Raw genomic sequence first — 56,012 nt, 5'->3', positions numbered from 1 at the left:
GCGGGGTCGCCGATGGCGGCGGCGGTGCCGGCCAGGGCGGCGGTGCTGACCATGGCGAGGGTTCTCCCGGCAACGAAGGCGCGCATCCTGCGCGGCGGCGGGGCCGGATGCTACGCCCCGCACCGTAGCATCGGCCCGCCTCGTCGCGCAGGCTGCGGTGCATGGACCTGCTGCATTCGCTTCCGACCCTCGGTGCCATCCTGGGCACCTTCCTCCTGGCGGGGCTGGTGAAAGGCGTCATCGGCCTTGGCCTGCCCACCATTGCCATGGGGTTGCTCGGCACCCTCATGCCACCGGCCGAGGCAGCGGCGCTGCTGGTGCTGCCCTCCCTGGTGACCAATTTCTGGCAGTTCATGGGCGGCCCCGCGCTGCCGCCCCTGCTGCGCCGCCTGGGCCCGATGCTGGCCGCCGTGGCCCTGGGCACGCTGGCCGGCGTCTGGGCGGGGCTGCTGCCGGGGCGCGGCGGCGCCACGGTGGGACTGGGCGCGGCCCTGCTGGCCTATGCGGCCTTCGGCCTGCTGCCCCTGCGCCTGCCCGCCGTGCCGCCGCGCGCGGAACCCTGGGCCGGGCCGCTGATCGGCCTGCTGACCGGGCTGGTCACGGCCGCCACCGGGGTCTTCGTGCTGCCGGCAGTGCCCTACCTCCACGCTCTGGGATTAGAACGGGACCGGCTGGTGCAGGCGCTGGGCCTGTCCTTCACCGTCTCCACCCTGGCGCTGGCGGCGGGGCTGGCAACCGGCGGCGGCTTTGGCGGCAATGCGCTGGGTGGCTCGGTGCTGGCGCTGATGCCGGCGCTGGCGGGCATGGCGCTGGGTGGCTGGCTGCGCGGCCGGGTGGCGGCCACCACCTTCCGCCGTTGCTTCTTCGGCGGGTTGCTGCTGCTGGGGGCGCATCTGGTGTGGCAGGGGGTGGGAGCGTGAAGGCCGGGGAATGAATTCCCCGGACCCCTTCTTTCTTCTTCCAGTTTTTGGGGCGCCATCAGCGGCAGCTGGTTCGGCTTGCCTGGCCTTCGTTGAAAAACATCACAGCGCGCTTGTTGGCCGTCAAAGCTTCAGCTAGAAGAAAAAAAGAAGGGGGTCCGGGGGAATTCATTCCCCCGGCCTTCCTGGTTCAATGCGTCACCCCCGCGCGCCGGGCCGCTTCCCGCAGGTCCTGGACGAAGGCCTCGTACTCATGGCGCTTCTTGTCCGCGTCCGGGATGCGCAGCAGGAAGCTGGGATGCACCGTCAGGAAGACGTCGCGTCCTGCCGGGCCGGGCATGACCTCGCCACGCGCCTTCAGCACCGGCACCTTGCGCCCCAGCAGCGATTGCGCCGCCGTGGCGCCGAGCGCCACCAGCAGGCGTGGGCGGACCTGCTTCACCTCTTCCAGCAGGAAGGGGCGGTAATGGGCGATGTCGCCCGAATCGGGCTTCTGGTGCAGGCGACGCTTGCCGGTCTGGGTGAATTTGAAATGCTTCACCGCATTGGTGACATAGGCCTGGGCGCGGGTGACGCCGGCTTCCGCCAGGGCCTGGTCGAAGAGCCGGCCGGCGAGGCCGACGAAGGGGCGGCCGGCGCGGTCCTCCTCATCCCCCGGCTGTTCGCCCACGAACATCAGGGGCGCGCCGGCGGGACCTTCCCCCGGCACGAAGGTATGGCCCTCGGCCCAGGGGGCCATGGGCCGGGCGAGGGGGCTGTCGGGCTGCGCGGGCTGGCTCATGCAGGGCCAACCGCCGTCCCGGCGCCGGGTTGCGGCATGGTGCGTGAGCGGAAACGGTGCCGCGCAGCCTTCCCCGCCCGCGGGCGGGCTGGTAGATACGTCGGCTCTTTCGCTCACAACCGCGGGCGCGCCTGCCGCGCCCGCATCGCGCACGGGGTTGCACAAGCCATGAAGTTCTCGGTGGATCGGGCCGTGCTGCTCAAGGCCCTGGCACATGTGCAGAGCGTGGTGGAGCGCCGCAACACCATCCCCATCCTGGCCAATGTCATGCTCTCCGCCCAGGACGGCGCGCTGACCATGACCGCGACGGACATGGAGATCGCGATCGTCGAGGCGGTGCCCGGCGTCACCGTCACCCGCGCGGGCCGCACCACGGCGCCGGCCGCCACGCTCTACGAGATCGTCCGCAAGCTGCCGGATGGCGCCAAGGTGGAGCTGGACCACCCGGGCGGCGACGCGCCGCTGGCGCTGCGCGCCGGCCGCTTCGCCACCTCGCTGATGGTGCTGCCGGTGGAGGACTTCCCCTCCATGACCGAGGGCAAGCTGCCCTATGGCTTCGAGCTGCCGGCGCTGACGCTGCGGGAGCTGGTGGACCGCACCAAGTTCGCCATCTCCACCGAGGAGACGCGCTACTACCTCAACGGCATCTATATCCATGCCACCGAGAGCGACGGGCAGAAGGTGATGCGCGCCGTCGCCACCGACGGCCACCGCCTGGCGCGGGTGGAGGAGCCTCTGCCGGAAGGCGCGGCCGACATGCCGGGCGTCATCATCCCGCGCAAGACGGTGAACGAGATCCGCAAGCTGGCCGAGGAAAGCCACGACCCGGTCGAGATCAAGCTTTCCGACACCAAGATCCGCTTCACCTTCGGCTCGGTGCAGCTGACCTCCAAGCTGATCGACGGCACCTTTCCGGAATATGACCGGGTGATCCCGCGCGGGAACGACAAGATCCTGACGGTGGACAAGAAGGCCTTCGCGGAAGCCGTGGCGCGCGTGGCGGCGATTTCTTCCGAGCGGTCCCGCCCGGTGAAGCTGTCGCTGAAGCCCGACAGCCTGACCCTGACCGCCAGCAGCCCCGACCAGGGCCAGGCGGAGGAGGAACTGGACGGCGACAACGTGTCCTACAACGGCACGGGCATCGAGATCGGCTTCCAGGCCCGCTACCTGTCCGACATCACCGACCAGATCGCCGAGAAGGTGGAGTTCCGCTTCGCCGATGGCTCCGCCCCCACGGTGGTGGTGGATGCGGCCAAGCCTGAGGCGCTTTACGTGCTGATGCCGATGCGCGTCTGAACCCGGCCCCCGCAAGAGGGAGGGGCGAGCTTCAGCTTGACCAAAGACACAGCGGCGTGAGGGGCCATGACCCTTCGCGCCGCTGCTTCGTTGTGTGGGTGTCCCACCAATCAAGCGGAGGCCACGTATCCATGTTCATGCGCATCGACAAGCTTCAGGCGGCGCTCCCGGCACCCAAGCGGCAGGACCCCAACGCTGCGGCGGCGTTGCAGGAGCTGTTGGGCGGCAAGTACGGCGAGATGTCGACGCTCGGGAACTATATGTTCCAGAGCTTCAACTTCCGCTCCAAGGATAACCTCAAGCCCTTCTACAGCCTGGTCGCCTCCATCACGGCGGAGGAGCTGGGGCATGTGGAACTGGTGAGCAACGGCGTGGCCATGCTGGCCAACGGCCCGGACAAGCCGGGCGGGGACAGGGGCGATGGCGGCGACATCTCCAAGACCCCCATGGAGGCGATGAAGGATATCCGCTCCTTCGCTTCCTTCGCCTCGGCCGGTGGCGGCGCATTGCCGGTGAACAGCAATTCCATGTCCTGGAACGCCGACATGGTGACCACCACCGGCAATGTGGTGGTGGACCTGTTGCACAACTTCCACCTGGAATGCGGCGCGCGCCTGCACAAGCTGCGCGTCTATGAGACCCTCTCCGACCCCACGGGCCGCGAGGTCTGCGGCTATCTGCTGGTGCGCGGCTCCGTCCACGCCCATGCCTATGCGCTGGCGCTGAAGAAGATCACCGGCGTCGAGATCGAGAAGTTCCTGCCGACGCCGAACATTCCGCTGAGCAAGATTCCGGAATGCCAGAAGTACCTGCAGGAAGGCTCCCACCGCCGGCTCTATACCTGGAGCCCGGCCGACTACAGGGAAATGGCCGGCATCTGGGAAGGCGAGCACGCGCTGCCGGGCGACCCGCCGGGCGAGCTGGAAGTGGTGGACGGCCTGCCGGAAGGCGGCAAGATCCATCAGCTGACGGGCGTGCCCTCGGCCTTCACCCCGGACTACGCGCCGGAGGAGATGTTCGAGATCGCCAGCAAGCTCTACCAGAAGTCGCGCTGATCCCCGCCTGAGGCGGCGGAGAGGGGCGGTCCCGGCGACGGGGCCGCCCTTTGCGCGTCAGGGTTTGGCGCTGAGGCGGAAGATGCGGTTGCCCACGTCATCCGCCACCAGCAGGCCGCCCTGGCTGTCCACCGCCACCCCCACCGGGCGGCCGCGGGCATTGCCCTCCGTGTCCAGGAAGCCGGTCAGCACATCCACGGGAGCGCCGCTGGGCTTGCCATCCGTGAAGGGCACGAAGATCACCTTGTAGCCGCTGGCCGGCCGCCGGTTCCACGAGCCGTGCTGGCCGATGAAGGCGCCGCTGGCGAAGGCGGGGCCAAGCTTCGCGCCCTCGGCGAAGGCCAGCCCCAGCGAGGCCGTATGGGCGCCCAGCGCATAGTCCGGCACGATGGCGCGGGCCACCAGGTCGGGCTGCTGTTCCTTCACCCGCTCATCCACATGCTGGCCGTAATAGCTGAAGGGCCAGCCGTAGAAGCCGCCATCCCGCACCGAGGTCATGTAGTCCGGCACCAGGTCGCTGCCGATCTCGTCCCGCTCGTTCACCGCCGTCCACAGCACGCCGGTGGTGGGCTCCCAGGCCAGGCCATTGGGGTTGCGCAGGCCGGTGGCGAAGAGGCGGTGCTCGCCGGTGTTGCGGTCCACCTCCCAGATCGCGGCACGGCCTTCCTCGGCCGCCAGGCCGTTCTCGCCCACATTGCTGTTGGAGCCGGTGGTGACATAGAGCCGGCTGCCATCGCGGCTGGCGATCAGGTTCTTGGTCCAGTGGTGGTTGATCGGCCCGCCCGGCAGGGCGACCAGCTGCCTGCCGGGCTCCGTGATGCGGGTCTGGCCGGGCTCGTAGGGGAAGCGCAGCACAGCATCGGTATTGGCGACATAGAAATCGCCCTCCACCAGCGCCATGCCGAAGGGGGAGTTCAGTCCTTCCAGGAAGGTCTCGCGCAGCTCCGCCACGCCATCCCCGTCGGCGTCGCGCAGCAGGGTGATGCGGTTGGCGCTGGGGGTCTTGGCGCCGGCGCGGTCCATCACCAGCCCCATCACCCAGCCACGGATGCCGCCGCCGTCCTCCGGCTTGGGCGGGGCGTTGCTTTCGGCCACCAGCACATCGCCATTGGGCAGCACGTAGAGCCAGCGGGGGTGGTCCAGCCCGGCGGCGAAGGTGGTGACCTGCAGGCCGGCGGCCGGGCTGGGCATGACACCCTCGGGCCAGCCCTTGGCCGGGGCGATGTTGACGGTGGGGATCACCGAGCTGCGCGGTGCCGGCAATTGCGGGTTGGGGCCGAAGCCGGCTTCGGCGGGCAGTTGCGCTTCGTCGCCGCAGGCGGCGAGGGTGGCCAGCAGGGCCAGGGTGGACAGATGGGCACGACGCATTGGTCTGGCTCCGGAACGTCTCGCCACGATAACGCTGCGGCCGCCCCGGTGGCTGCGCCCTCCCGCTCAAGGGGGTGCGATGCTATATCCTGGGGGTGACTCCCCCCGCACTCCGTCTGACCCGCCTGATGCTGCAGGACTTCCGCAGCTATGCCGAATTGGACCAGCCTGTTTCCGGCCGCCTCGTGGTGGTGGCGGGCGCCAATGGCCTGGGCAAGACCAACCTGCTGGAAGCCATCAGTCTGCTGGGCCCCGGCCGCGGCCTGCGCGGTGCCAAGGGCGCCGAGCTGGGCCGGCGGGAGGGTGCCCAGGGCCTGTCCTGGGTGGTTGCGGGGCATTTCGACGGGCCTGAGGGCGCCGTGGTGATCGGCACCGGCGCCGAGGCAGGGCAGGACCGCCGCACCTTCCGCCTGGATGGCGGCCCCGTGCGCAACCAAGCCGAGATCGCCCGCCATGCCGCCGCGCTGTGGCTGACGCCGCAGATGGACCGGCTGTTCCAGGAAGGCGCCTCCGGCCGCCGCCGCTTCCTGGACCGCCTGGTCTGGGCGCTGGAGCCCAGCCATGCGCGGGACGTGGCGGCGCATGACACCGCCATGACCCAGCGCAACCGCCTGCTGGCCGAGGGCCGGCGCGACGCCCGCTGGCTGGCGGCGCTGGAGGATACCATGGCCCGCCATGCCGTGGCGGCGGTGGCGGCCCGCCGTTCCCTGGCGCTGCGGCTGAACGGCGCGCTGGCGGCGGGCGTGGCCGGCGCCTTCCCGGCGGCGCGGCTGGACCTGCTGGACCCGATCGCCGCCGCGCTGGACGAACAGCCCGCCCTGGCGGTGGAGGACGCGCTGCGCGAGGCCTTGGCCGCCGACCGGGCGCGGGACGCGGCGGCCGGTGGCGCGCGGCAGGGTGCCCACCGCACCGACCTGCGCATGGTGCTGCTGCCCAAGGAGATTCCGGCCGAGCTGTGCTCGACCGGCGAGCAGAAGGCGCTGCTGGTGGCGGTGGTGCTGGCCCAGGCGGCGCTGGTGGCGGCGCATCGCGGCTTCGCGCCGCTGCTGCTGCTGGACGAGGTGGCGGCCCACCTGGACCCGGGCCGGCGGGAGGCGCTGTTCGCGGCGCTCACGGCCCTGCCGGCGCAATGCTTCCTGACCGGCACCGAATTCGCCCCTTTCGCGCCGCTGCACGGGGTGGCGGAAGCCTTTCTGGCACGCCCCGGCGGGCTGATTCCTGCCGATTTGCCCGTGCCTCAAGCGGCAGAAAATGCTATAAAATGACGTTTTCCAGCCTTATCCGAGTTTCAGGAGTTTCCCGCCGGCATGAGTGAGCCCGTGAGCGCGCCGTCCTCCCCACAGGCGGACGCCTATGACAGCGCCTCCATCACCGTGTTGCGCGGTCTGGAAGCAGTCCGGAAGCGGCCCGGCATGTATATCGGCGACACCGATGACGGCTCGGGCCTGCACCACATGGCCTTCGAGATCATCGACAACGCGGTGGACGAGGCCCAGGCCGGCTATGCGGACCGCTGCGACGTCATTCTGAACGTCGATGGCAGTGTCACGGTGCGCGACAACGGCCGTGGCATTCCCACCGACATGCATGCCGAGGAAGGCGTCTCCGCCGCCGAGGTGGTGCTGACGCGCCTGCATGCCGGCGGCAAGTTCAACCAGAATTCCTACAAGGTCTCCGGCGGGTTGCACGGCGTCGGCGCGGCGGTGGTGAACGCGCTGTCCGAATGGATGGACGTGCGCATCTGGCGCAACGGCAAGGAGCACTTCATCCGCTTCGAGCATGGCGACACCGTGAAGCCGCTGGAAGTGGTCGGGCCCTCCGACCGCCCGACGGGCACCGAGGTCACCTTCAAGCCCAGCAGCGGCACCTTCACCAAGACCGAGTACGACTACGCGATCCTGGAACGCCGCATGCGCGAGTTGGCCTTCCTGAATTCCGGCCTCGCCATCAACCTGCGCGACGACCGCGTGGCGACCGAGGAGACGCCGGCCAAGGAAACGCATTTCCTGTTCCATGGCGGCCTCGTCGCCTTCGTGGAATGGCTGGACCGCTCCAAGGAGCCGATCTTCAAGCCGCCGCTGAGCCTGGTGGCCAAGGATGACCAGATCGGCATCAAGGTCGAGCTGGCCATGTGGTGGAACAACACGCCGCATGAGCAGGTGCTCTGCTTCACCAACAACATCCCGCAGCGCGACGGCGGCACCCACCAGGCCGGCTTCCGCCAGGCGCTGACGCGCATCGTCTCCAAATACGCCGAGGACATGGCGAAGAAGGAGAAGGTGGAACTCTCGGGCGAGGATATGCGCGAGGGGCTGACGGCGGTGCTCTCGGTCAAGGTGCCGGACCCGAAGTTCAGCTCGCAGACCAAGGACAAGCTGGTCTCCTCCGAGGTGCAGCCGGTGGTGCAGGCGGCCGTGGCCGATGCGGTCAGCCACTGGTTCGAGACGCATCCGAAGGAAGCCCGAGCGGTGCTCGACCAGGTCGTGCTGGCCGCCGCCGCCCGCAAGGCGGCGCAGCTGGCGCGCGACAAAGTGGGCCGCAAGAACGCGCTCGATATCTCCACGCTGCCCGGCAAGCTGGCCGACTGCCAGGAGAAGGACCCCGCGCAGTGCGAGATCTTCCTGGTCGAGGGTGACTCGGCCGGTGGTTCCGCCAAGCAGGGCCGCGACCGCCGCTTCCAGGCCATCCTGCCGCTGAAGGGCAAGATCCTGAACGTGGAGCGCGCGCGGCTGGACAAGATGCTGTCCTCCGCCGAGATCGGCACGCTGATCACGGCGCTGGGCACCGGCATCGGCACCGGGCCGATCGACCGCGGCGGCTTCTCGGCCGACAAGCTGCGCTACCACCGCATCGTCATCATGACGGACGCGGACGTGGATGGCTCGCATATCCGCACGCTGCTGCTGACCTTCTTCTTCCGGCAGATGCCGGAGCTGCTGGCGCGCGGCCATCTCTACATCGCGCAGCCACCGCTCTACCGCGCCAAGCGCGGCAATGAGGAACGCTACCTGAAGGACGACAAGGCCCTTGAGGACTTCCTGCTCGAAAAGGCGCTGCACAACGCCAAGCTGACCTATGCCGATGGCACGGTGCTGGAAGGCGAGGCGCTGCATGAGCGGGTGGAAACGCTGCGGCAGGCCGCCGGGCGCATGCGCCGCCTCGCCAACAACGTGCCGGCGGAACTGGTGGAGCAGGCGGCCATCGCCGGCGCGCTGACGCTGGATGCCACCAAGGCCGATGCGGCGGCGCAGGTGCTGGCGCGGCGGCTGGATGCCATTTCCCTGCCGACTGAGCGGGGCTGGAAGGTTTCGGGCGGCACCAACCTGACCATGGCCCGCACCGTGCGCGGCGTGGCCGAGAAGCACACGCTGGATGCCGCGGCGCTCCGCAACGGCGATGCCCGCTGGCTGGATGAGCGGCGCGAGGCGCTGGGCAAGTCCTGGGCCGAGCCCGCCACCCTGACGCTGGAAAGCACCAGCAGCACCGTGGGCGGCCCGCTGGCGGCCTTCGACCGCATCATCGGCCAGGGCCGCAAGGGTCTGGCGATTCAGCGCTTCAAGGGCCTGGGCGAGATGAACCCCGACCAGCTCTGGAAGACCACGCTGGACCCGGCGGCGCGCACCCTGCTGCGCGTGCGCGTCGACGACGTGGCGGATGCCGAGGAAGTCTTCTCCACCCTGATGGGCGATGTGGTCGAGCCGCGCCGCGAGTTCATCGTCGGCAATGCACTGAAGGTCGCCAATCTGGACGTCTGAGGTCCAGGGGCGGCAGGCGGAAAATCGTGACAGCGTCCGGCGGCGGTGCCTTCAAGGCACCGCCGCTGGCGTTTCCGGGCTCCCCCACGGTGGGGCGCGCGCTGTATCGGGAAGGAATGCCGCCTCAGGCCCGGCCATGCAGCCGGGCCGCGTCTTCGGTGCTGCTGGCCCTGGGCCAGCAGCGCGCTCAGGGCTTCAGCAGGGCCGCGAGCTGCGGCACATAATCCTGCCCATGGCCGCTGGAGACTGCGCCATCGAGCGTGCTGCCCACCGCATCGGCGATGGCGCGCGGCATGCCGGAGGCCTCGGCCGCCTGGCGGTAATAGCCGAGGTCCTTGGCCGCATTGCTGATGGTGAAGGGCATGGAGGCCGGGTTGCCTTCCAGCAGGAAGGGGGAGATCCGCTGCAGCGCCGTGCCGCCGCCGCCGCCCTGGGCCAGCACGTCGATCAGCGTCGCCATTTCCAGCCCGGCCTTCTGGCCATGCGCCGCCACTTCGGCCAGCAGCGCGACAAAGCCGAGCGAGACATAGTTGTGCATCAGCTTCATCAGGTGGCCGGAGCCGACGCCGCCGATATGGGTGATGTTCTCGCTGAAGGTCTGCAGCAGCGGGCGGAGCTGCTCCAGCAGCGCCGGCTCGCCGCCGATCAGCAGGTTCAGCGTGCCGGCGCGGGCATGCTGCGGCAGGCGGGTCATGGCCGCGTCCAGGAACTGCCCGCCCGCGGCAGCCACCGCCTCCGCCATGCGGCGGCTGGATTCCGGCAGCGCGGTGGAGCAATCGACCACGATGGTGCCCGGCCGGAGGTGGGCGATCACGCCGTCGTCCCCGGTCAGGATCGCCTCCACCTGTGGCGAGCCGGTGACGCAGAGCACGATCACGTCGGCGGCCTGCGCGACATCGGCGATCCGCGCCGCCACCTGCACGCCCATCTCCCGCAGGTCATCGGTGGGCTGGTTGCCGGGATGGTCCAGGATGGTCAGGCCATAGCCGGCCTTGGCGATGTTCCAGGCGATGCCGTGCCCCATGAGGCCGATGCCGATCATGCCGATCGCGGGCTGCTTGCTCATATCCACTCCCTGGTTCATGGGCTCGCCGCCGGGCCGGCTGGCATCGCCGTTCTTTCTCGCCACAGTGTAGCCATGTGCGGCGCAGTGGCCAGGGGGCACCCGGCCCGGTGTCAGGGCAGGGGGCCGGTCCGGAACAGGGATACCCGCAGCCCGCCATGCGGCACCGGCGCGCCGGGCGACAGGAAGGGCAGCCCGGTGGCATGGGCCAGCTTGGGCTCGTTGGCGACGAGCCCGACGCGCCAGCCGGTGAAGCGGCTCGTCAGCACCTGCCCCAGGGCGCGGTACAGGGGCGAGAGCTTGCCCTTGTCGCCGATGCGGCTGCCATAGGGCGGATTGACGATCACGAGGCCGGGTGGCCCGGCGGGGGGCTGCGCCTCGCTGATCGTGGCCTGCCGGAACTCGGTGTATTCGGCGACACCCGCGCGCTCGGCATTGGCGCGGCTCATGGCGATGGCGCCGGCATCGCGGTCGCTGCCGTAGAAGCGGGCGGCCGGCACGCGCATGCTCTTCACCGCGCGCATGCGCTCCCAGGCCTCGGCGTCGAAGCTCGCGAGCTTCTCGAAGGCGAAGTGGCGGGCGCGGCCGGGATTCAGCCGGGCGGCGATCTCGGCGGCCTCGATGATGAAGGTGCCGGAGCCGCACATCGGGTCCAGCACCGGCTCGCTGCCGTCGAAGCCGCATTGCCGCAGGAAGAGCGAGGCCATGGTTTCGCGAATCGGCGCCGCGTTGATGGCTTCCTTGTAGCCGCGCTTGTGCAGCGGCTCGCCGGAGGTATCGACGCTGACCGTGCAGAGGTCGTTCTCGATGCGCACCATCACGGTGACCTCGGCTTCCTCCGACAGCGGCGCCCCCAGGGTTTCCCGGATGGCGGTCTCGATCCGCTGGGCCGCGGCGCCGCTGTGGTAGATGCGCGACCCGCTGCAGGAAGCCTCGACCCGGAAGGGGGTATCGGGGCGCAGGACGCTGCTCCAGGGCACGCGGCGGGCGCGGTCGTCGAGCTGCGCCAGATGCACTGCGCGGAAGGAATCGATGCGCGCCAGGACGCGCCCGGCGCCGCGCACCCAGAGATTCGCCCGCCAGACCTCCGGCCAGCCGCCGCGGGTGACCACGCCGCCGGGAACGGGCTTCGGCTGCTTGAAGCCCTTGGAGCCGACCTCGGCGCAGAGCACGGGCTCCAGGCCCGGCGCGGCCGCGAGGAATATCTCGAAATCACTGGTGTTCGTCATGTCGTCCGCAGGGCCGTGGGCAGGGTTGGCAGCGGTACCTTCGCCCGCCGCGGGGGCTAACCGAGAGGAACAGGAGCGCTGGCCCTCCCAGTAACACCCCCGGAGGGGAAGGGCCATCACGGCCGCCTGCCCGCGCCGGCCATGAAATTGCCCGGTCAAAGACACAATCCGGCGGCAGATGCCCCCGACGCCCCGGAAGGATACCAACAGGAATGCCCAGCGTACGCAGCCAGCGGGGCCTGGATTGGCTGACTTTTTTTGCCGCCGATGTGCAAACGGGCTTCGGACCCTTCATCGCCGTCTATCTGGTGGCCCAGGGCTGGAACGAGGCGCAGCTCGGCCTGGCCCTCAGCCTGGGCACGCTGACGGCCATGGCCGGGCAGGTGCCCGCCGGCATCGCCGTCGATGCCAGCCCCAACAAGCGGATGGCGGCCCTGCTGGCGCTGGTGGCCATCGCCGCCAGCGCGGTGCTGCTGGCGCTCTGGCCCTCCACCTGGCCGGTGATGGCCTCCGAGGTGCTGCATGGCGTCGCCAGCGCCGTGCTGGTGCCGGCCATGGCAGCCATCAGCCTGGCGATGGTCGGGCGGCACGCGCTCAGCCGCCGGCTGGGCCGCAACGGCCGCTATGCCTCCCTGGGCAATGCCTCGGCGGCGGGGCTGCTGGGGCTGGCGGGGGCCTATATCTCGCCCGCCTCGGTCTTCTGGCTGACGGCGGCGCTGGTGGTGCCCGCCATCATCGCGCTGCAAAGCATCCAGGCCAAGGACCTGGAGGAGCGGGTGCGCCGCAGCCGCACGCGTGGCAGCGGGGAGGGCGGGCTGAAGCGCCTGCTGCTGAAGCCCAGCGTGGTGATCTTCGCCGCCGTCTGCTGCCTCTTCACCGCCGCCAACGCGGCCATGCTGCCGCTCTCCGGCGCGCAGGTGACGCAGCAGTCGGGCTCCTACGCCAATCTGGTGGTGGCGGGCGGGCTGATTGCCTCGCAGATCATGGTGGCGGTGATCTCGCCCGGCATCAGCCGGCTGGCGGATGAGCGCGGGCGGCGCATGGTGCTGCTGGGCGGCTTGGCGGTGGTGCCGCTGCGCGGCGCGCTGCTGGCGCTGCTGGACGGGCAATGGGTGGTGCTGGCGGCGCAGGCGCTGGATGGCATCAATGCCGCCGTCTTCGTGATCCTGGTGCCGCTGATCGCCTCCGACCTCACGCGCGGCACCAACCGCTTCAACCTCTGCATGGGCATCTTCGGCCTGGCGGTGGGCATCGGCGGCACGCTCAGCACCACCGTGGCGGGGGCGGTGGCCACCTGGGTGGGGCCCAGCATCGCCTTTGCCGGCCTGGGCGTGACCGGCCTGCTGGCCTTCCTGCTGGTGCTCTTCTGGATGCCCGAGACCAAGGACGGCGCGGAGGACGACTAGCCCCGGCTGCTACGCCCCGATCTGGGCCTCGATTGCCGCCTTGTCGATGACCGACCAGACCGATGCGATCCTGCTGTCCCGATACGCGTAGAAGACATTCTCGGTGAAGGAGACCTGCCGCCCATCGACCCTCAGGCCAAGGAACCGGCCCCTGGGTGTGCAGTGGAACAGGAGCCGGGCCGCGACGCGCGGCGGCTCGCAGACCAGGAGGCCGATGCGGAAGCGGAGATCAGGGATTTCCTCGACGTCCTTGACGAGCATGTCGCGGTAGCCCGCGAGCCCGAGCGGGCGGCCGTTATGCTCGACATCGCCGCCGACATACCGGCCAAGCTCCGCCCAGTCCCGCCGGTTCAGGCAGTCGATATAGGCGCGGTAGAGGTCAGGGAGCGGCATGTCGGCCAAGCGAGGTACTCCTTGATCTGGAATCTGGGCGCCTGCGCCGGGTTGAGCCTCTCTCCACCTCCGGCCTGGGGAAAGGGGGCCTAGCCGACCGCCGCCTGTTGCCGCAGCGGCGCCAGCCCGCCGCCGCGCAGCAGGGCGCTGGGCAGCCGGTGGCCGACGATGCGCTCGGCCAGGGCGCCGGCTTCCAGCAGGGCCTCGAGGTCCACGCCGGTGCGGATGCCCAGTTCCTCGCAGAGCAGCACCAGCTCCTCCGTCGCGATATTGCCCGGGGCGCCGGGATGCGCGGCGAAGGGGCAGCCGCCGAGGCCCCCCACCGCCGCGTCGAAGGCGCTGACGCCCATGCGCAGCCCGGCATGGGCATTGGCGATGCCCAGGCCGCGCGTGTCATGCAGGTGCAACGTCAGGCGCGGCTCCGGCCAGCGCTCCCGCACCGCGCCCACCAGCCGTTCCACATGGCCGGGATTGGCCCAACCCATGGAATCCGCCAGCACGATGCGGTCGATGCTGCTGCCGGTTTCCTCCGCCAGGGCCATGGCGCCGGCCAGGGCCGAGACGGCCTGCGGCACCGTGACATCGCCCTGGAAGTTGCAGCCGAAGGCCGCCATGACGCTGATGCGCGTCACCGCCACGCCCTGCGCCCGGTGGGCCGCGATGCTGGTGCGCATCGCCTCCAGCTGCCCCGCCTGGTCTCGGTTGAGGTTGCGCTTCGAGAAGGCCTCGGAGGCGCTGATGCTGATGGAGCCGGTGATGGCCAGCCGGTCCCGGAAACGCAGCACGCGGTCCAGCCCCTTGGGGTTCAGCCAGAGCGCCACGTAATCCACGCCGGGGCGCGGCGTGAAGCCGGCCACCACATCCTCGGCATCCGCCCAGCCCGGCACCAGCTTGGGGCTGACAAAGGAAGCCACCTGGATGCGCTTCAGCCCGGTAGCCGAAAGGGCGTCGATCAGCGCGATCTTGTCCGCGGTGGCGATGGGTCCGGGCTCGATCTGGAAGCCCTCGCGCGGCCCTTCCTCCAGGATGTCGACGGTGGCGGGCAGGTCGCTCATGTCAGGCGCTCCTCGGGCAACGGGGCGAGGCGGGAATCCAGAGCCTAGTTCCCTGCCATGCATGCCGTTCTGTTGTGCGGAATGAAGTTCTGTTTGTTGAAGGATGGGTGGGGAAGGGCAGGCCGGTCAAGCCCGGCGGCGGCTGTGCCGGGCGGGCACAGCAGTTGCACCGCCGGTTTCTCCCGATGGCCAGCGACAGAACGTGGCGGCACCATGGGCGCGACAGGCGGAGGAAAGCCATGAAGGCGGCATGGTACGAAGAGGCGGGCGCGGCGCGCGCGGTGCTGACGGTGGGCGAGATGCCGCGGCCGGAGCCCGGCCCCGGCGAGGTGCTGGTGCGCGTGCATGTCAGCGGCGTGAACCCTTCCGATACCAAGACGCGGGCCGGCAAGGGGGCGCGGGCCAATCCCTGGCCGCGCATCGTGCCGCACCAGGATGGCGCCGGCGTGGTCGAGGCCGTGGGGCCGGGGGTGGAACCCGGCCGCATCGGCCAGCGCGTCTGGCTCTATGAGGCGCAGCTAGGCCGCGCCTTCGGCACCGCCGCCGAATATGTCGCGCTGCCGGCGGCGCAGGCGGTGCCGCTGCCGGAGAATACCAGCTTCGAGGCAGGCGCCGCCCTGGGCGTGCCGGCGCTGACGGCGCATCGCTGCGTCTTCGGCGGCGGGCCGGTGGCGGGGCAGGTGCTGCTGGTGACGGGCGGGGCGGGGGCGGTGGGCTTCTATGCCATCCAGTTCGCCGCCCGGGCGGGCGCGCGGGTGGTGGCCACCGTCAGCAGCGCGGCCCAGGCCGAGGCCGCCCTGGCCGCCGGCGCCGTGCTGGCCATCAACCGGCGGGAGGAGGATGTGCCCGCCCGCGTGGCGAGCTTCTGCGGCGATGTGGAGGGGCGGGGCATCGACCGCGTCATTGATGTCAATTTCGCCGCCAACCTGCCGGATGTGCTGCGGGTGCTGAAGCGCGGCGGCAGCATCGTCACCTATGCATCCGATGCGGGGCTGGAACCCGCCATTCCCTTCCGCCAGCTCCTGAACCTGAACGCCCGGCTGGACTTCGTCCTGGTCTATACGATGGGGGAGGAAGCGCACCGCGCCGCCATCGCCGCCACGACGGAGGGGCTGGCGCACGGCACCCTGCGCCACCGCATCGGGCCACGCTTTCCGCTGGCGCGGATTGCCGAGGCGCATGAGGCGGTGGAGGCCGGCGGCGCCCCCGGAAAGGTGCTGGTAATGCTGGCCTGAGCCGAGTCGCAGAATTGCTTATGTGACAGATTTATTGCATTCCTCCGCCGCAGGACGTTCCCCCCTTTCGTGAGGGGACTCCAGGAGGATCCGCCTGATGCTGTCGCGTCATTTCTTCACACTGGCCGCCACCGTGGCGGCCACGCTGACCCTCGGCGCGCTGCCGGCGGCGGCCCAGGGCTCGCTGAATGTCTACTGCTCCGCGCAGGTGGAGTGGTGCCAGGCGGCGGCCAATGCCTTCGCCAAGGAAACCGGCATCCGCGTGAACATGTCCCAGAAGGGCAGCGGCGAGGTGCTGGCGCAGATCCGCGCCGAGGCGCAGAACCCGCGCGGCGATGTCTGGTACGGCGGCACCGGCGACCCGCACCTGCAGATGGCGGAAGACAAGCTCTCGGCTGTCTACCGCTCCCCCATGCTGGACCAGCTGCATGACTGGGCCCGCAAGCAGGCCGAGCAGAGCGGCTACCGCACGGTTGGCATCTACGCCGGCGCCATGGGCTTCGGCTACAACCCGGAGTTGCTGGGCAAGCGCAATATCGCCGCCCCCGCCTGCTGGAAGGATCTGCTGGATGCCCGCTTCAAGGGCGAGATCCAGATGGCCAACCCGCAGTCCAGCGGCACCGCCTATGTCATGATCGCCACCATGGTGCAGCTGATGGGCGAGGATCAGGCCTTCGACTACCTCAAGGGCCTGCACCGCAACGTCAATGCCTATCCCCGCTCCGGCACCGGCCCGATCAAGTCGGTGGCGCGCGGCGAGACTGGTGTTTCCATCTCCTTCGTGCATGACGCGGTGACGGAGCGGCTGGGCGGCTTCCCGGTGCAGTATGTCGTCCCCTGCGAGGGCACGGGCTACGAGATCGGCTCCATGTCCATCGTCGCCGGCGCCCGCAACGAGCGGAACGCCAAGCGCTTCTACGACTGGGCCCTGAGCCCGGCGGCGCAGCAGATCGGCGCCGAGGCCAAGTCCTTCCAGACGCCGTCGAACCGCAACACCCCCATCCCGGCCGAGGCGCCGAAGATGGATCAGATCAAGCTGATCGACTACGACTTCGCCAAATACGGTTCCTCCGACGAGCGCCGCCGGCTGATCGAGCGCTGGGACCGCGAGGTGAACAGCCTGCCGCGCTGAAGCACCCTCATTAAATAGCCCGAAGGCTCCGCCGCCATGCGTTCCGCCGGCCTCTGGTCCAGCGCCCTCGCGCTGATCGCCGCCCTGCTGCTGCCCTGGTATCTGGTGCAGGACGGCATCGGGGTTCTCTCCTATGCCGATGGTGGCTGGCTGACGGACCCGGACGGCGCCCCCGCCCCGGGCCTGATCCTGGCCGAGGGCCGCTGGTGGCTCTGGCCGGCGGTGCTGGCGCCGGTCCTGGGGCTGGCGGCGGCGCTGCTGCCGCTCTCCCGCCCCGCGCGCTCCTGGCTGTTCCTGGCGGCGGGCGGGCTGGGGCTGGGGCTGCTGGCGGCGCAGGGCTGGAGCATCGGCCCGCGCGGCTGGATGGCCCCCTGGCTGGAAGCGGCCTTTGGCGAGACGGAGCTGCGGCAATACGGCATCGGCTGGGGCGGCACCGTCGTCTCCTGCGCCCTTTGCGTGCTGCTGGCGGCGGGCCTGGCCGGGCGCGGCGCCTTCCGGGGCGATGCCTTCACCGCCACCGTGGCGGTGGTGCTCACCGTCTCGATCCTGGTCTTCACCGCGCTGCCCATCGCGCAGATGATGGCCGGCGCCTTCCGCGACATGAGCGGCGCCTTTGCGCCCTCCTCGGCCGTGACGCGGCTGATGGACGACCGGCTCTGGGGCCTGGGCTGCCTGGCCGGCGCGCCGCGCTGCGGCGTTGTCTGGAACACCCTGCTGCTGGCGCTGCTGACGGCGGCGGGCACCACGGCGCTGGGCCTCGCCTTCGCGCTGCTGGTGACGCGCGGGCGGCTGCGCTACCCGGCGCCGCTGCGCTGGATGACGGTGCTGCCGATCGTCACGCCGCCCTTCATTCTCGGCCTCGGGCTGATCCTGATCTTCGGCCGCTCCGGCCTGCTCTCCCAGGCCGCCTCGGCCTGGTTTGGCATCGAGCTGGGGCGCTGGATCTACGGCCTGCCGGGCCTGCTGCTGGCGCAGCTCTTCGCCTTCACCCCCATCGCCTTCCTGGTGCTGATCGGGGTGGTGGAGGGGCTTTCGCCGACGCTGGAGGAAGCTTCCCAGACCCTGCGGGCGGATGAGCGCGCCACCTTCCGCACCATCACCCTGCCGCTGCTGCTGCCGGGCCTGGCCAATGCCTTCCTGCTGGGCTTTGTGGAAAGCATCGCCGATTTCGGCAATGCCGTGGTGCTCGGCGGGTCCTTCAATGTGCTCGCCACCGAGATCTTCTTCGCGGTGGTGGGCGCCCAGGCCGATGCCGGGCGTGCCGCCTCGCTGTCCCTGGTGCTGCTGGTGCTGACCCTGGTGGTCTTCTTCCTGCAGCAGCGGCTGACGGCGCGGAAATCCTATGTCTCCATTTCCGGCAAGGGCGATGCCGGCCTGCCGCCGCCGCTGCCGCGCGGCGTGCGCCGGCTCTGCCTGATCGTCGCCGGCACCTGGACGGCGCTGACGGTCGGCCTCTACCTGCTCGCCTTCCTGGGCGGCTTCGTCGAGGTCTGGGGCCGCGACTACACGCCGACCCTGCGCCACTTCGTGAAGGCCTTCTCCATCGAGGGCGGGCAGTTCACCGGCCTCGCCTGGAACAGCGTGCTGACCACGCTGGAACTGGCCGCCATCTCCGCCCCCATCACGGCGGTGCTGGGCATCCTGGCTGCCTGGCTGTTTTCCCGCACCCGCTTCGCGGGGAAGGGGATGCTGGAATTCGCCACCCTGCTGTCCTTCGCGGTGCCGGGCACGGTGATCGGCGTGGCCTATCTCGCCGCCTTCAACCTGCCGCCGCTGGAACTGGCCGGGACGGGCGCCATCATCGTCGCCTGCTTCGTGTTCCGGAACCTGCCGGTGGGCCTGCGCTCCGGCATGGCGGCCATGGCGCAGATCGACGGCTCGCTGGACGAAGCCTCCCATACGCTCGGCGGCGGCGGGCTGGACGCCTTCCGCCGCGTGGTGTTGCCGCTGCTGCGGCCGGCCATCGTGGCGGGGCTGACCTATTCCTTTGTGCGCGCCATGACCACCGTCTCCGCCGTCATCTTCCTGGTGACCGCCGAAACCGAGCTGGCGACCGTCTTCATCGTCAACCGCATCATCAACGGCGACTACGGCCTCGCCATCTCCACCTCGCTGGCGCTGATCGTGCTGATGCTGGCGGTGCTGGGGGTGATGAACCTGGCGGTCGGCCGCCGCCGCATCGGCCGCCGCGCCGCCGCTGCCGCCACCCCTGTCGCCGCCGCGCCTGTTCCCGGAGCCATCGCATGAGCCGCGCCGCCGAAGTCCGCTTCGAGAATGTCATCAAGCGCTACCCCGGCAGCAGCGCCGTGGCGGTGAACAACGTCTCCTTCACCATTCCGGCGGGCACGCTCTGCACGCTGCTCGGCCCCTCCGGCTGCGGCAAGACCACCACGCTGCGGATGATCGCCGGGCTGGAATACCCTTCCGAGGGCCGCGTGCTGATCGGCGGCAAGGATGTCTCCGCCCTGCCGCCGGCCGAGCGCGACGTGTCCATGGTCTTCCAATCCTATGCCCTCTTCCCGCACATGAACGTGCTGGAGAATGTGGGCTACGGCCTCACCATCTCCCGCCAGCCCAAGGCGCGGGTGCGGGAGGCGGCGCGGGCCGCGCTGGCCTCGGTCGGCCTCTCCGGCTTCGAGGAGCGGCTGCCGTCGGAACTCTCCGGCGGCCAGCAGCAGCGCGTGGCGGTGGCGCGCGCCCTGGTGCTGGAGCCGGCGGTGCTGTTGTTCGACGAGCCGCTGTCCAACCTCGATGCCCGGCTGCGCCGCAAGATGCGGGAGGAGATCCGTGACCTGCAGCAGCGGCTCGGCGTCACCGTCGCCTATGTGACGCATGACCAGGCCGAGGCCCTGGCGATCTCCGACAAGGTGATCGTGATGAACCAGGCGGTGATCGCCCAGGAAGGCACGCCGCGCGACCTCTACGAGTCTCCGGCCAGCGATTTCGTCGCCGGCTTCGTGGGCGAGGCCAACCGGCTGCCCGCCACGCTCTCCCACCGCGAGGGGGCGATGGCGCGGGTGACCATCGGCTCCGCCACGCTCTCCCTGCCGCATCGCGGCGCGGCGGAGGGCGCGGTGCGGCTGGCGGTGCGGCCTGAGGCGGTCTCGCTGCTGGATGCCACCGATCCTTCGGCCGTTCTGCGCGGCAAGGTGGCCAAGGCCGCCTATCTGGGCGGGCTGATGGAATATACCCTGGCCACCGAGGCCGGCGAGGTCTTCGTGATCGACCCCGAGACCAGCCGCCCGCGCGGGGTGGGGGAGGAAGTGGGCCTCAGCCTCGGCCAGCGGGGCGTCGCCGTATTGCCGGCGTGAAACGCCCCTTGGCAGGGCGGCGGGGTTAGGCGATTGACCGGCGGCCGGTGCGGCCATTTCCCTGGACCGCCCGCCGGGGGTATCCTGCCGCCACATGAACCGCCTCGACCGCTACCTCTTCCGCCAGCTTGCCGTCGGCCTGGTGGCCGTCACGGTGGGCCTGGCCGCCCTGGTTTGGCTGACCCAGAGCCTCCGCTTCATTGAGCTGGTGCTGGACCGCGGCCTCTCGCCCGCAGTCTTCGTGGAGCTGACCGGGCTGCTGCTGCCCTCATTCGTCGCCGTCATCCTGCCCATCACCACCTTCGTGGTGACGCTCTTCACCTATGTCAGGCTGGCCGGGGACCGGGAGCTGGTGGTGATGCGCGCGGCCGGCCTCTCCGACTGGCGGCTGTCCCGGCCGGCGCTGATGGTGGCGACGCTCTCCACCGCGCTCTGCCTGTTCCTGCAGCTCTGGTTGGTGCCGGTCAGCCATGCCGCCTTCCGCGAATGGCAGTTCGAGATCCGCAACGAGATGGCCGCCATCCTGGTGCAGGAAGGTGTCTTCAGCTCGCTGGGCGACGACCTGACGGTCTATGCCCGCCGGCGGGACCCGGACGGCACCCTCTACGGCATCATGGTGCATGACCAGCGCAACCCCGCCGCCCCCGTGACCATCATGGCGGAGCGCGGCCGGCTGGTCTCCACCCCGCGCGGCCCGCGCGTGACGCTGCAGAACGGCGTGCGCCAGACCATGGAGCAGTCGCCGCCCGGCGCGCCCAGCCCAGGCCCGCGGCTGTCCGTGCTGACCTTCGAGGAAAACAGCCTCGACCTCGCCGCCTCCTCCCGCTCCCAGCAGGAGGCCAGCCGCAACCGCGACTCGCGGGAGCGCTTCGTGGGCGAGCTGCTGCACCCCGACCCGGCCGAGAACCTGCCCGAGCGCGACCTCCGCAAGTTCCGCGCCGAGGCGCATCAGCGCCTCTCCTCGCCCTTCACCGCCCTGGCCTATGCGCTGGTGGCCCTGGCCACAGCGCTTTCCTCCGCCTTCCGCCGCCATGGCGACTCGCGCCCGGCGGCCATCGGCGTCGGCATCGTGGTGACGCTGCTGGCCCTTGGGCTGGCGGCGGGCAATGCGGCGGCACGCGACAACATGTTCATTCCGTTGATCTGGCTGCAGGTGGTGCTGCCGGCGATCGGCGCGCTCTGGGTGCTGCTGGGCTCGCCCGGCCTGCCCCGGCGGCGGCCGCGCCTGCCGCCGGAGCTGGGCGGCGAGGAACCTTCCCTGGGCAACGCGCCCGGCCCACGCCTGTCCTGAGCGCCCCATGCCCTTTGCCCTGACCCTTTCGGCCTATGTGGCGCGCCGCTTCGCCACCATGGCCATCATCATGATCCTGGCGCTGACCGGGCTCGTGGCGCTGTTCGACTTCATCGAGCTGCTGCGCCGTGCCGCCACCCGCGCCGATGCCGGCTTCGGGCTGGTGCTGACCATCGCCGGGCTGCGGCTGCCCTATGTGATGCTGCAGATCCTGCCCTTCGGCATCCTGCTGGGCGGCATCATCGCCTTCTGGCGCCTCGCCCGGTCCTCCGAACTGGTGGTGGCGCGGGCGGCGGGAGTCTCGGCCTGGGGCTTCCTGGCGGGGCCGGTGCTGGTGGCGGTCTGCCTCGGCGTGCTCTCCATCACCGTGGTCTCGCCACTCTCGGCCGCCATGTTCTCCCGGGCCGAGCGGCTGGACGCCACCTATCTGCGCAATGCCTCCGGCCCCGCCATGCTCTCGGGCGGGCGGCTCTGGCTGCGGCAGGCGGATGTGGGGCTGGACCCCGGCGGCACCATCATCATGGCCGGGCGGCCGGAACTGGGGCGCGGCAGCTTCCTGCTGCGCGATGTCTCGCTCTGGCGCCTTTCCCCCACCGACCGGCCGCTGGAGCGGGTGGAGGCCCCCGCCGCCCGGCTGGCCGAGGGCGCCTGGACGCTGGAGAATGCCGTGACCTTCGGCGCCAACCGCCAGCCCGGCGCGCCGGCGATGCTGGTGGTGCCGACGACGCTCACCGCGGACCGCATCGAGGAAAGCTTCGCCAGCCCCGATACCCTGTCCTTCTGGGCCCTGCCGGAATTCATCCAGGTGCTGGAAAGCTCCGGTTTCTCGGCCATCCGGCACCGGCTGCACTTCCATTCGCTGCTCTCCCTGCCGCTGCTCTCGGCTGCCATGGCGCTGATGGCGGCGGGCTTCTCCATGCGGCAGTCGCGGCGGGGCGACGTGGCGCGCACGCTGGGCCTCGGCGTCGCCGCCGGCTTCTCGCTGTTCCTGCTGGACAAGGTGGCGGAGGAATTCGGCCAGGCCGGCAACCTGCCGGTGGAGCTGGCGGCCTGGGTGCCCTCGCTGGCCGGTCTGATGCTGGCGCTGGCGCTGCTGCTGCATCTGGAAGACGGCTGAGCCCAGGCTTGCAAGCCTGGGCGTGACGGGAAAGTGATCGGGCGGTGGCGTGGCCATGATGTCGCGTCGCCAGGCTGAAACATGACAGGCCCTAAGCGCCCTCTCGTCGCCGTCCCGGTAACGGGCTATTCAGGGGCCATGCACCGAGCCACGCACGGCGCCGGGAACCTTCCGGCCGGGATCACCACGCGGCGCCACGCCCGGCGCGGGCCGCATTGGCGCGCCGTTCTGCTGGGAGGCGCCGCGCTTTGGCCGGCCCTCCTGTTGCCGGGCGGCGCTTTTGCCCAATCGACGCTGGGCTCCGGCGCCTCGGGCGCCTCGGGCGCCGGGGTGGGGCTGGGCACCGGCGCCCTGGGCGGGGGCGCGACCCAGGACCTGGGCGTCGCCAACCCGGGCAGCGGCTCCGGCACGCCGGCGGGGGGCGAGCTTTCCACGCCCGCCATCCCCGGCACGGCGCCGCCCACGGCCGCCGCCGCGCCGGCACCGGCCCCCGCCAATGACCGCGAATCGCCCGTGACCTTCACGGCCGACGAGGTGGAATACGACCAGGACAAGAACCTGGTGACCGCCCGCGGCAAGGTGGAGGCCTGGCAGAACGAGCGCATCCTGCGCGCCGATACCTTCACCTATAACCGCGAGACCGGCGTCGCCGTCGCCGAAGGCAATGTGCAGCTGCTGGAGCCGGACGGGCAGGTGACCTTCGCCAACCGCGCCGAGCTGACCGGCGACATGCGCAACGGCGTGGTGGAGGGGCTGCGGGCCCGGCTGGCGCAGAACGGCAAGCTGGCGGCCACCGGCGCCACCCGCACCAACGGCAATATCGTGGACATGGCGCGGGTGGTTTATTCCTCCTGCGACCTTTGCGCCGACGATCCCACCGCGCCGCCGCTCTGGCAGGTGCGCGCCCGCATCGCCACCCATGATAAGGAAGAGCAGCGGCTGCGCTACCGCGACGCCACGCTCGAGATGGGCGGCTGGCCGGTGCTCTACACGCCTTATCTGTCGCATCCCGACCCCTCGGTGCCGCGCCAGTCGGGTTTCCTGACGCCGATCCTGGGCAACAGCACCTTCCTCGGCCCCTTCGTGCAGATCCCTTATTACTGGGCGATCGACGGCAGCCAGGACATGACGCTGCGGCCGACCTTCGCCACCCAGGAATATCCGGGGCTGGGGCTGGACTACCGGCGGCGCTTCAACAGCGGCACGCTCAATCTCTCCGCCTCCGCCGGCAACCTCTCCGGCGGCAATATCGCCGAGAACGACAAGGGCCTCGGCGCCCATATCTACAGCAGCGGCCAGTTCGCGCTGGATGAGCACTGGCGCACCGGCTTCAACCTGAACCGCGCCAGCAGCCAGGCCTATCTGCGCGCTTGGCGCTACAGCGCGCCGCGCGTGCTGACCTCGGATGTCTATCTGGAAGGCTTCTGGGGCAGCGAGGGCTATGCCCGCGTCGATGCCCGCGCCTACCAGAGCCTGAACGATGTCGACGACAAGGCGGTCATCCCGCTGGTGCTGCCGAATGCCTATGCCGAATACGCCTATCCGCGCGATTCGCTGGGCGGCTACCTGACGCTCGATGCCGGCGCCTTCGTGGTCTTCCGCGACGAGGGCACCGACACCCGCCGCCTGACCTCCCGCGCCACCTACAACCTGCCGAAGCTGGACCGCTTCGGCGGCATCTGGACCCTGCGCAGCCAGATGGACCTCTATGGCATCTCGGCCGATCATCTGGACCAGGCGCCGAACTTCGCGGACCGGAACAGCATCACCACCGGCAACGGCAATCTCCGCGTCGCCCTGGACTGGCGCATGCCTTTCGTGCGCAGCGCCGGGGAATATGGCAGCCAGCTCCTGGAGCCGCATGTGCAGCTGGTCACCGGCCCGAGCACCGGCCGCCAGACCAATATCCCCAACGAAGACAGCATCGCCTTCGAGTTCACCGATGCCAATCTCTTCGCCCTGAACCGCTTCACCGGGCGGGACCGGCAGGAAGGCGGCACCCGCATCGACGCGGCCATGCGCGGCGCCTGGTTCTTCCCCAATGGCGGGCAGGCCGAGGCACTGGTGGGCCGTTCCTTCCGCGCCAGCGAGGAGGATGTCTTCTACAAGGGCTCCGGCGTCGAGGACCGCGCCTCCGACTGGGTCGGGCGGCTGCGGCTCTCCCCGGTGCCCTGGCTCGACGTGCTGGCCCGCGCCCGCTTGGACAAGGATACCCTGAGCAACCGCCTGACCGAGACGATCGCGCGGGTCGGCCTGGGGCCGATCAGCGTCTCCGCCACCTATCTCTTCACCACACCCAACCCGGCGCTGATCCTGACGCCGCGGCAGGACCGGAACGAGGTCGGCGGCGGCGTCAGCGCCCGCCTGGGCACTTACTGGCGGGCCGGCGCCTTTGGCCGCTACGACATCCAGCGGGACAGGCCGGTCGCCGCCGGCGTCAACCTGACCTATGAGGATGAGTGCCTGGTCTTCAACGCCAGCTATCAGCGTGACTGGGCGGAGCAGTCCGACATCAACAACTATTACCCTTCGGGCGAGACGCTGCTCTTCCGGATCGGCTTCAAGACGATCGGCGATTTCGGCTTCCGGGCCATCTGACCCCCGCGCGGGGGAGGGCAGCCTCCCCCCTGCCGGGACACTTCCCGAAACGCCATGTGATTTCGCCGCCGCGCGATCTGCGCTAGGAAACCCTCATGCGTGCCACCACCTCCCCCCGCCCTTCCATGCGGCGCCTCCTCCGCGGCGCCAGCCGTGTCCTGCCGCTGGCCCTCCTGCTGGCTGGCCCGGCGGTGCTGGCGCCCATGGCCTGGCCAGAAGCAGGGCAGGCCGTGGCGCAGACCAACCGCATCATCGCGGTGGTCAATGGCGATGTCGTCACCGCCAACGAGATCACCAACCGCGCCCGCCTCTTCGCGCTCAACAGCGGCATGGGGGCGAATAGCGAGGTGCTGGCCCGCCTGACGCCGCAGGTCACGCGCCTGCTGATCGACGAGCGGCTGCGGATGCAGGAGGTGCAGCGCCGCCGCATCCTCGTCGGTGACGACGAGGTGGGTGAGGCGGTGCGCGACATCGAGAGCCGCAACGGGCTGCCGCAGGGCGGTCTGGCGGCGCAGCTCCGCGCCTCCGGCGTCGAGCCGCGCGCGCTGTACGACCAGATCCGGGCCCAGATCGGCTGGTCGCGCCTGCTGCGCGCCATGCTGGGCGCCCAGGGCGAGATCACGCCGCGTGAGGTCGATGACTTCGTCGCCGCCCACAAGGCGCGCACCGGAGAGCCGGAATACCTGGTCTCCGAGATCTTCATCCCGGTGGACGAGCCCGGCTCGGAGCCCGAGGTGCGGCGCTTCGTGGATGACGTGGTGGGCCAGCTGCGGCGCGGCGTGCCCTTCCCGGCGGCCGCCACGCAGTTCAGCCAGAGCCAGACGGCGCTGCAGGGCGGCGACATGGGCTGGGTGCGGCCGGATGAATTCGACCCGGCCGTGGCCAGCCTGCTGCAGCGCATGCCGCAGGGCGCCATCGCCAATCCCACGCGCGTGCCCGGCGGCTTCCAGATCGTCGCGCTGCGCCAGAAGCGCGAGACGGGGCGGGAGATGGCGACCCTGGTGACGCTGCGCCAGGCCTTCTACCCCTTCACCAGCGCCCTGGACCCGCAGAACCCGACGCAGCAGCAGCGCGACGCGGTGGAGCGGGCCCGCACCCTGCAGGACAAGAGCTGCGCCACCGTCGAGGCCGCCGGCCGCAATGGCAGCCGCCCGGCCGACCCCGGCGCGGTGCGGCTGGACACCATGCAGCCGCCGCAGTTGCGCGACCTGATCGCCGCCCTGCCGCTGGGCCGGGGCAGCCAGCCCATCATCACCCCGGAAGGCGTGATGGTGATCGCGGTCTGCACCAAGGAAGCCCGCAACCTGGCCGAGCTGACGCCGGACCAGGCGCGCAGCCAGATCCTGCGCGACCGGGTGGAACTGATCTCCCGCCAGCTGCAGCGCGACCTGCGCCGCCGCGCCACGATCGAGCAGCGGAGCTGACGGCCCCCGCCATGCCGGTGCTGCCGGATCTGCGGGACACCGTCGCCAAGCATGGTCTGGCGGCGCGCAAGTCGCTGGGCCAGCACTTCCTGCTGGACCCGCATGTCTGCGCCCGCATCGCCGCCATTGCCGCGCCGCTGGATGGGCGCGTGGTGCTGGAGGTCGGGCCCGGCCCTGGCGGCCTGACCCGCGCGCTGCTGGAAAGCCCCGCCGCCCGCGTGGTGGCGGTGGAGCTGGACCGCCGTGCCATCGCGGCGCAGGAGGAACTGGCCCAGGCCTATCCCGGCCGCCTGACGGTGGTGGAGGGTGACGCCATGAAGGCCGATACCCTGGCGCTGCTGCCCGAGTCGCCGCGCCGCGTGGTGGCCAACCTGCCCTATAACGTCGGCACGCCGCTGCTGATCGGCTGGCTGAAGCAGGCCGCGCTCTTCGAGAGCCTGACCCTGATGTTCCAGCAGGAGGTGGCCGAGCGGATCTGCGCTGCGCCGGACACTGACGCCTATGGCCGGCTTTCCGTGCTCTCCCAATGGCGCTGTTCCTGCCGCATGGCGATGCGCCTGCCGCCCGGCGCCTTCAGCCCGCCGCCCAAGGTCTGGTCCGCCGTGGTGCATCTGGTGCCGCATGCGGAGGACCCGGGGCCGGAACTGCTGGCGGCCATGGAGCGCCTGACCGCCGCCGCCTTCGGCCAGCGCCGCAAGATGCTGCGCTCCAGCCTGAAGTCGCTGGGCGAGTCGGATGCGCTGCTGTCCGCCGGCGGCATCGAGCCCACGCGGCGGGCCGAGACGTTGAGCGTCGCGGAATTCGACCGGCTCGCCAGGCTGCTGGTGGCGCGTGTGGCCTGAGGCCCGCGCCGGAATCCGCAAAGAATCCGGCGCCATGCTCTTGGTGCGGCCGGCATAGCCCGGCATCGTGTTGCGGTGTGACGAGGCCGGAACAGGGACCGCAGCATGAGTGACGATCTGGATATCTATCAGCGCCAGGGCTTCGGCAAGAAGCTCGGCCTGGGCGTGGCGCCCGCCGTGGTGGTGGTGGATTTCGTGAAGGGCTTCACCGACCCGGCACATTTCGGCGGCGGCAATATCGACGCCGCCATCGAGAAGACCGTGGAACTGCTGGCCCTGGCCCGCGCGCGCGGTTGGCCCGTGGCCCATACCCGCGTGGTCTATGCCGATGACGGTTCCGATGCCGGCGCCTTCGCCACCAAGATGCCGCCGCTGCTGAACCTGACCGAAACCAGCCCGCTGTCCCAGATCGTGCCGGAACTGACGCCGGAGAAGGGTGAGCTGGTGGTCCGCAAGCGCAATGCCAGCGCCTTCTTCGGCACCGATCTGGCTGGCTGGCTGGCCTTCCGCCGGGTGGATACGGTGCTGGTGGCGGGCTGCACCACCTCCGGCTGCGTGCGCGCCACGGTGGTGGATTCCTGCAGCCACAGTTTCCGCACCGTGGTGATGACGGATTGCGTCGGCGACCGCGCCCTGGGCCCGCATGAGGCGAACCTCTTCGACATGGGCCAGAAATACGCGGACCTGATGACGCTGGAGGAGCTGCGCGGCCTCAACTGAGGCCCTGGCTCAGCCCCAGGCGTAGCGCAGGATCTGCACCAGGGCGCTGATCACCAGCAGCACCAGGACGATTCGGGACAGCGTGGACATGGATGGCATCTCCGCCAGATGGGGGTGCCATGCCCGCCGTAAAAGCCTCGCTGGCGCGGCGGCCGGGCTTCGCTTATCCCTGCCGCCATGCAGGATGCGACCGATTCCCGCCTCGCCGCGCAATACGAGGCCTATCCCTATCCCGCCCGCCAGCCGCGGGACGAGGCGAAGCGGCTGATCGTCGGCAGCCCCAGCCATCTGCTGGAAATCGACCACTGGGTCTTCGGGGCCCGCCGCCCCGCATCGCAGCCCCTGCGGGCGCTGATGGCCGGCGGCGGCAGCGGCGACGGCACCATGATGCTGGCGCAGCAACTGGCCAGCGCCGGAAGGCCGGGGGAGGTGACCTGGCTCGACCGCTCCGCCGCCGCCCGCAAGGTGGCGGAGGAGCGCGCCGCCGTGCGCGGCCTCTCCAATATCCGCTTCATCTCCGGCTCTCTGCTGGACCTGCCGACGGCGGGGCTGGGCGCGTTCGACTACATCGACTGCTGCGGCGTGCTGCACCACCTGCCGGACCCGGCGGCGGGGCTCAGTGCCCTGGCCGGGGCGCTGGCGCCGGACGGCGGCATCGGGTTGATGGTCTATGCCCCGCATGGCCGCACCGGCGTCTATATGCTGCAGGACGCGCTGCGCCAGCTGGCCCCGGATACCGAGGCGCCGCCGGAGCGGGTGGAAGTGGCCAAGCGTCTCTGGAAGCACCTGCCGGAAACCGCCTGGCTGCGCCGCAACCCCTGGATCGACGACCACATCCGCGGCGGCGATGCCGGGCTCTACGACCTGCTGCTGAACCCGCGCGACGTGGCCTTCACGGTGCCGCAGTTGGCGGCGCTGATCGAGGGCGCCGGGCTGCAACTGCGCTGCTTCCTGGAGCCCGGCCGCTACGACCCCGACCGCTACCTGCCGGACCCGCGCCTGCGCGCCCGCACGGCGGGCATGACCCCGGTGCAGCGGGCGGCGCTGGCGGAATCCATCACCGGCAACATGGGCATCCATATCGCCTACTGCACCCGCGCGGGCGAGGCGCCGCCGCAGCCGGCCTGGGACGACCTCGCCTCCGTGCCCGTGCTGCGGGAAATCGACGGCGCCATGCTGGCCAAGGGCATCCCGGCGGATGGCATGCTGCGCATCGCCTTCGATGACATCCGCCTGGGCGTGCCCATGCCCCGGCTGGCCTCGGCCATCCTCTCCCGCATCGACGGGCGCCGCAGCATCGGCGCGATCGGGGAGGCGCTGGCGGCCAATGGCGTCACGCAGGAAGCCTTCCTGCGGGACTTCGCGGCGCTGCGGGCGGCGCTGGAGCCCTTCAACCGCCTGCTGCTGGCCGCGCCCGCTTGAGCGACCCCGGGCTGGAGCAGCGGCCTGTCATCATCATCTTCGGGGCCGCCGTGCGCCCCGATGGCGGCCCCAGCCTGACGCTGCGCCGCCGGGTGCAGGCGGCGGTGCGCTTCGGCGAGGCGCTGCAAGACCCGCTCTACATGCCGACCGGCGGCCAGGGCCGGCACGGCCCGCCCGAGTCGGTGGTCATGGCGCGGCTGCTGCAGGACCTGGGCGTGCCGGCGGATTCCATCCGGCAGGAGCCCACGGCGGTGGATACGCTCTCCTCCGCCCGCGCCTGCGCCGCGCTGCTGCGGGGACACCGGGGGCCGGTCTGGGCCGCCAGCAGCGGCTACCACCTGCCGCGCTGCGTGATGCTGCTGCGGCTGATGGGCCTGCCCGCCCGCGCCGCCCCGCCGCCCGAGGCCGCGATGGAATGGCGGGACCGCTGGTGGTGGCGGGCACGGGAAGGAGCCGCCCTGCCGGTGGACTTGGCCCTGGGCCTCTGGGCCCGCTTCCGCCGCTAGCCCCGGCGCGGGCGCAACCCCGCCATTCGCGGACGTGAATTTCTGGACGGCATGCCTATTTGTTGTAAAAGCGGTGCGATGACGCGGCGGCCACCCTTTGGTGGCCTTTCGCAGCGGTGGCGCGATGCAGCCACTCGCCCCGTTTCCCGTTTACGGCAGACCTACTGATAGACGCACGGCGCGCCGCCTCCGGCCCGCGCCTGGAGGATGAGAGTTTGGACGATTACACGACCGAATCCCTGGCCAACCCGGCCGAGGCCGCCATCGCGGCGGCAGGGCTTCGGGTCGAGCAGCGGGAGATGCCGCAACTGGTGCGGCTCGTCTCCCGCCGCATGCCGGCCGATCAAGAGGCGGTGGCGGAAGCCCTGTGCCAGGTTCGCCGCAAGGCCTGGACCGGCCGGTTGCTGGACCTCGCGAACCGCTTCGGCGAAAGCTGGGTGCGCCGCGCCGATGCCGAGGCCGCCGCCGGCCGCGTGACCGACCCCGAGATCGGTGAAGAGGGGCTGCGCGAGGAACTGCGCGAGGTGATCGCCGCCCGGCTGCGCGCCGCCGGCGCCACGCCGGAGGCGGCGCTGGACGCCATTTCCTCCGAGCTGCTGGAAGCCACCGGCCACATGCTGCCGGCCGACCGCCACGCCACCCTGGCGCAGCAGGTGGCCCATGCGCATGGCATGGACCGCGCGGCCACCGCCGGCTTCGTGGCCGCCGCCATCCGCGCCGAGGACCGCCGCCGTGCCGAGCTGCGCTCCGCCGAGCAGGCCGCCCGTGCCCGCCGGCGCGAGGAAGTGGCGCGGCTGAAGGCCTGGGAAAAGAGCCTCGTCGGCATCGAGGGCATCCCCGGCCTGCTGGGCTGCACGCCCAAGGAGGCGCTGCGCTGGGCCGGCGCCGGCCTGCTGCCGGTGGCGCGCAAGCAGCGCGAGCGCGGCGGGCGGGAGCGCTGGGAATTCGACCCGGCCGAGATCATCCCGCTCAAGGGCGAGGTCGCCGGCTGGCGCCGGGTGGAGCAGGATGCCGCCGATGCCCGGGGCGCCAAGCGGGACGCGCCCACCCCGCTGACCCGCGTCGGCAATGCCGCCATCGCGCGCGTCGCGGCGCTGGACCGCTATGCGGCCCACTTCGCCACCGCGCGGGCGCTGAAGCGGCGCATCACGCTGGTCACCGGCCCCACCAACAGCGGCAAGAGCCATACCGCGCTGGACCGACTGGCCAGTGCCGAGAACGGCTACGCGCTCGCCCCGCTCCGCCTGCTGGCGCATGAGTTCCGCGAGGCGCTGGGGCAGCGTGGCGTCGATGCCTCGCTGGCCACGGGCGAGGAGCGCATCACCATCCCCGGCAGCCGCCACTTGGCCGCCACGGTGGAGATGTGCCCGCTGCACAACCCCGTCGATGTCGCCATCGTGGACGAGGCGCAGCTGCTGCACGACCGCGACCGCGGCGCCGCCTGGACCGCCGCCATCATGGGCGTGCCGGCGCGCGAGGTTTTTGTTCTTGGCGCCCCCGAATGCGTCCCGATGGTGGAGCGCATCGCCCAGCTTTGCGGCGATGAGGTCGAAAAAGTCTCGCTGGAGCGCAAGGGCCCGCTGCGCGCCGCCACCAACCCGGTGGGGCTTTCCGAACTGCGCCCGGGCGACGCGCTGATCGCCTTCTCCCGCCGCGACGTGCTGGACCTGCGGGCCGAGCTGGTGCGGCGCGGCCGGCGCGTGGCGGTGATCTACGGCGCGCTCTCCCCCGAGGTGCGCCGCGCCGAGGCCGCCCGCTTCCGCAATGGCGAGGCCGATATCGTGGTGGCGACGGATGCCATCGGCATGGGCCTCAACCTGCCGATCCGCCGCATCATCTTCTCCACGCTGAAGAAATTCGACGGCGAGGGCCGGCGCGACCTGAACGCGCAGGAGATCAAGCAGATCGGCGGCCGCGCCGGCCGCTTCGGCAAGTATGAGGAAGGCGTGGTGGCCGTGCTGGCCGGCGCCGGCAGCCCCGACTTCGTGCGCCACCTGCTGCACAGCCCGCCGGCCCCGCCGGAGGAACTGCGCCCGCAGGTGCAGCCGGATGCCGATATCGTCCGCGCGGTCGCCAATGAGATCGGCTCCGACAGCCTCTTCGGCGTGCTGGCGCGCATCAAGCGCGCGGTGCTGCGGCTGGACGACCCGAACTACCGCCTGGCCGACATGACGCAGACTCAGGCCATCGCCTCTGCCATCGATGGCGTCGGCCTGTCGCTGATGGACCGCTGGACCTACGCCCTCTGCCCGGTGGATGAGCGGGACAACGGCATCCAGCGCCTGGCGCGCTGGGCGGTGGACCATGCCGCCGGCCGCGCCGTGGTGCCGCCCTCCGCCGGCCGCCTGCCGGCGCCGGACCAGGCGACGGGCGAGGAACTGCAGCGTGGCGAGAAGGTGCACAAGCGCCTCGTCGCCTGGCGCTGGCTGGCGCTGCGCTTCCCCATGGCCTACCCGGATTTCGAGCGGGCGGAAGCCGAGACGGCGCGGCTGGACAACTGGATCGAGGATGTGCTGCGGCAGCAGCGGCGCGGGCGCACGGCGCTGGCGGGGTAAGGAAGGTTGGGGAATGAATTCCCCAAACCCCTTCTTCTTTCTTCAGGTTCAAGCGCCGGTCCGCCCTGCTGGCGGACTCGAAAACGAAAGATGGGGGTGCGGGGGAATTCCTTCCCCCGCGCTTCCTTAAAGCCGCGCGACCACGGCTTTGCCCGTGGCTGCGGTGCCCAGGCGCCCGCCGATATCCACCGTGGTCTCACCTGCCGCGACGGCATCGGCCACCGCGACCTCGATGGCCCGCGCGGCGGCGGCGAAATTCGTGCTGCCCAGGCGCTCCGCATGCCAGTCCAGCAGCTGCGCGGTGGAGAGGATCAGCGAGAAGGGATTGGCCACGTCCTGCCCGGCGATATCGGGCGCGGAACCATGCGCCGCCTGCGCCATGGCATAGCGCGTGCCGGCATTCACCGAGCCGCCGAGGCCGATGGAGCCGGAGAGTTCGGCGGTGAGGTCCGAGAGGATGTCGCCGAACATGTTGGTGGTGACAAGCACGTCGAACTTCTGCGGCGCGCGGACGAGGTGGGCGGCCATGGCGTCCACAATGTATTCGTCCATAGTCACCTCGGGAAATTCGGCGGCGACCTTGCGGCATTCCTCCAGGAACATGCCGTCGCCGATCTTGAGCACGTTCGCCTTGTGCACGGCATGCACGCGCTTGCGGCGTGTCATGGCCACGCGGAAGGCGCTGCGGGCGATGCGGTTGCAGCATTCGCGCGTGATGCGGCGGAGGGAGACGCAGACATCCGGCGTCACCAGCATCTCGCTGCCGCCGGATTCCATGTTGCGGTCGGCGTAGAAGCCTTCGGTATTCTCGCGCACCACCACCAGGTCGAATTCGGCGACGGCGGGGTGCTTCACGCCGGGATAGGTGCGGGCGGGGCGGATGTTTGCAAAAAGGTCCAGCTTCTTGCGGAAGAACATCGAAGGGTTGATGCCGCCCTTCGATTCATCGAGGTAATCGAAGGTGGACATCGGGCCCATCACCAGCCCGTCGGCGGCCCGGACCTTTTCCAGCAGCTCGGGGCGCAGGGTGGTGCCGTAGCGCTTCAGGCTCTCATGCCCGGCCAGCTCATGCTCCAGCGCCAGCCCGAGGCCGAAGCGGTCGGAGACCGCCTCCAGCACCGCCACGGTGGCGGCGGTGATCTCCGGCCCGATGCCGTCGCCCGGCAGGACGACGAGGCGCATGGCATTGCTCTTGGGCATGGGTTTCCTTCCCGGTGTTCTGGGGAGGAAGGTTACCCCGATGCGGTGGGTGCGGCGAGGCTCAGGCGGTTTCCAGCTTTTCCTGCAGTTCCAGCCATTCCTCCTCCAGCGCGGCCACCTGCTTGGCAATGGCGCCCTGGCGCTGCGTGGCCCAGGCGATGTCCTCGGGCTTGAAGCGGGCATAGGTGGTGGGGTCGCCCAGCTTCTTCTCCAGCAGGGCGGATTCCTTCTGAAGCTTGGCCATCTCGGCCTCGATCTTCGTCACGCGCTGGCGCAGGGGGGCCAGGGCCTGGCGGTTCTCGGCGCGCTCCCGCCGCTCGTCGCGGCGGGTGGGGGCGGCGTCGGCCTGGGGGCCACGGGCGGCGCGGGCGCGCTCGGCCAGCAGGGAACGGTAGTCGTCCAAGTCGCCGTCGAAGGGCGTGACGCGGCCCTCATGCACCAGCCAGAGCCGGTCGGCGGCCAGCGTCACCAGATGCGGGTCGTGGGTGATCAGCACCACCGCGCCGCCGAAATCCGCCAGCGCCTTCACCAGGGCCTCGCGCGCATCGATGTCGAGGTGGTTGGTCGGTTCGTCGAGGATCAGCAGGTGCGGGGCGTCGCGCGTGCAGAGGGCCAGCAGCAGCCGCGCCTTCTCGCCGCCTGAGAGGGAGCCGATCTTCGTGGTCGCCCGCTCCTCGTCCAGGCCGAAACGGGCGAGCTGGGCGCGGCACTGCGTCTCGGTGGCCTTGGCGCCCAGCGCGTTCTGCATGTGGGAGAGGGGGGTGCCGGAAAGGTCCAGCTCCTCCGCCTGGTGCTGGGCGAAATAGCCCACCTTCAGGCGACGGTCGCGGTGGATCTCGCCCCGCATCGGCTCCAGCCGCCCGGCCAGCAGTTTCGCCAGCGTGGACTTGCCGTTGCCGTTGGCGCCCAGCAGGGCGATGCGGTCTTCCTGGTCCAGCCGCAGGTCCAGACCGTGCAGGATGGCGCGGCCGTCATAGCCGACATCGGCGCGGGAAAGGGCGACGATGGGCGGCGCCAGTTCCGTGGGCTCGGGGAAGGCGAAGCGGGTGGGGGCGTCCTCCACCACCGATTCGATGGCCGGCAGCTTTTCGAGTGCCTTCAGGCGGGACTGCGCCTGCCGGGCCTTGGTGGCCTTGGCGCGGAAGCGGTCCACGAAGGACTGCATATGGGCGCGCTGGGCCGCGATCTTCTCGTTCTGCGCCAGTTGCTGGGCGGCGCGCTCGGTGCGGATACGGACGAAGTTGTCGTAGGCGCCGGGGTAGAAGGTGATCTTCTGCTTATCCAGGTGGGCGATGCCGTCCACCCCGCGCTCCAGCAGCCCGCGGTCATGGCTGACCACGATGGCAGCGCCGGGGAAGCGCGCCAGCCAGCCTTCCAGCCAGATGGTGGCTTCCAGGTCCAGGTGGTTGGTGGGTTCGTCCAGCAGCAGCAGGTCGGGTTCCAGGAACAGCGCGCGGGCGAGCGCCACGCGCATGCGCCAGCCGCCGGAATATTCGCCCACCGGCCGCGCCTGGGCGGCCGCGTCGAAGCCCAGGCCCGCCAGCACCGTGGCGGCGCGGGAAGGGGCGCTGTCGGCACGGATGGCGATCAGGCGGTCATGGATCTCGCCGATGCGGGCGGGATCGGTGGCGGTTTCCAGCTCGGTCAGCAGGGCGGCGCGTTCGGTATCGGCCTCCAGCACCGTGTCCAGCAGGTTCTGCGGACCACCGGGGGCTTCCTGCGCCACATGGGTCATGCGCGCGCGGGCAGCGAGGCGGATCTCGCCGCCATCGGGCTGGAGCTGGCCGGTGATGGCGCGCAGCAGGGTGGATTTGCCGGCGCCGTTGCGCCCCACCAGGCCGATCTTGCGGCCAGGGTCCACCATCAGCTCCGCGCCTTCCAGCAGCGGGCGGCCGGCGATGCGGATGGTCAGGTCACGGATGGCGAGCACGGTCATGCCCGGCCTTTAGCAGGAAGGGCCCGGCCGAGACAGGATGATGAAACAGGATGATACCATTGTGCCCGGCCACCCCCGGCGCAGCCGTCGGCCGGCTGTGCTAGGGATGCAGCCGAGACCGCCCGAGGACCCACCCTGCATATCGCCCCGCCACCGCCGAAGCCTGCCGCGCCCCCCGCCAGCCCATCCTGGCGGCCGTCCCGGCGGCGCACGCGGCTGTGGTGGTGGATCGGCGGTTCCGCCCTGCTGCATGCCCTGGTAGCGGCGCTGTTGCTGCTGATGCCGCCCAAGAAGGAGCTGGGCGAAGCCAGTTCCGGCACCGAGGTGCCGGTGGTCTTCGAAAGCGGTGCCGGCGGCCCGCCCCTGCCGCAGCCCGAGACGATGCAGAGCGCCCCTGGCGACCCGGAGTCGGTGCCTCCGCTGCCGGTGCTGCCCGACCTGCCGCCGACGCCGGAGCCGCCCAGCCTGCCCGCGCCGCTGCCGCCCGGCCCAGTGGCGGAAGCGCCGCCGCCATTGCCGGAGCCCGCGCCCGCGCCGCCCGCCGCCCCGGTGCCGCTGCCTGCCCCGCCCGTGGAACAGCCGGCGCCGGTGGAGCCTCCGCCGGAGCCGCCCCTGCCGGAGCAGGCGCTGCCGCCCCCGCCGCCGGCGCCGCCCCAGGCCGTGCCGCCGCCGCCCTCCGAGGCACCGGCCCGTCCGCGCCCGGCGCCGGCCTCGCCCTTTGCCGGAACGCTGGACCTGTCGCGGCAGGGGCCGATCGCCATGGCCCCGCCGCCGCGTGGCGGCAGCCCGCGCCAGGCGCGGCCGCCGGGCAGCCTGGATCTGTCCATGGGCAATGTGCCGCAGCAGCGCCGCCGCTCGGCACAGGCCGATTCCAACGGCAATATCGGCTCCGTCGAGGGTGCCCAGCCGACCGGAAGCTGGCGCGGCGCCTTCCTGGACTGGGTGCGCGCGCGCTCCTTCTACCCGCAACAGGCGGCGATGAACGGGGAGGACGGCAATAGCCGCGTGCGACTGACCATCGACCGCAGCGGGCGGGTGCGCTCGGTGGAACTGGTCGGGCGCTCGGGCTCCCGCATCCTGGACCTCGCGCTGCAATCCATCTTCCGGGACCAGCGCGTGCCGCCCTTCACGCCGGACATGGAGGGCGACACCATGACCATGACCTTCACCATGCGGTATATCCTCATCTACCGCTAAGGCGGCGGATGGCGGGCAGGCAAAGGCGCCGTGCCGGCCAGCACGGCGCCTGGCCGGCAGAAGAAGTTGGGGGTGCCGGGGGAATTCCTTCCCCCGGCTTCCTACTCCGCCGCTTCCAGCGGCCGCATCGGCGCATAGATCCCGGGCAGCAGGCCCAGGTCATGGCATTGCAGGCCGGCGGGCCGCACCAGTCGGCATTCGTGGCGGCCGTCCTCGTGCAGCACATGCTCCACATAGCCCACTGGCTTCTCGGCGCCCGGCGCGCGGTGCTGCCAGGTGTCGCCCACGACGAAGGCGGCGGCGGGCGCCCAGATCTGCCGCAGCCCTTCCACCACGCCCCGGTCGCGCCACTGGTGCACATGGCCGGAGGCGATGAAGGCCGGCGGGCAGGCACGCAGCAGGTCCAGGATGCGGCGGCGCGGGCCGGGCTGCACGGACCAGTAGGTGATCACCTCCTCAGCCATCGCCTCCTCGCAGAGCGGCTTGTGCAGGAAGAGCGCCACGGCGCGTTCGCCGGCATCCGCCAGCGCCTCGGCCAGCATCTCCATCTGCGCCTCGGCTTCCGGCAGGCCGCTGGTGGTGATCAGCGTATCCAGGCCGATCAACCGCCAGCCGGGCACATCGAACACAAAGCGGTCGGCGCCCATGGCGTCTTCCCAACGCGCGAGGCGTTCGGCATCGGCGGGCGTGTCACCCAGGCCGGGGTCGTTGCCGACATCGTGGTTGCCGGGGATGGCCAGCCAGGGCAGGCCCATGGCATCCAGCTTGCGGCGGGCGAAGCGCAGGTCGTCCCCCGCCAGTTCGCCATGCGCCGAGACATCGCCGGTATGGACCACGAGGTCCGGCGCCGCGGCGCGCAGGTGTGCCGCCAGCGCGTCGAAATTGGCGGTGAAGCCGGGGTGCTTCTCCGACAGGTGGGTGTCGCTGATCTGGGCGATACGGAAGGGCATGGCATTCAGCTCCGGCGCGGCAGCAGCTTGCGCACGCCGTCCGCCATGTCGGCCATCGCCTGTTCCGGCGTTGCCTTGCTTTCCACGATGCGGGCCATGTTATCCACCATCACCTGCGTCACGCGCACGCTGTTGCTGCCGGGGAAGGCGTACCAGGGGATCGAGATCGGGATCTGCTTCACCGAAGCCAGGAACAGCGGATTATCGCGGTAGAAGGCGCCCAGGTACTGCGGGTCGTCGATGGAAATCTGGTTGCAGGGCAGGTAGCCGGTGGCCTTGACCATCATGGCTTGGCCCTCGGCGCTGGTGGAATAGCGCAGGAACTTCCAGGCGGCCTCGCGCTTGGCGGGGTCCTTGGCGGTCAGCATGCCGGCGGCGCCGCCGGTCGGCAGGCGGCCCTTCACCGGGTCGATCACCGGCACGCCGGTGGTGCGCAGGTCGAAGTTGCTGCCGACGGAGGAGACGGTGCCGCGCACCAGTGCCGTGGTCTGGAAGATCATGCCCAGCTTGCCGGCGGCGAAGGCCTGGCGGGCGGCCACGGCGGTCAGGTTCGGCATGCCGGCCTGCTTCACCATCCGCTCCAGCAGCTTCAGGGACTGCATGCCCTCGGGGCCGTTGAAGGCGACATCGCTTTCATCGGCATTCAGCATGGTGCCGCCATGGCCGAAGAGCAGGGCGGAGAACATCCAGTCGTCGCCGCTCCAGGTGAACCACATGCCGTCGATGCCATCGCCCAGCGCATCGATCTTGGCGGCGAGCGCCAGCACGCCTTCCCAGTCCTTGGGGAAGTTCTCCGGGTCGCCGCCGGCGCGCCTCACCAGATCCGCGTTGTAGTAGCAGACGGGATTGGAAGCGGCGTAGGCGAGGCCGGCCTGGATGCCGCCGAACTGCGACAGCGCCAGCAGGTTCGGCGTGTAGCCCAGGGCGGCCGGGTCGGCGGCCTCGGCCTTCAGCAGCGGCGTCAGGTCCTGGGCGATGCCGCGCTCGGCGAACATGCGCAGGCGCGTATAGGCCTGGTAGGAGAGGTCCGGCAGCTGGCGCGTCGCGGCTTGGCGCAGCAGGAGCTGCGCGCCTTCCTCGTAATTCGGCGTGGTGACGAAGTTGAGCCTGATGCCGGGCTCCTGCTTCGCGAAGCCTTCCACCAGCGCGTCGTAGCTGTCCTTGTAGATGAAGGGCTGCGCGTAATGGACGGTGATCTCCGTCCTGCCCTGGGCGCGGGCCAGGGCCGGCATGGCGAGGGCGGCGGGCAGGGCCAGGGCCGCGCGGCGGGTCAGCTTGGTCATGGGGATCAGCCTTTGAGACCGGTGGTGGCGATGCCTTCGACGAACCGGCGCTGGGCCAGCAGGAAGGCGATGACGAGGGGGGCCGTCATGATGACGGCGGCGGCCATCAGCGCGCCGAAGTCGTCGCCCGCCTCGTCGGAGCGGAAGAACATGACGCCGAGGGCCGGCGTGGCATGGCTGCCGCCATTGACGACGATCAGCGGCCAGAACAGGTCGTTCCAGTGCGCGACAACGGAGAAGATGGCGAAGGCGGTGGCGGCGGGCCAGGCATTGGGCAGCACGACGCGCCAGACGATGGCCATCTCGCTGAAGCCATCCAGCCGTGCCGCGTGGATCAGGTCGTCCGGCAGCGACTTGAAGAACTGGCGGAACAGGAAGATGGCGAAGGCGGAAATGGTGAAGGGCGCGATCAACGCGGTATAGGTGTTCAGCAGCTCCATCTCGCTGAAGGCGACATAGAGCGGCAGCGCCTGCACCTGCGGCGGCACCAGCAGCCCCAGCATCACCGCACCGAAGGCGAGTTCCTTGCCCGGGAAGCGCAGCTTCGCCAGCGCATAGCCGGCGGGAATGGCGAAGAGCAGCTGGAAGAACAGGATGCCGCCGCAGACCACGATGCCGTTCCACAGGTAATGGAAGACCGGGATGCGCGCGAAGACCTTGCCGTAGTTCTCGATGCCGTGGAACCGCTCGGGAAAGAGCGAGAGGGAAGCACGGAAGATCTCGTCCAGCGGCTTCACGCTGGCGGCGGCCATCCAGATATAGGGCATCAGCATCAGCAGCCCGGCGAGGGCCAGCAGCAGCAGGCGCGGGAGGTCCTGCCGCAGAGGGATCGCGCGCTCAGCCATAATGCACCCGCTTGTCGAGAACCCGGGTCTGCAGCCACATCAGCGCCAGCACGATGGCCAGGAAGACCAGCGTGATCGCCGCCGCATAGCCCAGGCGGAAATAAGAGAAGCCTTCCTCGTAGATGCTGAAGAGCAGCACGTCGGAAGCCTTGTTGGGCCCGCCCTGGGTCAGCACCGCCACGGTGTCGAAGACGCGCACGGCGCGGATCATGGTGATGGTCAGCACAAAGAGCGTGGTCGGCCCCAGCATCGGCCAGGTGACCAGCCGGAAGCGCTCCCAGCCGCTGCCCGCGCCATCCACCTCGGCGGCGGCGTAAAGCTCGCGCGGGATGGCGGTCAGCCCCGCCAGGAAGAGCACCAGGTTGAAGCCGAGATTCTCCCAGATGCCGATGGCGGCGAGGGACAGCAGCACGGTGGAACTGGAGGACAGCCATTCCGGCCCCGCCATGCCGAGCATGCGCAGCATGGCGTTCAGCGGCCCGATGGTGGGATGCAGCAGGTATTGCCAGGCGGCGGCCATGGCCACCGTCAGCGACACCACCGGCAGGAAGAACACAGCGCGGAAGAAGGTGCGGCCGCGCGTGCCGGCCTCGATCAGCAATGCCAGCAGCAGCGCGCCGGCGATGGAACCCGGCGTGACGAGGCCGACATAGACCACCGTGTTGCGCAGCGAGGTCATGAAGCCCGCGTCGCGCAGCAATTCGGCGAAGTTGTCGAAGCCGACCCAGGAAATGGCCGCGGCGCCCAGCTCGTAATCGGTGAAGGCCAGCGCCACGGTGGCCAGCGTCGGCAGCAGCAGCATCAGCAGATAAGCGGCCGCCGCCGGGGCGGAGAGCAGCCAGGCCGTCGCGGCCTCTCCCCAACCGGCGGCGCGGCGGGTGGCGAGCGCGGCCTCAGACAAGGGCGGCCTCCGCCGATAAGGCGGTGGCGCCGATGCGGCGGCCCTCAGGGCCGAAGAGCAGCGCCCGGGTGGTGTCGAATTGCAGGTGGAAGAGGCTGCCGCTGGTGGGCAGGTCGGCGCGCATCTCGGGCGGCAGGCGCAGCACCAGGGCAGTGCCGCTGGCCTCGTGCCGCGCATGCAGCAGCAGGCTTTCGCCGAGGAATTCCAGCGCCTCGGCCCGCGCGGGCAGGCCGGTGCCGGCGGGCAGCAGGTCCTCCGGGCGGATGGCCAGCGTCAGCGGGCCGGGGCGGGCGCCCCAGAGGCCGACGGGGTGTCCCGCCACGCGCACCATGCCATCGGTGCCGGTCTCGGCCGGCAGCGTGTTGATGCGGGGGGAGCCGATGAAGGTCGCCACGCGCAGGTCCTGCGGGTCGGCATAGATGGCCTCGGGCGTCGCCACCTGCAGCAACTCGCCGCCCTGCATCACCGCCACGCGGTCGGCCATGGTCAGGGCCTCCGACTGGTCGTGCGTGACATAGAGGGTGGCGGCGCCGGCCTGGCGGTGGATCTCCACGATCTCCCGCCGCGTCTGCACGCGCAGGCTGGCATCGAGGTTGGAGAGCGGCTCGTCCATCAGGAAGGCTTTGGGGCGGCGCACGATGGCGCGGGCCAGCGCCACGCGCTGCCGCTGCCCGCCGGAAAGCTGCGCCGGGCGGCGGTCCAGCAGCGCGCGCAGGCCCAGCGCCTCGGCGGCGCGGCGCACATCCTGGTCCATCAGGTATTGGGCATCGGCGGTGCCGCGCAGTAGCCCGCCCAGCAGCGGCAGCCGCTGCCAGGCGTTCAGCCGGCGCAGCGCCAGGGGCACGCGGATATTCTCGGCCACCGTCAGATGCGGATAGAGGGCGTAGGACTGGAAGACCATGGCCACGTCGCGCTCGCCGGGGCGCCGGTGGGTCACGTCGCCGGCGCCGATCATGATCCGGCCGCTGTCGGGCTGCTCGATCCCGGCGACGATGCGCATCAGCGTGGACTTGCCGCAGCCAGAAGGCCCGACGAGTGCCACGAATTCCCCGGCCGCCACGTCGAGCGAGACGCCGCGCAGCACCTGTGTGGCGCCGAAGCGCTTGGTGACCGCTTGGATACGGATGCCGCTCACGCGCTTTGAACCCCCTCGGTTATCGGCGATCCGGGGGTGATACCGCCGGTATGTGACGGCTTGGTTTGGCTCCGATGACGGTTGCGTGGCGAAGAAAAGTCGATTTCGCGCCCTGGAGGGCGGCCATGGAATCACAAACGCGGTCCCCCGGCTTGACCTTGGCCCCTCCGCTGTGCCTCTCCTGCGCGCCTTCTAGTGAGTTGGAGAATCCATTTGAGCGACCAAACCCGCCCGATGAGCCGCCAGGACCTGATCGACGCCGTGGCCACCGCCACCAGCCTGCCCAAGACTCAGGCCGATGCGGCGCTGAAGGCCGTGCTGGCCAGCCTGGGCGATGCGCTGGGCGAAGGCCGTGAGGTCCGTCTGGCCGGCTTCGGCTCCTTCGCCGTCAGCGAGCGCGCCGCCCGCAAGGGCCGCAACCCCGCCACCGGCGAGGAAGTGGAGATCGCGGCCAGCAAGTCCGTGAAGTTCAAGCCCGCCAAGGACCTGAAGGCCCGCCTGGGCTGAAGGGCGGCCCACCAGGGCCACCGAGGTAAAAAAGGCTCCGGGGAGTGATCCCCGGAGCCTTCTTCGTTCAGGCATTGTCTGTGGGCCAGTTCAGCCCGGCCTGCCTACCGGCCGGCGTTGTGGCGCCGGCGGGGTCGTCTCAGGCCGCGCGAACCTGCGCGGAGGACGAAACGATCCAGGCCTGGGCCGTCGTGGCCACGGTCAAACAATGAGACACCGGATCACCTCCTTTCAGTTGTTGCTGCGATGTTCCCGAGATGGGCAAGCCGCCGCGCCGCAACAAGGGGTCCGGCCTGGCGTTGGCATCTTTTTCGGCCCTGCCTGGCAGGCCGCAGTTCAGCGTGAAGAGCGCAGGCCGCATGACCACCACGCCCATCGACACCGAGGAAAGGGCCAGGGCCCGCGCCGCCTGGCGGATCTTTTCCGTCACCAGCCTGGGTGTGCTGCTCTGCTTCATCAACAGCAGCACGCTGAACGTGGCGCTGCCCGCCGTGACCCAGGCGCTGGGCGCCAGCCCGACGGAGGCAAGCTGGATCCTGCTCTCCTACATGCTGGTCAACACCGTGCTGATCCTGGTCTTCGGCCGGCTGGCGGACCTGGTGGGGCGGCGGGCGCTGTATCTGGCGGGGCTGGCGGTCTTCACCCTGGGCAGCCTCGGCTGCGGCCTGTCCTTCAGCCCGGAGATGTTGATCCTCTTCCGCGTGGTGCAGGCGGCGGGGGGTGCCGCCATCATCACCAATACCACCGCCCTGCTGACCGATGCCTTTCCGCCCCGCCTGCTGGGCACCGGGCTGGGGCTGAATGCCTCCATGGCCGCCTGTTCCCAGGTGCTGGGGCCGCTGGTGGGCGGCGCCATGGTGGCGGGCTTCGGTTGGCGGGCGGTGTTCCTGTTCAATATCCCGCTCGGCCTCATCGCCCTGGTCTGGGCCGCGCTGACGCTGCGGCGGCTGGAAAGCAAGGGCACGGGCGAGCGCTTCGACCTGCTGGGCGGCCTGCTCTCGCTGCTGCTGCTGGGCGGGCTGGCGCTGACGCTCTCGCTGGGCGGTTCCTGGGGCTGGGGGCATCCGCTGGTGGTCTTCAGCATGGGCGTCGCGGCGGCCGCCTTTCCGGCCTTCCTGCTGACCCAGGCGGTGCGGCCGGACCCGCTGGTGGACCTGCGGCTGTTCTCGGACCGGGACCGCAGCATCGGCTATGCCTCCGTGCTGCTGCTGCCGGCGGCGCAGACGGCCTTTATCCTGCTGGTGGCGCTGTTCCTGCAGGCGGCGCAGGGGAAGGGGCCGCTGGAGGCCGGCGCGCAGGTCAGCGTCACGGCGCTGGGCATGATGATCGCGGCGCCCCTGGCCGGGCGGCTGCTGCGGCACATGCCTGCGGCGGTACTGACGCGCATCGGCCTGGGCCTGGCCAGTGCCGGCACCGCCGGGCTGGCCGCCACCATCGGCCCCGCCATGCCGCCGCTGCTGCTGATGCTCTGGATGCTGCTGATGGGCCTCGGCACCGGCCTGTTCATGACGCCCAATACCAGCGCCATCATGACCAGCGTGCCGCCGGCGCGGCGCGGCATCGCCAATGGCGTGCGCTCCATGCTGCAGAACAGTGGCGGGCTGCTGGGCACGGCGCTGGCGCTGAGCATCGTCACCGCGCCGCTCTCCCCCGCCAGCCGGCAGGCGGTCTATTCCGGGCGGCTGGCGGGTTTTTCGGCGGCGGAGATGGCGGCGCTGCTGGGTGGCTATCGTGCCGCGCTCTGGGTGCTCTGCGGCTTCTGCCTGCTGGCGCTGGCGCTCAGCACGCTGCGCGGCCGCCGCCGGGCCTGACGGCGCCGCTGTTACCAGCCTGCGCCTTGGGCGTTCACGGCCAGCGATCTTCGGGCCATACCCGGGGCGGCAGCAGGAGGCAGCAGCATGGCAGGCAGGGAAGGGACCGCGACGGGCGGCGAGGTCGTCGCGATCGATATCGGCGGCACGCATGCGCGCTTCGCCCTGGCGCGGCTGGAGGACGGGCATGTCGCGGCGCTGGAGGATGTGGTGGTGCTGCGCACCGCCGAGCATGACGGGCTGCCCGCCGCCTGGCGCGCCTTCGCCGCGCAACTGGGCCGGCCGCTGCCGCATCGCGCCGCGCTGGCCGTGGCCTGCCCGGTGGATACCGGCGTGCTGAAGCTGACCAACAATCCCTGGACCATCCACCCTGGCACGCTCGGCGCCGAGCTGGGGCTGGAGCAATGCCTGCTGCTGAACGATTTCGGCGCCGTCGGCCATGCGGTGGCGCAGCTTGATGCCATGCACCTGCCGCCCGCCGCCGGGCCGGAAGGGCCGCTGCCGGAGCATGGCGTGGTCAGCATCGTCGGCGCCGGCACCGGCCTGGGCGTGGCCATGGTGCTGCGCCGTCCCGGTGGCGGCTACACGGTGGTGGAGACCGAGGGCGGCCATGTCGGCTTCACCCCGGCCGATGACTTCGAGGACCGGCTGCTGCACCGGCTGCGCGCCCGCCATGGCCGCGTCTCGGCCGAGCGCGTGGTTTCCGGCCCCGGCCTGCTGGCGATCTACGAGGTGCTGGCGGAGGCGGAAGGCCGCCCTGTCACCGCCAGCGGCGACCGTGAGATCTGGGAAAGCGCCCTGGCCGGCGGGGATGACCTAGCGGTGGCGGCGCTGGACCGCTTCTGCCAGTGCCTTGGCACCGTGGCGGGGGATCTGGCGCTGGCGCATGGGGCCAATGCCGTGGTGGTGGCCGGCGGGCTGGCGCCTCGCATCCTGCCCCGGCTGCCGCAGAGTGGCTTCGCCGCCCGCTTCGCCGCCAAGGGGCGTTTCGAGGCGCGGATGCGCGGCATTCCCGTGCGGGTGATGACGCATCCGCAGCCCGGGCTCTTCGGCGCGGCGGCGGCACTGGCGGCCGCCGGCTAATTTTTTCGGGCATTTGCAACGAATTGGGCTTTGCTGCGTTGATGCCCTGGCTTGCGGGGGGAACCGCCGGCAGAGAGATCCTTGGCGGAGTACAAAGCCGATGCAGAGCCTCACCACCCGCCGCCTGCTGCTGCAGGGGGCTGCTGGCCTTGCCATCGCCGCCGCGCTGCCGGGCCTGCCTGCCAGGGCGCAAGGGCGCCGCATCGTCGTTTCCTCGAAGCTGGATACGGAAGGCGCGCTGCTGGGTGAGATGATCGCTCAGGTGCTGGAGGCAAAGGGTGTCGGCGTGGAGCGCAAGCTGCAGCTCGGCCCCACGCGCATCGTGCGCGGCGCGCTGCTGGCCGGCGAGATCGACATCTATCCCGAATATACCGGCAACGGCGCCTTCTTCTTCAACATCGAGAGTGACCCCGCCTGGCGCCAGCCCGCCGCCGCCTATGACAAGATCCGCACGCTGGATGCCGAGAAGAACAAGGTGGTCTGGCTGAAGCCCGCCAGCGCCAACAATACCTGGGCCATCGCGATGCGGGCCGATGCCGCGCCATCCGGCCAGAAGCTGGAAAGCCTGGAAGACCTGGCGCGCCTGCTGGGCACCGATTTCAGGAACCGCTTCAAGCTGGCCGCTTCCGCCGAATTCGTGGAAAGCCCGGCGGCGTTGCCCGCCTTCCAGTCCACCTATGGCTTCAAGCTGGAACCCGCCAACCTGCTGGTGCTGGCCGGCGGCGACACCGCCGTGACCATGCGCGCGGCGGCCGAGAAGATGAACGGCGTCAACGCCGCCATGGTTTATGGCACCGATGGCGCCATCGCCGCGCTGGACCTGAAGGTGCTGGCCGACCCCAAGGGGGCGCAGATGGTCTACCAGCCCGCGCCCACGCTGCGCGGGGAAGTGGCCGCCGCGCATCCGCAACTGGGCGAATGGCTGAACCCGGTTTTCGACTCGCTGACGCTGACCGGCCTGCAAGGGCTGAACAGCAAGATCGTGGTGGAAGGCCAGAACCCGCGCGAGGTCGCCAAGGCGCATCTGCACGGGCTCGGCATCGGCTGAACCAGACATGGCCGAGGCCCGGTCCCGGTTGTTGACCGACGCTGCGGCCACGCCATCGCCCGCCGTCGCCATTCCGCGCGAAGCCACGGCCGCCGCGCTGCTGGCGGCGCTGGCGGCGGTGCTGCCCTTCCTGCTGGGCTGGCTCTCCGTGGCGCCGAACCGGCTGGTCTCCCCCCGCCCGGTGGCCCTGCCAATGGCGGCGGCGGCGCTGCCGCTGGGGCTCTTTCTGCTCTGCTGCCTGGGCGTGGCGCTGCTGGCACGGCGGCGGGCGCTGCTGCCCTGGGCCGAGGCGGTGGCGGGCCTCGCCCTGCTGGCCCTGCTGGCGACGCTGGGCCTGGGGGCCGGGGCGGCGCTGGAAGGCGCCTCCCGCCTCGCGCGCGTGGCGCCGGGGGCGGGGGTCTGGTTCTCGGCCCTGGCCTTGCTGCTGGCGGGAGGCTGCTGCGCCGCCGGCCGCGGCAGGATGGCCGATGCCACGCCCACGCGCTTCCTGGCCGTGGCGCTGCCCGGGCTGGCGCTGCTGGTGGCCTCCGGCCTGCTGGACCCGCTTTCCCTGCTGAAGGAAGCCGCGCAGCGCGGGCCGGAACTGCGCCTGGCCTTGCTGCGCCATGCGGTTCTGGCGGCGGGGGCGCTGACCCTGGCGGCGGCGGTGGCGGTGCCGCTGTCCCTGCTGGCGCTGCGGCGCCCCCGGCTGGAAGCCGCGCTGATGACGCTGGCCAATGGCTTGCAGGTGGTGCCCTCCATCGCGCTGTTTGGCCTGCTGATGGCGCCGCTGGCCGGGCTGGCGGCGATGTGGCCGCCGCTACGCGCGGCGGGCATCGGCGGCATCGGCGCGGCGCCGGCGGTGATCGGCATCGCCGCCTATCTGTTGCTGCCCCTGGCCGCCGGCATGCTGGCCGGGCTGCGGCAGGCGCCGCCGGAGCTGATCGACGCCGCGCGCGGCCAGGGCATGAATGAACGCGCCATCCTGCGCCACCTGCGCGTGCCCCTGGGCCTGGGCGCCATGCTGGGCGGGCTGCGGGTGGCTGCCGTGCAGGCGGTGGGGCTGGCCACGCTGGCGGCGCTGGTGGGCGCGGGCGGGCTGGGCGCCATCGTCTTCCAGGGCATCGGGCAATTGGCGGCGGACCTGATCCTGCTGGGCGTGCTGCCGGTGGTGGCGCTTTCCCTCTGCGTCGATGCGCTGCTGGCGGCGGCGCAGCGCCTGCTGATGCCGCCGGGGACAAGGGCATGATCCGCTTCGACGCCGTCACCAAGCGCTATGGCCCCCGCGCGGCGGTGGATGCCGTCAGCCTGGAGGTGCGGGCGCGGCGCATCTGCGTGCTGCTGGGCGAATCGGGCTCCGGCAAGTCGACGCTGATGCGCATGGTCAACCGACTGGTGGAGCCCGATTCGGGGCGCATCATGCTGGATGGACGCGACATCGCGGGCGTGCCGCCGGAGGCGCTGCGGCATGGCATCGGCTACGTGATCCAGTCCGTCGGCCTGTTTCCGCATTGGCGGGTGGCGCAGAACGTGGCCACCGTGCCCCGCCTGCTGGGCTGGGAGGATGCGCGCGTCGCCGCCCGCGTCGATGCGCTGCTGGACCTGGTGGGCCTGCCGCCGGACCGCTTCCGCGACCGCCTGCCGCACGAGCTTTCAGGCGGGCAGGCGCAGCGGGTGGGGCTGGCCCGGGCCCTGGCCGCCGACCCACCGGTGCTGCTGATGGACGAGCCTTTCTCCGCCCTCGACCCCGGCATCCGGCGCGAATTGCAGGGGGCGCTGCGCGACATCCATGCCGGGACGGACAAGACCATCCTCTTCGTCACCCATGACGTGGAGGAAGCCCTGTTGCTGGCCGATGAGCTGGCGGTGATGCAGGACGGCCGCCTGATCGCCCATGGCCGCCCGGGCGAGGTGCTGGCCCGCGATGCCGGCCCGGCGGTGCGGCACCTCTTCGGCGAGCAGACCCTGGCCTTCCACCGCCTCGGCACGCTGCCCGCCGCCGGGGCCGCGCGCCCGGGCGAGGCCGCTGCCGCGCCGCTGCTGCCGGAAGGCGCCACGCTGAAGCAGGCGCTGATGCTGATGCTGGAACATGGCACCGACCAACTGGCCATGCCCGGCGGCGGCGCGCTGCATCTGTCCGATATCCTGGCGGCGGCATGAGGCTCTCCCGCCGCGCGGCCGGGGTGCTGGCGCAGGCCCTGGCCTTCCTGCTGGCGCTCTGGGCCGCGCCGCATCTGGGCTGGCTCTGGGGCGGGCTGTTTCCCGAGGTGCAGCGCCCGGTCTGGGACCAGCGCAACTGGTTCGCGCTGCTGGGCTCGCACCTGCTGCTCTCGCTGGGGGCCGCGGCGGTGGCGGCGGTGCTGGGGCTGGCGGGCGGGATCCTGGCCACGCGCCAGAGCGGCCGGCGGCTGCGGCCGCTGCTGGATGCGCTGTTTTCCCTGGCGCAGGCGGTGCCGCCCATCGCGGTGATCGCCCTGGCCCTGCCGGCGCTGGGCTTCGGCGCCGCGCCGACGCTGCTGGCCCTGGTGCTCTATGCCTGCCTGCCCGTGCTGCGCGGTGCCGTGGCGGGCCTGGACGGCGTGCCGCCGGGCGTGCTGGACGCCGCCCGCGGCATCGGCATGGGCCCCTGGCGCGGGCTGACGCAAATCGAAATGCCGCTGGCGCTGCCGGTGGTGCTGTCCTCGCTGCGGCTGGCGGTGGTGCTCTCCATCGCCACGGCGGCGGTGGGGGCCATGGCGGGGGCGGAATGCCTGGGCACGCCCATCGTGGTCGGGCTGGCCAACAACAACGGCGCCTATGTGCTGCAGGGCGGGCTCTTCACCGCCTGGCTGGCGCTGCTGGCGGACCGTGCCCTGGCGCTGCTGCTGCCGGCGCGGCGCTGAGGCGCCTCAGGGCTCCACGCGCTGCCCGTCCCAGGCGAAGACCTGGCCACTGTCCTCCGGCCGCAGCCCTTCCAGCACCGCCAGCAGCCGCTCGGCGGCGAAGGCGGGGGTGAAGAGCCTGCCCTCCGCCACATTGGCCTGGAAGGGGGCGCTGAGTGGCGTATCCACCGTGCCGGGATGCAGGCCAACGCAGAGCGCCTCGGGCTTCCGCCGCCCCAGCTCGATGGCCAGATTGCGCAACAGCATGTTCAGCGCGGCCTTGGAGGCGCGATAGGCGTGCCAGCCGCCCAGCCGGTTGTCGCCAATGCTGCCGACGCGGGCGGAGAGTGCGGCGAAGGCGCTCTTGCCCTCCGCCGGCAGCAGCGGCAGCAGGTGCTTGGCCAACAGCGCCGGGCCCACGGCATTGACGGCATAGGCGCGCAGCAGCGTGGCGGCATCCATCGCGCGCCAGCTTTTCTCCGGCTGCTGGCCGGCATCGTGCAGCAGGCTGGTGGCGCAGATCGCCAGTCGCAGCGGAGGGCCGCCGTCTAGGGTCGCAACAGCGCGGGCGATGCTCTGCTCATCCTCCAGGTCGATCTGCCCGGCGCGGCGGGACCAGCCCGTCACCCGCGCGAAGCGGCCGCAGGCCTCCAGTTCCGCCAGCAGCGCCGCACCGATGCCGCCGGAGGCACCGACCACCAGCGCCTGCCCGCCGGGCGGGAAGCTTTCCAGCCGTGTCAGCCCAGCGCCTTGCACAGCGCCTCCCCGGCGCCGGGGGCAGCGACGATCATCGGCTTGCGCCAGTTCCGCAGGTCCGGGTCGGCATCGGTGGTGAAGCGGTCCAGCGGCACCCAGCCGCCCGGGTCGCGCATGAAGGCCTCGCCGCCGGTGGCCTGCACCAGGGCCAGCCCGCCGGCGATATCCCAGACATTGGGCTTCTCGAACTGCGCCACCTCCATCAGCCCGGCGGCGACAAAGGCGCATTCGATGGCGGCGGAGCCGGTGCGGCGCGGCTCCCATTGCTGCGGGGAACGGTGGGAGGCATCGCGGAAGCCGCCCAGCCGGCGCTTCACCTCCGGGTTGCGGCGGGGGGTGACGGGTTCCTCGTCGAACATCAGCGGCCCGCCCTGGATGCAGTGGTAAACCCCCGCCCGCAGCTTGTGGGAGGAGGCGCACCACAGCGCCCCGGCAATCGGCACCCCGTCCTTCACCACGCCAATGGAGCCGCAGAAAAGCGGAAAACCATTGATGAAATTGGCGGTGCCATCCACCGGGTCGATGGCCCAGGTGATGCCGCCGGGGGTGGTGGGCGGGTTGGCGAATTCCTCGCCCAGGATCTGGTGGTCGGGGAAGCGGGCCTCGATCTCGGCCCGCAGCGCGGCTTCCACCGCCCGGTCCACCTCGGAAACCGGGTCCTTCAGGCTGTGCTCGGTCTCAGCGGTCGGCTTGTAATGCACCTCCAGCGGGCGGCCGAGCGCCTCGGCCATGCCTTCCCCTGCCAACCGCGCCAGCCGCAGGGCCAGGGCGCCGATGGCATCGAGGTCGGGGGCGGCGGTGGTCGGTGCATTCATCGGGCGGAACCCTTCTTCGGTGCGGCGAGGCAGGCGGGCGGGATCAGGACATGCAGCGGCTCCGGCTCCAGCCGCAGGTGCAGTTTGGCGGGGCCGGACCAGTCCAATGGCGTGTCGTCCAGGCGGATATGGCCGCCGGGCCAGTCGATGGTGACGGCGGCGCCCTGGCGGATCTCCACCGGCGGCGGGCCGGCGCCGGGATTGTCCAGCCATTCCAGCATCAGCGCGCGGCGGGCCGGCGGCAGCGTCACCACATCCAGCAGCCCGTCGCCAGGATCGGCCCCGGGGGCCAGTACCAGGTTGGGGCCGAAGAGGGGGATGTTCATCACCTCCACCAGCAGGGTCTCCTCGTTCCGCTCCTCCCCATCCACGGTCAGCCGCACCTTGCGCGGGCTGGCCTCGGCCAGGGTGCGGCGGAAGGCGGCGCGGCCGGCCTCCACGCCTTCCTTGCCGGTGCGGTCGGCATGTTCCACCGCATGGGCGAAGGCGCCGAAGCCCATGGCTTCCACGAAGCGGCGTCGGGCGAAGGGCTTGTCGCCCTCGGCGGCCTCGGCCACCGCCACATTGAGGCGGGTGCGCGCGGCTTCGGCCCAGCCCTCGGCGAATTCACGCGGGGATGGCCAGGGACCCAGGGCGCGGGAGAGGTTGTTGGCGGTGCCCAGGGGCAGCACGGCCAGCGGGATGTCGCGATGCGGCATTCCGGTGGCAATCCGGCCCACCGTGCCATCCCCACCTGCCACCAGGACCAGCCCGGCGGGAAGGGAAAAGCCCTCGCGCAGGGTATCTCCCTTAGGGTCGCGTAGTTCCACCTGCAGGCCATGGGCGCGCAGCAACGCGAGCAGATCCTCCTGCCGGTGGCCTTCGTCGCCGGCGGAAGGGTTGTGGAACAGGACTGTTTTCATGCCCGGGTAACGCCCGGGTGCAATTCGCGTTCCAGGCCGGCGGCGATGAAATACCGGGAAAAGAAAGGCGGATGGTGCCGGGTGAGGGGATCGAACCCCCGACCTTCGGTTTACAAAACCGCTGCACTACCGCTGTGCTAACCCGGCCGCGCTGCTCCTAAAGCATCTTCGGCAGCCGTATTCAACCGCGGCCTGAGGCGAAATCCGCCAAGCCGGCGGCCGGCAGCTCCAGAGGCCGCAACATCAGCGCGCTGGCCAGTCCCCAGCCGCCATTGATCACCAGATTCGCCCACCAGCCCGGCGAGGCCAGCGTCAGTGGTGGCAGCGGCAGGACGGCAGAAAGGGCGGAAAGCCCCAGAACTCCAAAGATCACGCCCAGCAGCAGGTCCGGCAGCGGCAGGAAGCGGAGCAGCAGGCCCAGCACCATGCCGGCCAGCCCACCGGCCAGCACCAGCACGAAGAATTCCGGCGCCCCACCCCATTCCGGCATCGGCGCCATGTTGAAGCCCTGCGACGGCACGGCGGCGAAGAGGCGGAAGAGCAGAAAGGTGGCGCCCTGATGGATAACGGCCATGGCGGCCGCCCCCACCCAGAAGCCGCCTTGCAGCGCGCGGGCCACCAGCGCCGGCAGCGCCCGCAGCAGCAGCGAGGCCAGAACCGCCACCGCCGCGCCCAGGGCCGCGACCTCGCCCAGGCGGGCCGGGTCGATCCCCAGCAGGGGATCGTCGGTCACCGCCGTTCCGGCGCCGAACCGGGCGGCGACCAGCAAGGCCGCCGCCAGAAGCGCGCCCCCCGCCGCGACCCGCAGCAGGGAACGAATCAGCCGCACAGGATCAGGCTGCGCGTTCGGCCGCGCATTCCTTCAGGGCTTCAGCGAGGATGTCCATGCCCTCGTTGATCAGCGAATCGGCAGCCGTCAGCGGCACCAGGAAGCGGATGACGTTGCCGCGCACGCCGCAGGAGAGCAGCACCAGGCCCTTCTCGCCGGCGCGGGCCACCAGGGCCTTGGCCAGGTCGGGGTCCGGACGGTCGGCGTCGCCGCCGGCCACCAGCTCCATGGCCACCATGGCGCCGAGCGCGCGGATGTCGCCGATCACGCCCTTCAGGCTGTTGGTGTCCTGCATCTGCTTGATGCGGCTCACCATCAGGTCGCCGATCTCATTGGCGCGGGCGCAGAGGTTCTCTTCCTCGATGATGTCCAGCACGGCATTGCCGGCGGCGCAGGCCAGCGGGTTGCCGCCATAGGTGCCGCCCAGGCCGCCAGGGCCAGGGGCGTCCATGATCTCGGCCTTGCCGGTGACGGCAGACAGCGGGAAGCCGCCGGCGAGGGACTTCGCCATGGTCATCAGGTCGGGCTCGACGCCGGAATGCTCGATGCCGAACATCTTGCCGGTGCGGGCGAAGCCGGTCTGCACCTCGTCCACGATCATGACGATGCCATGCTCGTCACAGATGCGGCGCATGCCCTGCAGCAGCTCGGCCTGGGCGATGTAGAAGCCGCCCTCGCCCTGCACGGGCTCGATGATCATGGCGGCGATGCGCTTCGGGTCCACATCGGCGCGGAACATCACTTCCAGCGCTTCCAGCGTCTCCGCCACTTCCTTGCCGTGATAGGTCACGGGGAAGGGCAGGTGGTAGATCTCGCCCGGCATGGTGCCGAAGCCGACCTTGTAGGGAACGACCTTGCCGGTCAGCGCCATGCCCATCAGCGTGCGGCCATGGAAGGCGCCGGAGAAGGCGATGACGCCGTTGCGGCCGGTATGGGCGCGGGCGATCTTGACGGCGTTCTCGATCGCCTCGGCGCCTGTGGTCAGGAAGATGGTCTTGCGCGGGCCGCGGGTGGGGACCACCGCGTTCAGCCGCTCCGCCAGGCGGACATAGCCCTCGTAGGGCATCACCTGGATGCAGGTGTGGCTGAAATTGTCGAGCTGCGCGGCGACGGCGGCCTTCACCTTGGGGTGCAGGTGGCCGGTGTTCAGCACCGCGATGCCGGCGGCGAAGTCGATGTAGCGCTTGCCCTCGACATCGGTGATCTCGGCATTCTCGGCCTTGGCGGCGAAGACGGGCATTTGCACGCCCAGGCCGCGCGGCAGGGCCGCCTGGCGCCGCTCATGCAGAGCCTTGTTCTTGTCAGCCGCAGTCACGCTCATGAAACAACTCCCGGATCACCGAATCGAGGCCGGGACGATGCGCCGGCCCTTTCTCCGGAGCAAGAGGAAGCATGCAGGTTCCGGCACCGGTCTCGCTGCCGGAATGGGTCAGCCGATCCCTGCCTGGAGCGCGCCGTGAGAAAGCCGCGTGCGGAGAGCAACTGAGCAAGATGGGCGCCGGAGGCGCTGGCCGCCCGCGTGGCGAAGCACGCCGCACCCGGCCCGCCCAGTCACACCGCGCCTCAGGCGTTGCCGGCGACGCCATAGGTGCTGGCATTGGTGGCCCGCACCACGGCGGCGAAGAGCCGCAGCGCATCCGGGCCGCCCTGGTCCAGCAGCGCGCCGCCTTCCATCTCGCGCGCCAGCAGCTCGGCATGCGCGGCCAGGGTCTCGGCGGCGCGTTCCAGTGCCTGGCGGGAAAGGGTGATCTGCATGCTGTCGGACAGCTCGTGCCAGTCGGCGGGGCGCATCGTGTCGGTATCCTGTTGCTGCGCCGTTTTGGCAGAATCGCCGCACCGGGGCGGCTGTCGCAGGATTACCGACAAGGCTTGAGAAAGGGTGAACGGCCCCTTGGCGGACCGTTCACCAGTTTGTCAGCTTTCGTCAGCCTGACCTTCACGCGCCAGCTCGTAGAGCGCGGCGGTGGCGGCGGCGGAGACGTTCAGGCTTTCCATCGCCGGCAGGATCGGCAGGCGCACCAGCTCGTCGCAGGTCTCGCGCTGCAGGCGGCGCAGGCCGGTATCCTCGGCGCCCAGCACCAGCGCCACGCGGCGGTCGCGCGGGCAGGCCTGCGCCAGGGTCCGCTTGGCCTCGCCGGCCAGGCCCATCACCCAGTAGCCGTGCTTCTGCAGCGTCTGGATGGTGCGCGAGAGATTCACCTCCCGCACCACCGGCACGGTTTCCAGGGCGCCGGAGGCGGTGCGGGCCAGGGCCGCCGTCTCGGGCGGGGCATTGCGGTCCTGCATCACCACCGCCGCCACGCCGAAGGCCGCGGCGGAGCGCAGGATGGCGCCGACATTGCGTGGGTCCGTCACCTGGTCCAGCAGCAGCACCGGGCCGGCGGAGGCGGCGATGGCATCCTCCAGGTCGGCGGAGGGCAAGGGATCGGCCAGCAGGGCGACGCCCTGGTGCACGGCATCCTCGGTCAGGAAGGTCTGGAAGCGGTTCTTCTCCACCCGCTCCGCTTGGACGCGCCAGGGGCGGGGCAGGCGCTCGGCCAGCGTTTCCTCGGCATCGGTGGTGGCCAGCAGGCGGCGGACGCGGCGCTTCGGGTTGGCCAGCGCGGCGGCGACCGCGTGCATCCCGTAGAGCCAGAGTGAGCCGGAAGGCGCCGCCATCGAGGCATCGCGCCCCAGGCGGGCCGCTTCGGCCTCTCCGGCGGCGGCATTGCTGGCGCGGCGGGCCTGGGCCCGGGGCGATTCGGCATAGGGGCGCTCGCCCCGGTGGTCGCGGCCACGGCGCTCGGGCGCACCGGAATGCTCCGCCTGCGGGCGGGTGTCGATCTCGCGGGGAGGGCGGCGGTCGGCGGGGCGGGAGCCCGGGCGCTCATCGCGCTCACGCGGCGGCCGGCCAGGGGAGGAGGAGCCGGGGGAAGAGGGGAAAGAACTGCCGGGACGGCGAGGGGGTCGGGACATGAGCGCATCCTCCGCATCCAGGCAGGCGGGGCAAGCGCCATGATTCGATGGTTCCTGCGCATTATTGCATCACGGGACGTTGACAGGAGTGGGGGAAAGCGGATAGTCCGCCGGCTCCCGCCGACCGGGGTCAGGCGGAGGGGTGCCCGAGTGGCTAAAGGGGGCGGACTGTAAATCCGCTGGCGCACGCCTACGTTGGTTCGAATCCAACCCCCTCCATAACCGGTCGGTCTTCGCGGACTGGCCTGGGCTTCTACCCCGGTGGGAGGTGCCACCTGCATCCGGTGCGGACATCGGCCGCACCGGACGCGGTGCGGGTGTAGCTCAATGGTAGAGCCCCAGCCTTCCAAGCTGGTTGTGCGGGTTCGATTCCCGTCACCCGCTCCAAACCTGGAGCAGGTGATTGGAAGTGGGCCGATTTGCGCCATATGAGGCGCTGACCGACTGACCGACAGGGTGACGGACGATGGCGAAGGCTAAGTTTGAGCGGAACAAGCCGCACTGCAACATTGGCACGATCGGGCATGTGGACCATGGCAAGACGT

Annotated in this window: 48 protein-coding genes and 3 tRNA genes (1 of these 51 running past the window's edge); 29 read left to right on the top strand and 22 right to left on the bottom strand. The window is 70.9% G+C overall.

The window, feature by feature from the left end; genetic code table 11:
* On the bottom strand, positions 1-53 hold the 5' portion of the coding sequence (locus EBE87_RS00255; RefSeq protein WP_120641038.1) for an ArsR/SmtB family transcription factor. Its footprint begins 631 nt before the window's first position; 53 of the gene's 684 nt are visible here — the first part of the coding sequence; it begins with the start codon at positions 51-53; its stop codon lies beyond the left edge, outside the window.
* Positions 54-161: 108 nt separating this feature from the next.
* Between EBE87_RS00255 and EBE87_RS00250 the strand changes: the two genes are divergently transcribed.
* A complete protein-coding gene (locus EBE87_RS00250; RefSeq protein WP_122139807.1) occupies positions 162-920 on the top strand; it encodes a sulfite exporter TauE/SafE family protein in 759 nt (252 codons plus the stop codon).
* A gap of 190 nt (positions 921-1,110) precedes the next feature.
* Here the strand turns inward: EBE87_RS00250 and EBE87_RS00245 are convergent, their stop codons facing one another.
* Positions 1,111-1,701: a UdgX family uracil-DNA binding protein gene (locus EBE87_RS00245; RefSeq protein WP_199707965.1), complete on the bottom strand. Its 591-nt coding sequence runs from the start codon at positions 1,699-1,701 to the stop codon at positions 1,111-1,113.
* A 168-nt stretch (positions 1,702-1,869) separates the two neighbouring features.
* On the opposite strand from EBE87_RS00245, the gene dnaN reads away from it, so the two are divergent.
* Positions 1,870-2,997: a DNA polymerase III subunit beta gene (gene dnaN / locus EBE87_RS00240; protein ID WP_120640869.1), complete on the top strand. Its 1,128-nt coding sequence runs from the start codon at positions 1,870-1,872 to the stop codon at positions 2,995-2,997.
* Between the two features lie 131 nt (positions 2,998-3,128).
* Entirely contained in the window at positions 3,129-4,052 is a 924-nt protein-coding gene (locus EBE87_RS00235; protein WP_120640868.1) for a manganese catalase family protein, read from the top strand.
* Between the two features lie 57 nt (positions 4,053-4,109).
* On the opposite strand, the gene EBE87_RS00230 is transcribed toward EBE87_RS00235, so the two are convergent.
* Positions 4,110-5,420, bottom strand: a complete 1,311-nt coding sequence (locus EBE87_RS00230) for a PQQ-dependent sugar dehydrogenase (RefSeq protein ID WP_120640867.1) — start codon at positions 5,418-5,420, stop codon at positions 4,110-4,112.
* A gap of 128 nt (positions 5,421-5,548) precedes the next feature.
* Here EBE87_RS00230 and recF point away from each other — a divergent pair, with 128 nt between their 5' ends.
* Positions 5,549-6,685 carry a DNA replication/repair protein RecF gene (recF, locus tag EBE87_RS00225; RefSeq protein ID WP_122139806.1) on the top strand — a complete coding sequence of 379 codons (1,137 nt, stop codon included), beginning with the start codon at positions 5,549-5,551 and terminating at the stop codon, positions 6,683-6,685.
* Positions 6,686-6,727: 42 nt separating this feature from the next.
* Positions 6,728-9,175 carry a DNA topoisomerase (ATP-hydrolyzing) subunit B gene (gene gyrB, locus EBE87_RS00220; protein ID WP_120639388.1) on the top strand — a complete coding sequence of 816 codons (2,448 nt, stop codon included), beginning with the start codon at positions 6,728-6,730 and terminating at the stop codon, positions 9,173-9,175.
* Positions 9,176-9,362: 187 nt separating this feature from the next.
* Here the strand turns inward: gyrB and EBE87_RS00215 are convergent, their stop codons facing one another.
* Complete coding sequence (locus EBE87_RS00215; RefSeq protein WP_120639389.1) at positions 9,363-10,241, bottom strand: NAD(P)-dependent oxidoreductase; 879 nt, start codon at positions 10,239-10,241, stop codon at positions 9,363-9,365.
* A gap of 110 nt (positions 10,242-10,351) precedes the next feature.
* Positions 10,352-11,467, bottom strand: coding sequence for a THUMP domain-containing class I SAM-dependent RNA methyltransferase (locus tag EBE87_RS00210; RefSeq protein WP_120639390.1), 1,116 nt, complete (start codon positions 11,465-11,467; stop codon positions 10,352-10,354).
* Positions 11,468-11,679: 212 nt separating this feature from the next.
* Between EBE87_RS00210 and EBE87_RS00205 the strand changes: the two genes are divergently transcribed.
* Positions 11,680-12,873 carry an MFS transporter gene (locus tag EBE87_RS00205; protein WP_120639391.1) on the top strand — a complete coding sequence of 398 codons (1,194 nt, stop codon included), beginning with the start codon at positions 11,680-11,682 and terminating at the stop codon, positions 12,871-12,873.
* Between the two features lie 9 nt (positions 12,874-12,882).
* On the opposite strand, the gene EBE87_RS00200 is transcribed toward EBE87_RS00205, so the two are convergent.
* Positions 12,883-13,266, bottom strand: a complete 384-nt coding sequence (locus EBE87_RS00200) for an ester cyclase (protein ID WP_120639399.1) — start codon at positions 13,264-13,266, stop codon at positions 12,883-12,885.
* Between the two features lie 89 nt (positions 13,267-13,355).
* Entirely contained in the window at positions 13,356-14,321 is a 966-nt protein-coding gene (locus tag EBE87_RS00195) for a hydroxymethylglutaryl-CoA lyase (protein ID WP_120639392.1), read from the bottom strand.
* Between the two features lie 239 nt (positions 14,322-14,560).
* Here EBE87_RS00195 and EBE87_RS00190 point away from each other — a divergent pair, with 239 nt between their 5' ends.
* The 13 genes from EBE87_RS00190 to EBE87_RS00130 all read left to right on the top strand — a co-directional run bounded on the left by EBE87_RS00190 (position 14,561) and on the right by EBE87_RS00130 (position 32,474).
* Positions 14,561-15,556, top strand: a complete 996-nt coding sequence (locus EBE87_RS00190; protein WP_120639393.1) for an NADPH:quinone reductase — start codon at positions 14,561-14,563, stop codon at positions 15,554-15,556.
* 97 nt (positions 15,557-15,653) lie between these two features.
* Positions 15,654-16,688 carry an ABC transporter substrate-binding protein gene (locus tag EBE87_RS00185; RefSeq protein ID WP_120639394.1) on the top strand — a complete coding sequence of 345 codons (1,035 nt, stop codon included), beginning with the start codon at positions 15,654-15,656 and terminating at the stop codon, positions 16,686-16,688.
* Between the two features lie 36 nt (positions 16,689-16,724).
* The gene (locus tag EBE87_RS00180; RefSeq protein WP_120639395.1) at positions 16,725-18,935 is read left to right on the top strand and encodes an ABC transporter permease; all 2,211 of its coding nucleotides are present in this window, start codon (positions 16,725-16,727) and stop codon (positions 18,933-18,935) included.
* On the top strand, positions 18,932-19,999 hold the full coding sequence (locus EBE87_RS00175) for an ABC transporter ATP-binding protein (RefSeq protein WP_120639396.1): 1,068 nt from the start codon (positions 18,932-18,934) through the stop codon (positions 19,997-19,999). Before EBE87_RS00180 ends, EBE87_RS00175 begins: the two co-directional genes overlap by 4 nt.
* A 94-nt stretch (positions 20,000-20,093) precedes the next feature.
* Complete coding sequence (lptF, locus tag EBE87_RS00170; RefSeq protein ID WP_120639397.1) at positions 20,094-21,290, top strand: LPS export ABC transporter permease LptF; 1,197 nt, start codon at positions 20,094-20,096, stop codon at positions 21,288-21,290.
* A 7-nt stretch (positions 21,291-21,297) separates the two neighbouring features.
* Positions 21,298-22,407 (top strand): LPS export ABC transporter permease LptG, encoded by a 1,110-nt coding sequence (lptG, locus tag EBE87_RS00165; RefSeq protein WP_120639398.1) that lies wholly within the window; start codon positions 21,298-21,300, stop codon positions 22,405-22,407.
* Positions 22,408-22,545: 138 nt separating this feature from the next.
* Positions 22,546-25,005, top strand: a complete 2,460-nt coding sequence (locus EBE87_RS00160) for an LPS-assembly protein LptD (protein ID WP_122139805.1) — start codon at positions 22,546-22,548, stop codon at positions 25,003-25,005.
* A 95-nt stretch (positions 25,006-25,100) separates the two neighbouring features.
* Positions 25,101-26,429, top strand: a complete 1,329-nt coding sequence (locus EBE87_RS00155; protein WP_233553436.1) for a peptidylprolyl isomerase — start codon at positions 25,101-25,103, stop codon at positions 26,427-26,429.
* An 11-nt stretch (positions 26,430-26,440) separates the two neighbouring features.
* Positions 26,441-27,271, top strand: coding sequence for a 16S rRNA (adenine(1518)-N(6)/adenine(1519)-N(6))-dimethyltransferase RsmA (gene rsmA, locus EBE87_RS00150; protein WP_120640602.1), 831 nt, complete (start codon positions 26,441-26,443; stop codon positions 27,269-27,271).
* Between the two features lie 105 nt (positions 27,272-27,376).
* Complete coding sequence (locus tag EBE87_RS00145; RefSeq protein ID WP_120640601.1) at positions 27,377-27,991, top strand: N-carbamoylsarcosine amidohydrolase; 615 nt, start codon at positions 27,377-27,379, stop codon at positions 27,989-27,991.
* A 177-nt stretch (positions 27,992-28,168) separates the two neighbouring features.
* Positions 28,169-29,413 carry a class I SAM-dependent methyltransferase gene (locus EBE87_RS00140; protein WP_120640600.1) on the top strand — a complete coding sequence of 415 codons (1,245 nt, stop codon included), beginning with the start codon at positions 28,169-28,171 and terminating at the stop codon, positions 29,411-29,413.
* Entirely contained in the window at positions 29,410-29,919 is a 510-nt protein-coding gene (locus tag EBE87_RS00135) for a YdcF family protein (RefSeq protein ID WP_233553435.1), read from the top strand. Before EBE87_RS00140 ends, EBE87_RS00135 begins: the two co-directional genes overlap by 4 nt.
* A gap of 215 nt (positions 29,920-30,134) precedes the next feature.
* On the top strand, positions 30,135-32,474 hold the full coding sequence (locus EBE87_RS00130) for a helicase-related protein (protein ID WP_233559995.1): 2,340 nt from the start codon (positions 30,135-30,137) through the stop codon (positions 32,472-32,474).
* A 126-nt stretch (positions 32,475-32,600) separates the two neighbouring features.
* On the opposite strand, the gene EBE87_RS00125 is transcribed toward EBE87_RS00130, so the two are convergent.
* A complete protein-coding gene (locus tag EBE87_RS00125; protein ID WP_199707975.1) occupies positions 32,601-33,674 on the bottom strand; it encodes an isocitrate/isopropylmalate dehydrogenase family protein in 1,074 nt (357 codons plus the stop codon).
* A 61-nt stretch (positions 33,675-33,735) separates the two neighbouring features.
* Complete coding sequence (locus EBE87_RS00120; protein WP_120640891.1) at positions 33,736-35,610, bottom strand: ABC-F family ATP-binding cassette domain-containing protein; 1,875 nt, start codon at positions 35,608-35,610, stop codon at positions 33,736-33,738.
* 279 nt (positions 35,611-35,889) lie between these two features.
* Between EBE87_RS00120 and EBE87_RS00115 the strand changes: the two genes are divergently transcribed.
* Positions 35,890-36,807 (top strand): energy transducer TonB, encoded by a 918-nt coding sequence (locus EBE87_RS00115; RefSeq protein ID WP_147465017.1) that lies wholly within the window; start codon positions 35,890-35,892, stop codon positions 36,805-36,807.
* Between the two features lie 101 nt (positions 36,808-36,908).
* On the opposite strand, the gene EBE87_RS00110 is transcribed toward EBE87_RS00115, so the two are convergent.
* Genes EBE87_RS00110 through EBE87_RS00090 form a run of 5 tightly spaced genes read right to left on the bottom strand, consistent with a single transcriptional unit; the run spans position 36,909 to position 41,921 of the window.
* A complete protein-coding gene (locus EBE87_RS00110) occupies positions 36,909-37,757 on the bottom strand; it encodes a metallophosphoesterase family protein (protein ID WP_120640217.1) in 849 nt (282 codons plus the stop codon).
* 5 nt (positions 37,758-37,762) lie between these two features.
* The gene (locus EBE87_RS00105) at positions 37,763-39,040 is read right to left on the bottom strand and encodes an ABC transporter substrate-binding protein (RefSeq protein ID WP_120640216.1); all 1,278 of its coding nucleotides are present in this window, start codon (positions 39,038-39,040) and stop codon (positions 37,763-37,765) included.
* Between the two features lie 5 nt (positions 39,041-39,045).
* Positions 39,046-39,885, bottom strand: a complete 840-nt coding sequence (locus EBE87_RS00100; protein WP_120640215.1) for a carbohydrate ABC transporter permease — start codon at positions 39,883-39,885, stop codon at positions 39,046-39,048.
* Positions 39,878-40,786, bottom strand: coding sequence for a carbohydrate ABC transporter permease (locus tag EBE87_RS00095; RefSeq protein ID WP_199707777.1), 909 nt, complete (start codon positions 40,784-40,786; stop codon positions 39,878-39,880). Before EBE87_RS00095 ends, EBE87_RS00100 begins: the two co-directional genes overlap by 8 nt.
* Positions 40,779-41,921: an ABC transporter ATP-binding protein gene (locus EBE87_RS00090; RefSeq protein WP_120640214.1), complete on the bottom strand. Its 1,143-nt coding sequence runs from the start codon at positions 41,919-41,921 to the stop codon at positions 40,779-40,781. Before EBE87_RS00090 ends, EBE87_RS00095 begins: the two co-directional genes overlap by 8 nt.
* 234 nt (positions 41,922-42,155) lie before the next feature.
* Here EBE87_RS00090 and EBE87_RS00085 point away from each other — a divergent pair, with 234 nt between their 5' ends.
* The 7 genes from EBE87_RS00085 (at position 42,156) to EBE87_RS00055 (ending at position 49,231) form a co-directional block, all read left to right on the top strand.
* Positions 42,156-42,428 carry an HU family DNA-binding protein gene (locus EBE87_RS00085; protein ID WP_120640213.1) on the top strand — a complete coding sequence of 91 codons (273 nt, stop codon included), beginning with the start codon at positions 42,156-42,158 and terminating at the stop codon, positions 42,426-42,428.
* Positions 42,429-42,787: 359 nt separating this feature from the next.
* The gene (locus tag EBE87_RS00080) at positions 42,788-44,239 is read left to right on the top strand and encodes an MFS transporter (RefSeq protein WP_158601013.1); all 1,452 of its coding nucleotides are present in this window, start codon (positions 42,788-42,790) and stop codon (positions 44,237-44,239) included.
* An 87-nt stretch (positions 44,240-44,326) separates the two neighbouring features.
* Positions 44,327-45,322, top strand: a complete 996-nt coding sequence (gene glk / locus EBE87_RS00075) for a glucokinase (RefSeq protein ID WP_120640211.1) — start codon at positions 44,327-44,329, stop codon at positions 45,320-45,322.
* A 100-nt stretch (positions 45,323-45,422) separates the two neighbouring features.
* Entirely contained in the window at positions 45,423-46,370 is a 948-nt protein-coding gene (gene osmF / locus EBE87_RS00070) for a glycine betaine ABC transporter substrate-binding protein OsmF (RefSeq protein WP_120640210.1), read from the top strand.
* Positions 46,371-46,401: 31 nt separating this feature from the next.
* The gene (locus EBE87_RS00065; protein ID WP_233559993.1) at positions 46,402-47,598 is read left to right on the top strand and encodes an ABC transporter permease; all 1,197 of its coding nucleotides are present in this window, start codon (positions 46,402-46,404) and stop codon (positions 47,596-47,598) included.
* Positions 47,595-48,509, top strand: coding sequence for an ABC transporter ATP-binding protein (locus tag EBE87_RS00060; protein ID WP_122139802.1), 915 nt, complete (start codon positions 47,595-47,597; stop codon positions 48,507-48,509). Before EBE87_RS00065 ends, EBE87_RS00060 begins: the two co-directional genes overlap by 4 nt.
* The gene (locus tag EBE87_RS00055) at positions 48,506-49,231 is read left to right on the top strand and encodes an ABC transporter permease (RefSeq protein WP_120640622.1); all 726 of its coding nucleotides are present in this window, start codon (positions 48,506-48,508) and stop codon (positions 49,229-49,231) included. Before EBE87_RS00060 ends, EBE87_RS00055 begins: the two co-directional genes overlap by 4 nt.
* A 6-nt stretch (positions 49,232-49,237) precedes the next feature.
* On the opposite strand, the gene EBE87_RS00050 is transcribed toward EBE87_RS00055, so the two are convergent.
* From EBE87_RS00050 to rlmB, 8 genes are all read right to left on the bottom strand, one after another.
* Positions 49,238-49,966: an SDR family NAD(P)-dependent oxidoreductase gene (locus EBE87_RS00050; protein WP_233553440.1), complete on the bottom strand. Its 729-nt coding sequence runs from the start codon at positions 49,964-49,966 to the stop codon at positions 49,238-49,240.
* Positions 49,948-50,781 carry an inositol monophosphatase family protein gene (locus EBE87_RS00045; RefSeq protein ID WP_120640621.1) on the bottom strand — a complete coding sequence of 278 codons (834 nt, stop codon included), beginning with the start codon at positions 50,779-50,781 and terminating at the stop codon, positions 49,948-49,950. The genes EBE87_RS00050 and EBE87_RS00045 overlap by 19 nt, the downstream gene beginning before the upstream one ends.
* Positions 50,778-51,683: a diacylglycerol/lipid kinase family protein gene (locus EBE87_RS00040; protein ID WP_120640620.1), complete on the bottom strand. Its 906-nt coding sequence runs from the start codon at positions 51,681-51,683 to the stop codon at positions 50,778-50,780. Before EBE87_RS00040 ends, EBE87_RS00045 begins: the two co-directional genes overlap by 4 nt.
* 72 nt (positions 51,684-51,755) lie before the next feature.
* Positions 51,756-51,830: transfer RNA gene (locus tag EBE87_RS00035), tRNA-Thr, on the bottom strand.
* A 34-nt stretch (positions 51,831-51,864) separates the two neighbouring features.
* Positions 51,865-52,512 (bottom strand): hypothetical protein, encoded by a 648-nt coding sequence (locus EBE87_RS00030; protein WP_120640619.1) that lies wholly within the window; start codon positions 52,510-52,512, stop codon positions 51,865-51,867.
* Between the two features lie 4 nt (positions 52,513-52,516).
* Complete coding sequence (gabT, locus tag EBE87_RS00025) at positions 52,517-53,833, bottom strand: 4-aminobutyrate--2-oxoglutarate transaminase (protein ID WP_120640618.1); 1,317 nt, start codon at positions 53,831-53,833, stop codon at positions 52,517-52,519.
* A gap of 242 nt (positions 53,834-54,075) precedes the next feature.
* The gene (locus tag EBE87_RS00020; protein ID WP_120640617.1) at positions 54,076-54,303 is read right to left on the bottom strand and encodes a hypothetical protein; all 228 of its coding nucleotides are present in this window, start codon (positions 54,301-54,303) and stop codon (positions 54,076-54,078) included.
* A gap of 123 nt (positions 54,304-54,426) precedes the next feature.
* Positions 54,427-55,467, bottom strand: coding sequence for a 23S rRNA (guanosine(2251)-2'-O)-methyltransferase RlmB (rlmB, locus tag EBE87_RS00015; protein WP_233553439.1), 1,041 nt, complete (start codon positions 55,465-55,467; stop codon positions 54,427-54,429).
* 136 nt (positions 55,468-55,603) lie between these two features.
* Between rlmB and EBE87_RS00010 the strand changes: the two genes are divergently transcribed.
* Both EBE87_RS00010 and EBE87_RS00005 read left to right on the top strand, forming a co-directional pair.
* Positions 55,604-55,686 (top strand) — tRNA-Tyr (locus EBE87_RS00010).
* Between the two features lie 94 nt (positions 55,687-55,780).
* Positions 55,781-55,854, top strand: a tRNA-Gly gene (locus EBE87_RS00005).
* Positions 55,855-56,012: the final 158 nt, after the last annotated feature.

Origin of the sequence: Teichococcus wenyumeiae (assembly GCF_003696345.1) — a bacterium.
Classification (GTDB): Bacteria; Pseudomonadota; Alphaproteobacteria; order Acetobacterales; family Acetobacteraceae; genus Pseudoroseomonas; species Pseudoroseomonas wenyumeiae.
This window is presented reverse-complemented; position numbering and strand designations above follow the sequence as displayed.

Excerpts from the sequence above, each read along its gene's own strand:
- EBE87_RS00235 (WP_120640868.1), top strand. The coding sequence starts at position 3,129 with ATGTTCATGCGCATCGACAAGCTTCAGGCGGCGCTCCCGGCACCCAAG.
- EBE87_RS00215 (WP_120639389.1), bottom strand. The coding sequence starts at position 10,241 with ATGAGCAAGCAGCCCGCGATCGGCATGATCGGCATCGGCCTCATGGGG.
- EBE87_RS00195 (WP_120639392.1), bottom strand. The coding sequence starts at position 14,321 with ATGAGCGACCTGCCCGCCACCGTCGACATCCTGGAGGAAGGGCCGCGC.
- EBE87_RS00055 (WP_120640622.1), top strand. The coding sequence starts at position 48,506 with ATGAGGCTCTCCCGCCGCGCGGCCGGGGTGCTGGCGCAGGCCCTGGCC.
- EBE87_RS00140 (WP_120640600.1), top strand. The coding sequence starts at position 28,169 with ATGCAGGATGCGACCGATTCCCGCCTCGCCGCGCAATACGAGGCCTAT.
- EBE87_RS00205 (WP_120639391.1), top strand. The coding sequence starts at position 11,680 with ATGCCCAGCGTACGCAGCCAGCGGGGCCTGGATTGGCTGACTTTTTTT.
- EBE87_RS00185 (WP_120639394.1), top strand. The coding sequence starts at position 15,654 with ATGCTGTCGCGTCATTTCTTCACACTGGCCGCCACCGTGGCGGCCACG.
- EBE87_RS00250 (WP_122139807.1), top strand. The coding sequence starts at position 162 with ATGGACCTGCTGCATTCGCTTCCGACCCTCGGTGCCATCCTGGGCACC.
- EBE87_RS00110 (WP_120640217.1), bottom strand. The coding sequence starts at position 37,757 with ATGCCCTTCCGTATCGCCCAGATCAGCGACACCCACCTGTCGGAGAAG.
- EBE87_RS00145 (WP_120640601.1), top strand. The coding sequence starts at position 27,377 with ATGAGTGACGATCTGGATATCTATCAGCGCCAGGGCTTCGGCAAGAAG.
- EBE87_RS00020 (WP_120640617.1), bottom strand. The coding sequence starts at position 54,303 with ATGCGCCCCGCCGACTGGCACGAGCTGTCCGACAGCATGCAGATCACC.
- EBE87_RS00210 (WP_120639390.1), bottom strand. The coding sequence starts at position 11,467 with ATGACGAACACCAGTGATTTCGAGATATTCCTCGCGGCCGCGCCGGGC.
- EBE87_RS00085 (WP_120640213.1), top strand. The coding sequence starts at position 42,156 with ATGAGCCGCCAGGACCTGATCGACGCCGTGGCCACCGCCACCAGCCTG.
- EBE87_RS00120 (WP_120640891.1), bottom strand. The coding sequence starts at position 35,610 with ATGACCGTGCTCGCCATCCGTGACCTGACCATCCGCATCGCCGGCCGC.
- rsmA (WP_120640602.1), top strand. The coding sequence starts at position 26,441 with ATGCCGGTGCTGCCGGATCTGCGGGACACCGTCGCCAAGCATGGTCTG.
- EBE87_RS00040 (WP_120640620.1), bottom strand. The coding sequence starts at position 51,683 with ATGAAAACAGTCCTGTTCCACAACCCTTCCGCCGGCGACGAAGGCCAC.
- EBE87_RS00100 (WP_120640215.1), bottom strand. The coding sequence starts at position 39,885 with ATGGCTGAGCGCGCGATCCCTCTGCGGCAGGACCTCCCGCGCCTGCTG.
- EBE87_RS00190 (WP_120639393.1), top strand. The coding sequence starts at position 14,561 with ATGAAGGCGGCATGGTACGAAGAGGCGGGCGCGGCGCGCGCGGTGCTG.
- EBE87_RS00045 (WP_120640621.1), bottom strand. The coding sequence starts at position 50,781 with ATGAATGCACCGACCACCGCCGCCCCCGACCTCGATGCCATCGGCGCC.
- dnaN (WP_120640869.1), top strand. The coding sequence starts at position 1,870 with ATGAAGTTCTCGGTGGATCGGGCCGTGCTGCTCAAGGCCCTGGCACAT.
- recF (WP_122139806.1), top strand. The coding sequence starts at position 5,549 with ATGCTGCAGGACTTCCGCAGCTATGCCGAATTGGACCAGCCTGTTTCC.
- EBE87_RS00125 (WP_199707975.1), bottom strand. The coding sequence starts at position 33,674 with ATGCCCAAGAGCAATGCCATGCGCCTCGTCGTCCTGCCGGGCGACGGC.
- lptF (WP_120639397.1), top strand. The coding sequence starts at position 20,094 with ATGAACCGCCTCGACCGCTACCTCTTCCGCCAGCTTGCCGTCGGCCTG.
- rlmB (WP_233553439.1), bottom strand. The coding sequence starts at position 55,467 with ATGTCCCGACCCCCTCGCCGTCCCGGCAGTTCTTTCCCCTCTTCCCCC.
- EBE87_RS00180 (WP_120639395.1), top strand. The coding sequence starts at position 16,725 with ATGCGTTCCGCCGGCCTCTGGTCCAGCGCCCTCGCGCTGATCGCCGCC.
- osmF (WP_120640210.1), top strand. The coding sequence starts at position 45,423 with ATGCAGAGCCTCACCACCCGCCGCCTGCTGCTGCAGGGGGCTGCTGGC.
- EBE87_RS00245 (WP_199707965.1), bottom strand. The coding sequence starts at position 1,701 with ATGAGCCAGCCCGCGCAGCCCGACAGCCCCCTCGCCCGGCCCATGGCC.
- EBE87_RS00200 (WP_120639399.1), bottom strand. The coding sequence starts at position 13,266 with ATGCCGCTCCCTGACCTCTACCGCGCCTATATCGACTGCCTGAACCGG.
- gabT (WP_120640618.1), bottom strand. The coding sequence starts at position 53,833 with ATGAGCGTGACTGCGGCTGACAAGAACAAGGCTCTGCATGAGCGGCGC.
- gyrB (WP_120639388.1), top strand. The coding sequence starts at position 6,728 with ATGAGTGAGCCCGTGAGCGCGCCGTCCTCCCCACAGGCGGACGCCTAT.
- EBE87_RS00230 (WP_120640867.1), bottom strand. The coding sequence starts at position 5,420 with ATGCGTCGTGCCCATCTGTCCACCCTGGCCCTGCTGGCCACCCTCGCC.
- EBE87_RS00115 (WP_147465017.1), top strand. The coding sequence starts at position 35,890 with ATGCCGCCCAAGAAGGAGCTGGGCGAAGCCAGTTCCGGCACCGAGGTG.
- EBE87_RS00175 (WP_120639396.1), top strand. The coding sequence starts at position 18,932 with ATGAGCCGCGCCGCCGAAGTCCGCTTCGAGAATGTCATCAAGCGCTAC.
- EBE87_RS00105 (WP_120640216.1), bottom strand. The coding sequence starts at position 39,040 with ATGACCAAGCTGACCCGCCGCGCGGCCCTGGCCCTGCCCGCCGCCCTC.
- EBE87_RS00060 (WP_122139802.1), top strand. The coding sequence starts at position 47,595 with ATGATCCGCTTCGACGCCGTCACCAAGCGCTATGGCCCCCGCGCGGCG.
- EBE87_RS00155 (WP_233553436.1), top strand. The coding sequence starts at position 25,101 with ATGCGTGCCACCACCTCCCCCCGCCCTTCCATGCGGCGCCTCCTCCGC.
- glk (WP_120640211.1), top strand. The coding sequence starts at position 44,327 with ATGGCAGGCAGGGAAGGGACCGCGACGGGCGGCGAGGTCGTCGCGATC.
- EBE87_RS00080 (WP_158601013.1), top strand. The coding sequence starts at position 42,788 with ATGACCACCACGCCCATCGACACCGAGGAAAGGGCCAGGGCCCGCGCC.
- EBE87_RS00160 (WP_122139805.1), top strand. The coding sequence starts at position 22,546 with ATGCACCGAGCCACGCACGGCGCCGGGAACCTTCCGGCCGGGATCACC.
- lptG (WP_120639398.1), top strand. The coding sequence starts at position 21,298 with ATGCCCTTTGCCCTGACCCTTTCGGCCTATGTGGCGCGCCGCTTCGCC.